Here is a 57,671-nt window from a genome sequence, read left to right on the forward strand (position 1 = left end):
TTGTCTTGCCTTGAATGATCTCCAGTACCAGCGCGCTCTTGCGGCGAGCTGTCCAGCGTTTGATCTCGTCGTCCATCAATGTGCTCAAGTGTCTCTCCAAGTAGATTAACACCTGAGCAGGAATTCAGTGGGTCATTACACCTTCGCCACCTCGTAAGTGGCTTCGCCCGAGAACTGCTCGATAAGGCGTTGCTCGCGGTCATATCTCACTTTGATTTCGGTACGTGGTCCGAGGCGGATGACCGATCCATCGTGCAGGCTGACGACCCGCCATTCGCCGGCCGCCGTCGTATAGGTCCCGCGCCAGTGCCATACGCATGTGACAGTGATCGCGACAGCGACGGTGATTGCGATCGTTATCACTGCCGACTTCCGAGGATGCCGGACGCATGCAAGGAGCTTCATTAACACGCACAAGCCGAGTCGCCACGCAATTGGGTTTTCTGACATGAGATTGCTGAATCAGATACGCGCAATCAATGACATTCCGAAAACGGAGAACAACGGGATCGAGTGGGAGCTTGCTTCCGGCGATTAGCCGGTGGCCTCGATGCGCTCCTGTTGTAATGTTTCCCTGAGGCGCTGCACCAGTTAGACCACGCGAGTGGTTAATTTGGACCCGATCACGGAAGGATGTCGGCAACCGAATCAGGGAATAACTGAGTAATCATATAGAAAGCAAAACGCCGCGCAGAGCGCGGCGTTCGCATGCGTGCAGAAAGTATCTGCCCCGAAAATATCTACTGAGCAGCAATCACCCGAATCTCCACCGTCCACTTCGGCTGCGCAAGCTTCGCCTCGACGCACGCACGTACCGGCGTGTTGCCCGGGCTGACCCACTTGTCCCACACCGAATTCATTTCGGCGAAGGTGCTCATGTCCGCAAGCCAGATGGTGGCTTGGAGCAGGCGAGTCTTATCGGTGCCGACGGAGGCGAGCGCCTCATCGATCTGCTGAAGAATGTCCGCAGTCTGCGCGGCCACCGATTGGCCGGCGGCGTTTTCGGCGACGTAGCCGGAAAGGTACACGGTGCCGTTGTGGACGACGATGCCGCTCATGCGGGGGCCGACATCGTAGCGTTCGATTTTGCTCATGGGCTTTCCTAAAGGTGGTCCCTTCGAGTGGAAGGTCGCGTAGTTTCCACGGCCGCGTTGTGCGCGGCAACCTTTACTTTCGGGCCGCCAGATTGTTGCCAGGCTTCACCGCGCGATCGAGGGCCGACTCGGACTGTGCATCCAGGCTGAAGACGAGTAACGAGCGGCCGGTCACGCCGTATGCTTCACCGGGCAGGAAGATGGCTTTGCGCCCCGTGGGTAGATCGGGAAGGTTGGTGTCGATCAACAGCGTCCAACGCGCCTCGGGTGTGTCGCCGGGGAGGGTGAACTCGACCAGATCGTGGAATGCATTGAGCACGATCAGCAGCGTTGCATCCTGCCCGCGCTGGCGAATGCCCGTGGCCTGAGCGCGGCCATCGAGCAGCATGCCGAAACACAACATGCCTTCATCGCCCCAGTGCTCATCGTCCATTTCCTTGCCCGTGGCATTGATCCAGGTGATTTCCTTCAGACCGATGCGCGGATTTTCCTCCGCCGACAGGAACCGATTGCGCCTGAGAATCGGAAACTTCGCGCGCAGCGCCGTCATCTGCTGCACGAAGCGCACGAGCGTCTCGTTTTTCTCCGCGAGCGACCAGTCGATCCAGCTGATGTCATTGTCCTGACAGTAGGCGTTGTTGTTGCCTTGCTGTGTGCGAGCGAACTCATCGCCGGCAAGCAGCATGGGCGTGCCTTGCGAGAGCAGCAGCGTCGCGAGGAAGTTGCGCATTTGCCGGCCGCGCAGGGTGTTCACATCTTCGTCGTCGGTCGGCCCCTCGGCCCCGCAGTTCCAGGAGCGATTGTGCTCGTGGCCGTCCTTGTTGTCTTCCTGATTGGCTTCGTTGTGCCGCTCGTTGTAGCTCACGAGATCGTTGAGCGTGAAGCCATCGTGAGCGGTGATGAAATTGATGCTGGCGTAGGGGCGCCGGCCATATTTATTGAAGATATCAGCCGAGCCGTATAAACGCGGCGACACCTTCGCGGCGGATGCCTCGCCTCGCCAGAAGTCACGAACGGTGTCGCGATACTGATCATTCCATTCCGCCCAGCCCGGCGGGAACTCGCCGACCTGGTAGCCGCCTGGCCCGCAATCCCAGGGCTCGGCGATGAGCTTGACGCGACTGAGCACCGGATCCTGCGAACAGGCCTTCAAGAAGCCGCTTTGAGTGTCGAAGCCGTTGTGCTCGCGCGCGAGAATCGTCCCCAGATCGAAACGGAAACCGTCGACGTGCATTTCCAGCACCCAGAAGCGCAGGCTGTCGGTGACCATCTGAATCACGCGCGGGTGACTCAGGTTCAGCGTGTTGCCCGTGCCGGTGTCGTTGATGTAGTAGCGCTTCTGATCGGGCAGCAGACGGTAGTACGAAGCGTTGTCCACGCCTTTGAAGCACAGCGTCGGGCCGCGCTCATTGCCTTCTGCCGTGTGGTTGTAGACGACATCGAGAATGACTTCGAGGCCGGCGTCGTGAAAGCGCGCCACCATCTCCTTGAATTCCTGCACGCCCTGTCGCGGATCGATCAGGTAGCGAGGGTCGGGCGCGAAGAAGCCGATGGAGTTGTAGCCCCAATAGTTCGTGAGCCCCTTCTCGAGCAGGTGGCTGTCGTAGACGAATGCGTGGATCGGCAGCAGTTCGACGGATGTAACGCCGAGTGACTTGATGTATTTGATCACTTCGGGCATGGCGAGCCCCAAGAAGGTGCCCCGCAGTTCCTTGGGCACCGCCGGATGTTTCATGGTGTAGCCGCGCACGTGCGTCTCGTAGATGATCGTGCGATCCCAGGGCACGATCGGGCTGACCGACTGCTTCCAATCGAAGTTCGAATCGGCCACCACGCACTTCGGAATGAATGGCGCGCTGTCGCGCTCATCGAAGGTCAGATCATCACCTTCAGCGCCGATGGTGTAACCGAACAGGGCAGGATCCCAGCGCAACTGACCGACGAATTCGCGCGCGTAGGGATCGATCAGCAGCTTGTTCGGATTGAAGCGATGGCCATTCTCGGGCTCGTAGGGGCCGTGCACGCGATAGCCATAGACGGTGCCCGGTCCCACATCGACCAGATAGCCATGCCAGATCTCATCGGTGTACTCGGGCAACTCGATGCGCTCGAGCTCGGTCTGGCCGTCGTTATCGAACAGGCACAACTCGACCTTGGTGGCATGGGCGGAGAACAGCGAAAAGTTCGTGCCTTGGCCGTCCCAGAAGGCGCCTCTGGGATGGGGCAGGCCCTCACGCAATTGCGATGCGAAGCTACGGCTCAAGATGGGGCACCCGATCGAGGAGAGACGAAGACCGCAGGTGCAACGCTCCGCGCGTAGGATCGTTCCCGAAATTGCGTGGAGGACGGCGGCTACTTTTTCTTCGCTTTGGCTCGGGTCGTTTTGCGACCGGCGCGGCGAGTGGTGGTCCTGCGGGGAGCCTTGGATGATTTCCGGCGGGCCGATGTCGAGGATTTCTTGGCGGAAGATTTGCCGTAGAGCTTGCGCAGCTCGTCCTTCGCGGCATCGAGCTTGCGTTTGCTGGATGCGGGTAATGTTTTTCCGGCGCGATTCTCGTAGAACGTCAGCATCGACATCGCGGACCGGTAGGGACTGGACCTCCGCTTGTGGCTGCGCTCGGCTGAGCGTTTCAACGAAGCTGCGATGCTGCGCGCACTGCCGCGGGTGAACACGCCTTTTTCCAAGGTGAGCGCGTCGCTGGTTTCGGTGACCCGTTGCGACCAGCGTTTCTTGCGAGCGGTGGCCATGCTGGCTCCGGTAACGTCAGAGGTCGCTGACTGAATGACTCAAGCGAGGCCATCGTTCCCGAGAGCGAGCGGTCGGGCTATGTGAGTGACAAGGTCCAGGTTTCGGCAACCAGCGATTGACCGAAGCTCACGTGCGGTTCGCTGTGTTCGAGCTTGAAGCCCGCCGATTGATAGAGCTTGCGGGCGGCGAGCAGGTTGCTCTGGGTCCAGAGCGTGATGCCCTTGTATCCAGCCTCACGCGCAAAATCGATGCACGCCTGCACGAGCATCCGGCCGACGCCGAGGCCGCGGGCGCTGTCTTCGACCAGCAGCAAGCGCAGCTTCGCGACGCCGTCGGAGCCGCGAACCAGCATGATGGTGCCGACGGGCGCATCGCCGAGCTCGGCGATCCAGCAGCGCTCTTTGGTCGCATCGAGCTCCCGCAGAAACTTCGCGCAAATTTCCGCGACGAGGGCTTCGAATTCGGCGTTGAAGCCATATTCCTTTTCGTAGACGGCGCCGTGGCGCTGAATGATCCAACCCATGTCGCCTGCGCGATGAGTTCGTAGCTTCACGGTGGTGCTCCTCGTAACCGGGTCGAGTAGGGACTGCACCTGGCGCAGGTTGGATTGCAGCTGCAGCTGTTGATGAGAGGGAAGTGGCTCGAGCAGCTTGGCCACTTCATCTCGCGCTTGCTGATTCAGTGCCTCGAAGGCTTTGCGGCCTTTGGTTGTCAGTGTGAGCAGGGACTTGCGTGCGTCGCTTTCCGAGCGCTGACGTTTCAAGAAACCGCGCTTCTCGAACAGCGCGAGGATTCGGCTGACGTAGCCGAAATCCATCCCCAGGTTTCGCACGAGGTCCGCCGCCATGACGTTCTCGCCGTTTGCGATTTCGTACAGCACCCGAACTTCGCTCAGCGAGTAGCCGCAGCCGAGCATTCCCTCGCCGAGCACGCCGATGGTCTTGGTGTAGAAGCGGTTGAACTGGCGAACGTCGGCAATGATGGAATCGATCGCTGCGCTCATAGACGGACGGCGTGACTTCCTTGGGTCTGCAGACCATCGCGCAATTACTTGACGCTGTCAAGTATCGACCTTCGACCCGCTTCTGGCAGGTTTTGGTCGGGCGCGGCGTGAGCGTGCAATCAGCCGTTCGTAACGCTCGCGGCGACGCTCCACTTAGCGCACAATTCACCCGTGCCCAAGCTCCGCGGATTCATTCTCCAAGCCAGTTATCGTATCGCCTCCGGCCCGGCCGGAACGCGTATCCCTGTCATACATATCTATGGCCGGCTGGAGGATGGCGGCACCTTTCTGGTCCGCGATAACAGGCAGCATCCGCATTTCTATATCCGCACGAGCGATGTGGAGCGTGCGAGCCTGCTGACTTCGCAGCAGCCGACACCACTGGAGAAGCGAACGTTCGATGGCGAGCTGGTGTCGCGCTTCGCCATGGAAACGCCGACCGACGTGCCGCCCTTGCGCGATCGTTTGCACGACGTGGGCATCGATACTTACGAAGCTGACGTGCGATTCGCGATCCGATACCTGATCGAGCGCGGCATCAAAGGGGGCTGCGAGATCGAGGGTGAGGCGAAAGCGGGCGAGGCCATCACTTGGATCTTCGACAATCCGGTGCTGAGGCCGGCCGACGTGCGGATCGAGCCGCGCGTGCTGTCCTTCGACATCGAGACCGATGCCAAGGCTGAGCGGTTGCTCGCAATCTCCATGTACTCGAACGAGATCGACGAAGTGCTGATCGTCGATGGCAGCGACCGGCCGATGCCGGAGAAGGCGACGCGCTGCCTCGATGAATATTCGGCGCTCAATGCCTTTTGCGAGCGTGTGCAGCGGCTCGATCCCGACGTCATCACCGGTTGGAACATCGTCGATTTCGATTTCACGGTGCTGCAGCGACTTGCTCAGCGGCTGCGTCATCCGTTCAACGTGGGGCGCGATACGGGCGCGATCCGCATTCGTAAGGCCGAAGGCTATTTCGGCAGCGGGCAGGCAAGCATTCCCGGTCGCCTCGTCATGGATGGCATCGACCTGCTCCGTGGCGCCTTCGTGCGCATGGAGGATTACTCCCTCGACGCCGTGGCGCGTGAAGTCCTGGGCGAGGGCAAGGCCGTCCACGGCGATGTCCGCGACCGTCTGGCGGAGATCCTCCACAACTATCGCAACGATCTGCCGGCGTTCGCCTTGTACGCCCGCACCGACGCGCGGCTCGCGTTCGAGATCGTCGCCAAGCTCAATGTGATTCAACTCGCGGTGGCGCGCAGTCAGCTCACTGGCATGACGCCGGATCGGGTCGCTGCCAGCATCGCCTCGTTCGACTTCCTGTATCTATCGGAGCTTGAGAAACGCGGCATCGTCGCGCCCACGGTGCGCTCCAGTGACTCGCGCGTCTACGAGGCGCAGCAGGGCGGTCACGTGCTTGAGCCACTCACGGGGCTGCACAAGAACGTCTGGGTGTTCGACTTCAAGAGCCTGTATCCGAGCATCATCCGCACGTTCAACATCGATCCGCTGTCGTTTGTGGCGCGGCCTGCGCCGGAAGACGATCTGATCGAAACGCCCGGCGGCGCATTTCGCAGAGAGCCGGCGATTCTGCCCCGACTGCTCGATGAGTTGTTCCCACGGCGCGATGTCGCAAAGAAGAACGGCGATGAGGTCGCCTCGAACGCCATCAAGATCCTGATGAACTCCTGCTACGGCGTGCTCGGCACGCCGGCGTGCCGCTTCTACAACCCGGCGCTTGCGAATTCGATCACGGGCACGGGCCGCGAAATCCTGCTGTGGTCGAAACAGTGGTTCGAGAACGCGGGCTACACCGTGCTCTACGGCGACACCGACAGCTTGTTCGTTCGCTCTGGCATGCCGGACTCGGAGCAGGCGCGAGCGCAGGGCAAGGAACTCGCGGCCAAGCTCAATCAGGACATCGCCCGATACATCGGGGAGGAATGGCGCGTCACCAGCAAGCTCGAGCTCAAGTTCGAAAAGCTGTACCTGCGACTCTTCCTGCCGCGCGCGCGAGGTAGCACGAGAGGCGCGAGCAAGCGCTACGCGGGCCTGCTCAACGCCAATGACATCGATGGCGTGCAGTTCGTGGGAATGGAGGTCGTGCGACGGGATTGGACGGCGCTCGCCAAACAGGTTCAGCGCGAGTTGTATCACCGCCTGTTCACCGATCAGCCTGTCGACGTGTATCTCGCCGACATCGTCGGCAAGGTGCGCGAGGGCAAGCTGGATGAGGCGCTCGTCTACAAAAAGAACCTGCGGAAAGACACCGAGGAGTACACGGCCACCACGCCGCCGCATGTGGTCGCAGCCCGCAAATCGACGCAGCCGCTCGGCAGGCTGATCAGCTACGTCATTACTACCGCGGGACCCGAGCCGATCGATAACATCCAGCATCCGCTGGATCGTGAGCACTACGTCATCAAGCAGATCAAGCCGGTGGCGGAGCCGGTGCTCGCAACCCTGGGCTTGGATTTCGAGCAGGTCATCGGCGACAGCCGCCAGATGGACCTGTACTCGCTATTGGACGTGCGCTGATCTTCAGGTGGCTCGTCGGCGCGCGCCGTTTCGAGCGCCAGAGGCCGCGCGAGGCGCGCTGGCATGGGCAGCGGCCTTGTTCTTGCGCCGCGCGGTCTCGATGAGCTCGAGCACTTCGCTGATGATGTTTTCCATGATCGTGCGCGCTTTGTTCGCATCGCCGGCTTCGATCGCGTCCAACACCTTTTTGTGAAGGCCCACGTCGGCCTGCGGCACGCCCTTCACCGAGTTGGTGAGGCGAATGGAAATGCGCAGGGCTGCGTTGATGACATCTTCGAGTTGCGCGTAGAAGCGATTGCCGGTGGCGTGCAACACGGCCACGTGAAATGCGATGTCGGATTCGAGCGGATCGTCTTCACCTTGGGCCGCGAGCTTCATTCGCTCGATGGCGCGATGAATGCGGGCCAGGCCCTCGGGTGTGGCGCTACGTGCGGCGAGCGCGGCGGCCGACGGCTCGATGGCGAAACGCACTTCGGTGAACTCGGCGAGCAGTTCCAGGGAGAACTTTCTTTCCAGCAGCCAGCGCAGAACGTCCGGGTCGAGCAGGTTCCAGTTCTTCTCAGGCTCAACCCAGGTGCCCTGCCGCGGCCGTGCGCTGAGCAGGCCCTTGGCGGTGAGCATCTTCACCGCTTCCCGCAACACTGTGCGGCTCGCGCCGAACTGTTTGCAGAGCTCGGCTTCGATGGGGAAGGGCACAGCATCGCCATAGGCTTGGGTCACGACGGCGTGCCCCAGCTCTTCGACGATGGCGTAGGTCAGGTTTTGTCCGCTAGGTTTGCGCATGCTGCCTGGCTGAAAACATTGAGCCTGTGACACTAGAGAGCAACATAACACGCTCAGGCGTTGGCGGAGCCTCGCGCCTGGCGCCACGCGCTGACGATCGCCGCGGCGCGTGCGCCGACATCGGCGGCGGCCCGGCCTGGCGCATAGATGTCGGAGGCGAATCCGACGCCATCGATGCCAGCCTCCGTCCATTCGGTCAGCGTCTTGGCGCCGACGCCGCCGACCGCGAATACTTTAATCGGTGGCAGCACGGCCCGCAGCGCTTTCAGATGCTGCACGCCATAGGTGGAGGCGGGGAACAGCTTCAGCGCCGTCGCCCCGGCATCGATCGCCTCGAAAGCTTCGGTGGCGGTCGCGAATCCCGGCATGGAGACCAGGCCAAGCTCGGCAGCTCGGGCGATGACGGCCTGACTGACGTTCGGCGTGACGATCAGCTTGCCACCGGCCTGGGCCACGGCGTCGACTTGAGCCGGCTTCAACACCGTTCCAGCACCGCACAGGCACTGCTCGCCATAGCGTTCGGTCAAGCGGCGGATGCTCACCAAAGGCTCGGGGGAGTTCAGCGGCACTTCGATGCCGCGAATGCCGGCGTCGACCAGAGCCGCCGCGACATCCAGGATTTCATCGGGGCGGATGCCACGCAGGATGGCGACCAGAGGAGGCAGATCAATGACCGAGGGCACGAGAGCTACTCCGCAGAATGGGCAAGGGCGTTGAGACCCGCGACAGTCAGCTCCGTCGCATCCAGCGGCAGGGACTTGATGCCGTGGGCGGACAGGGCGGTGCTGTAGAACGCCGCGAGCTTGGGCGCCCCAATGATCGGCACGGCCGAGACGGTGCGCAACGTTCCATCGAACAGGGGCAATGCGCCCAGTACGTCCTGGCCGATGATGAGGCCGGATAGAAAGGCGGACGCTTCGGCGTGCGTCATGCCCTGGATCAGCTGGCGGGAGCGCACTTCGAACAACAAGTGACTGAGGGGTACGGTGCGCAACTCGCGGCTACGTTGCAATCCCGCATCGAACCCGCGGCGTTCGGCATCGTCGTTCGTTTCGGCGGCAGAGGAAGCTTTGAGCAACGTGCTGCGATCCCGAAGCAGGGCGTACAACTCGCCTGACAAGCTGGTCTGGAACGACTGTAATTTGCCGTCCTGGACTAGCGCCCATTTGGTGTGCGTGCCGGGCAGGGCGATGATGTTCCGTCCGCGCCCGAGCTGGGGATGCGCGGCGATTGCGCCCAGGATCTGTGTTTCCTCACCGCGCATCACATCGGGCGCGCCTTGGGGATTCGTGCAGGCGACGCCCGCGCCGATCGCGATATCGTGGCCCCGAGCGCTGAATCGCAACATGGAGTTGCGAAGCTCGGTCGCCCCGGCGGGGCAAGAGGCGTAGGGCACTTCGCGCCAGCCGTTGCGCGACCCCACCATGCCGGCCAGCCAGATGGGGAGTGCGCCTCGCTCGCGCGTCCAGGGCGCGATGGCGTCGAACAAGGTGGTTTCGGGGCTCGTGGTCAACGCGCCGATGCCGGCGCCATCGACCTTGTCGAGCACGGTGGCGCCGCGGCACAAATGCAGCCGCAGATGGGTCGTGCCCCAGTCGCCGGCGATGTGGGTAGCAGTGTCGGTCATGCACGGGATTCCATGATGGCCTTTTATATGATTAATAAGCTTCGTCGTAAAGCCCAAGCTGGAAAATTTTAGCGTGATCCAACGCTTCGACAGGGATGCCATGCAAGGGAAAGCAGGTTTTGCGCGGGCGCTGCTCTGGGGCGCCTCGCTTGGTCACCCCTGAAGTTCTAAGCGAGCGACCGGTGTCCCAATCGCAACGCTCGGAGCGCCGATGTCATCAGGGCTGGCGACGGCCCTGTGCTGTACTTGAATCCTCACAATCTCACCGCGATGCCGCAGGTGAGTGCTCTTCTTCGAGGGTTTCATGTACGACTGCAGGCGCTTCTTCATCGATGGCGAATGGGTGACTCCGGCCGGGCGCAAGGAATCGCTGGTCATCAATCCGGCGACCGAAGAGCCGGTCGGAAAGATTCTGTTGGGCACCGCCGAAGATGTCGATGCCGCGGTCCGCGCTGCTCGCGCCGCCTTCGAAACCTACTCGCAAACTACCCGGGAAGAGCGTATCGCGCTGTTCGAGCGCATCCTCAAAGTGTACGAGGCGAACATCGAACGGCTCGCGAAGGCGGTATCGGACGAGATGGGCGCGCCGATGCAGCTGGCCGTGCAGGCGCAGGCCGGAAGCGGCTTTCGTCACTTATCGACGGCACTCACCATTCTCAAGGACTTCGAATTCGAGGAGCGCCTCGGCACGACGCAGATCCTGCGTGAGCCCATCGGCGTGTGTGGCTTGATCACACCTTGGAACTGGCCCCTGAATCAGATCAGCTGCAAAGTAGCGCCTGCGCTCGCGGTCGGTTGCACCGTGGTGTTGAAGCCGAGTGAAGTGGCCCCGGTGACTGCGCATATTTTCGCCGAGATTCTGGCCGAAGCTGGCGTGCCCAAGGGCGTGTTCAATCTGGTGGATGGCGATGGTCCGGGCGTGGGCGAGCCGATCTCGCGCCATCCTGACATCGACATGGTGTCGTTTACGGGCTCGACTCGCGCTGGTGTGCTCGTCGCCAAGGCGGCGGCAGACACGGTCAAGCGTGTGTCGCAAGAGCTCGGCGGTAAATCGGCGAACATCATTCTGGAAGATGCCGACCTTGCGGCCTCGGTGGCGCATGGCGTGAACTGGATGATGACCAACAGTGGTCAGTCCTGTAACGCACCCTCGCGGATGCTGGTGCCGGCAAAGCGGTATGACGAAGCCGTCGAAGTGGCGCGGAAGACTGCACAGCAACTGGTCGTGGGCGATCCAAAAGCGCCTGGTGTGACCACGGGGCCGCTTGCCAACAAACTTCAGTTCGAGCGCGTGCAAGCGCTGATCGCCAAGGGCATCGAAGAGGGCGCGAAGGTGGTCATCGGCGGCATCGGTCGGCCTGATGGCATCGACAAGGGCTATTTCGTCAAGCCCACCATCTTCGCGGGCGTGAATAATGAGATGACCATTGCGCGCGAAGAGATCTTCGGGCCCGTGATGGTGCTAATTCCGTACAAGGACGAAGCGGATGCGATCCGCATCGCCAATGACTCCATCTATGGCCTCTCAGGTCACGTGCACTCGGGCAACATCGAGAACGCACGTCGCGTGGCGTCGAAGCTGCGCACGGGGATGATTCACGTGAACGGCGCCGCTCGCGACATGTTCGCGCCGTTCGGCGGATACAAACAGTCGGGCAACGGTCGCGAGTGGGGGCGTGAGGGGTTCAAGGAGTTTCTAGAGACCAAGGCGGTGATGGGTTACTTCACCTGACTCGACGTCGATCGACCCTGTGGCCTTCCGTCCGAGTGCGCGGGTACCCTGAGTAAGAGAATATACGCCCAGTTCCAAATGCATCCTGCGGCGGTCTTTGCCGGAAGCAAAGTCGACGGCCGAACCAGGGAGATTGCATGCGTAGCAACAGGGGTCGCTGGTTTCTCACGGGCACTGGCATTGTCCTCGCCTCGGCGGTGTTGCTGGCGTTAGTCGGTTGTGTTTCAGGAAAAACCTATCGAACTCGCTTCGATACGGCTGCGCTCTGCACCGCAAGCAGTTCCGAGGATTGTCCTGGCGACATTCTGCACGTGCTCGCCACCGATCCGGTGGTTCGAAAACCCGCGCTGATGAGCTATGTGGAGTTCGACGATCAGGGGTATCCCCGCGAGCCACAGAGCAAGAAGCTGTTGATCGAGGAGCTCGAGTCACTGGCAAACGATCATCCTCTGCTCCTCGTCGTCTTTGCGCATGGCTGGAAGCACAATGCGGCTGCAGGCGATACCAACGTCGAAAGCTTCCAGTCGCTATTGCGCAAGCTGGCTGCAGCTGATGCCGCTGCCTGCACGAATGCGGCTCATTGCCGAGACCGGCAGGTGGTGGGTATCTACATGGGTTGGCGGGGGCTTTCGAACTCCCTCGAGCCGTTCAAATCCCTGACATTCTGGGCCCGCAAAGGTCGCGCACATCGAGTGGGCATGGACGGAGGTTCCGAGTTGCTCGCCGAGCTGTCACGGCTGTCGCGGCAGAAGCGGGCGCGAAACCATGAAGGTGCAAACCGTCTCGTCATCACCGGGCACAGCTTTGGCGGGGCGCTCGTCTACACGGCGCTCAGCCAGGCGCTCCTTCGCGGCATGCCGTTGACGCCGGGCGAACCGATCAGCCGCGACGTTGCCAACTTGATCGTTCTGGTGAACCCGGCGTTCGAAGCGGCTCGCTTCGAGTCCATCCATCGGAAATCTCAAGTGGCCTTCGCCCCGGGTCAGAAGCCCGTGCTCGCCATCTTCACTTCGCAGGGCGACAAGGCGACCGAGATGGCGTTCCCGCTGGGTCGCAAGATCGCCACGCTTTTTTCCGAACACCGCGACTCCCGCCAGCGTGCGGAGAATGTGACGGCGGTCGGGCACTATGAGCCATTCCAGACCCACACGCTCAGGGTCGTGGAACCTTCCTCTATTTCATTGCGCGCGGCTGCTTGTGCCTGGGAAGGTTTCACGCGAGGAGACGTGAATGAATGGCATGTCGGCGAATTGGTTCTTCGTCGCACGCCGGAGCAGGAGCAGAGTGTCGGGAGATTTTCGCCGTATCTGAATGTCGCGGTGGACGACGCCATCGTGCGAGGTCACAACGGCATCTGGGAACAAACGTTTGCCGATTTCCTCTATTACTTCGTCGCTGCGCAGGAGGCGCGCTCGTGCGCCACTCCTGTTCCTGTTCGGCCCGAAGGGGAGTAGCTCGCGAATCGAGCTAACGAACGAAAGCGGCGCAGTGGCGCCGCCTGCATTGCGGTAGATGCAACCTTTTCGGGGCATTCGTGCATCAAAGCGGGAAAAAGGGACTGCACCCGGACCGCTGCATGAAATTTCTGCCGCTCATTTGGTCAGGCATCTGGCGCAAGCCCGGACGAACCATTCTCACGCTCATGCAAGTGATCGTGGCGTTCGCCTTGTTCGGGGTCCTGCAGGGAATGAAAACGGGCGTGGATGAGGCCATCGCCGGGGCGCGCGCCGATGTGCTCTTCGTGGCGCCAGCTGCGTTCGGCGGAGCGCCTCTGCGCCGAGCCGATCTCGAGCGCCTCAAGTCGGTCCCTGGCGTGAAGACAGTCGCATTCGCCGACGGCTTCCTCGGGACTTATCAGAAGCCCACGCAGCCCGTGTACGTGCTGGCGATCGAAAGCAACGAGGTGTGGTTGACCCTGATCCCGGAGATCTTCCAGGTGGACCTGAAGGATCTCGAAGCTCTGCGAAGAACTCGAACGGGCGTGCTGATCAACGACGATATCGCCAAGAAGTATGGATGGCGTATTGGGGACCGGATCCCCCTCACGTCGACCACTCTGCAGACCAACGGGTCTGGGAGCTGGGTCTTCGACATCGTGGGGACGTTCACTGCTCGCGAACTCAGCCAGGGCGGCTACATCGTGGCGAACTATTCCTATCTGGATGAAGCACGGGCGCTCAACAAGGGCACGGTGCGCAACTACTACGCCGTCGCCGCCGATCCGACGCAGGCGGCGGCAGTCACCGAAGCCATCGACAATGCCTTCGCGAATTCGCCCAACGAGACGAGAACGGCATCGTTCAAGGAGCTGGCGCAACAGGAGATGCAGTCGATCGGGGATCTGGATTTTGCGATCCGCTCCATCGTGAGCGCCGTGCTCGTGGCGCTGCTGTTTTCACTGGCGACCATGATGATGCAAACGACTCGGGAACGAACCTCCGAATTGGCCGTCCTCAAGACGTTGGGCTTCTCGGATCGGACCGTTTTCCTCTTGCTCCTGGGCGAAGCAGTCGTGGCGTGCATCGCCGGAGCAATCATGGGGCTCGGGCTGGCGATGGTCGCATTTCCATATGCGGCGAAGTTCGTGCCGGGGCTGTCGATGCCGATGGTCGTGATCGAAGTCGGTGTGATAGGCGCAGTACTGGTCGCTTTGTTCAGCGCGTCCGTGCCCGCGTTCCGGGCATCGAAACTCGCAATCGTCGATGCACTGGCGGGTCGATAAGTCATGAAGTTCACCAGACAGTTTTCGGCGCTGCTGCGCATGAATCTGGCCGCCATTCCCCAACGCCTCGGGTTGGTGCTCACCATTGTGATTGGGGTTGCTTGCGCGGTCGGGGTGCTCGTGTCGATGTTGGCGATGGGCGTCGGGTCGAGGCGAGAGGCGATGGGGAATGTGCGATCTGATCGCATCGTTCTGATGAGCACCGGCGCCCAGGGCGCACTCCAGAGCAGCATCGGGAAGGAGATGCTGCCGTTGATCTATGACCTGCCGGGTATTCGTCGAAACGAGGAAGGCAGGCCGATGGCTGCGGCACAGGCATTTCTCTTCACGCAGGCGCGTAAGAAGGGGACGGGCGACCCAATGGGCTTTGCGATCATTGGTGTGACTGCGGGACTTGCCGGCATTCAACCAGAGTTGCATCTGACAGCCGGGCGCATGTTCCAGCCAGGACTCCACGAGCTCATCGCCAGCAACAAATGTGCTCGTCAGTTATCGAACTTCGCCGTGGGCGACAAGCGAGTCATGCGAGGCGCCGAGTGGGTGGTCGTGGGGAATTTCAATTTGGGTGAGGGCGAGGGGACCTGTGTGGTCTTCGCGGATGCCGAAACCATTCTGTCTGCATTTCGGTTGAACACTTACAACCAGGTCACGGTGTTGTTGCAGTCTGCCGATGCATTCACCCAGCTCACCGACGCCCTCAAAGCAAATCCGACCATTCGGGTCGAAGCCAAACGCGAAGCCGAAGTGGCAGAGCAGAGCATGAAGCGGTTCAACGGGATGCTCAACTTCGTCACTTACTTCATCGGCGCCATCATGGCCCTGGCGGCGACGATCGGGGCTGCGAATTCCCTCTACGCAATCGTCGACAGCCGGCGGCGCGAGCTTGCGACCCTGTGCGCCCTGGGCTTCACGCCGGGGCCCATCATCATATCCATCCTGGCCGAGTCCACGCTGCTGGCACTACCCGGCGCACTCATCGGGGTGGCGCTTGCCTGGCTATTCTTCAACGGGTTCACCGCGAGTCCATTTGGCTTCAGCTTTCAGCTTGCGGTCACGGCGCCGATTGCTGGGCTCGGCATCGCCTGGGCGCTCGGCATGGGCATCGTTGGTGGCTTGCTGCCGGCGTTGAAAGCGGCGCGCCTGCCGGTGACAACGGCATTGCGCGCGACCTAGGCCGGTTAGCCGGTATCTAACGATGCGACCAGTGCGTCGATGTCCTCGACAGGCGCGCTTTCGCAAACAAATCGTTGCAGCAACGCAAGCGCCATGGTTTCGCTTCGCTCGGTGTGGACCAGATTGATTTTGAGGTAGTCAATCGGCGATGTGTCTTGCCAGCCTTCGCCCCACTTGGCAGTCCACGACCCGAACTAAAAAGTGAGATCACTGTTCGCCCCTGGTGAGAGATGGCGACGTCCCGGAACATAACTTGGGGCTCACCGTTCATCGAATATACCAACATCGTGGGCGAAGTCATGTTCGAGCAGTTCCGCTCAGCGTACGTGGAGGTGAACGAAACTCGTCTGTTTGTGCGCTCGAAGGGCAGTGGCAAGCCACTGTTGTTGTTACATGGCTTTCCGCAGACACATTTGATGTGGCGCCGAATTGCCGGGGTGCTGGCCGAAAACTTCTGCGTGGTTTGCGCGGACCTGCGCGGCTACGGGGCCAGTGATGTGGTGGTATCCCGCCCGGACCATTTCCCATATTCGAAGCGTGCGATGGCAGCTGACATGGTGCAGCTGATGAGCGCGTTGGGGTTCGAGCGCTTTGCCGTCGCGGGGCACGATCGCGGAGCCCGGGTTGCGTATCGCATGGCGCTCGATCATCCCAAGAGCATCGAGCGACTCGCTGTTCTCGATGTCGTTCCCACACTGGATGCCTTCGCTCATGCGGACGCACGGCTCGCGCTCGCTTTCTGGCCATGGTCGCTGCTCGCGCAGCCGGCGCCGCTGCCGGAACGTTTGATCGGGGCCGATCCAGAGGCCGTGATCGACCATGCCTTATCTGCGTGGGGATCGTCCGCCGGCAGCTTTCCACCCGAGGTCCGGCAAGCGTATATCGATGCGCTTCGCGATCCCGCTCGCGTTCACGCCATTTGCGAGGAGTATCGAGCGGCAGCAAGCATCGACCTGGAAATGGACCGCGCCGATCGGCAAGCAGAGCATCGCATCGCTTGCCCTGTGCTCGTGCTGTGGGCGAAGGGCAGCGGGCTCGACACCTGGTATAGCCAGTTCGGTGGACCGTTGGGCGTGTGGCGTCAATGGGCAAACGACGTCACCGGCCGCTCCATCGCCGGAGGTCATTTCTTCCCGGAAGAGAATCCGGCCGAGGCCATCTCGGCGCTAACGCGATTTTTCGAGGACTCGTCGGCATCGGCGATCTGCACGATGTGATACGTGTAGGACACGGTCATCCTGTGCTGCGTCTGGGATGGTCGCGTATTGAGCACAGTTGCGCACACGAGCCAGCTCCCGTGCACGGACTGCGCGACCACGTCTCTCCAATAACTGCCGTCGCCGCAATCGATGAGTGCGGAGTCGAGTGAAGGATGATCTGCGCTAGGAAGAGTGGCGCAGCGGGCAGTGCCATCGGAGACGCTCAACCTGAGCCGGGTAGCACGTGCGTATTGAGGCAATCGAAAGCACTGCGTGAGGCACGCTGCTACAGGTGTCTGCGCTGGGGGCTGCCACAGAGCGGTGTCGCCCGCGACCAGCGTGATCGTGCGTTCCGCCTTGGACTGCAGGAACACTTTCGGTTGCAGCCGGGTATCGCCAACCGCGTCGGAAACAATGGCCGCCAGTTCAGGGTCACGCAGAGACAAGCCGAATGCAGGCATATGGGCGCAATCGGCAGTGGCTGCTCGTGTGACCTGGTGGCCCGCAATCGTAGCGAATGCGATCTCGCTGGTGGACTCCGCGCCGGCGGGAGAGCATGCGATGAGGGCGATAAGGGCGATGCTTCGTCGTATCCCCATGGACGTATCTACCCGTCAAAGCGATCCATGAATACAAAGTGACACATTAATATATGGGCGCTGGTGTCGAGTCAAATGCCGTGAACAAACGATGAGGCTTTTATCGAAGACGATATATGTCTGTTCCTCCGGCGAGAAATTCGGATAGCCTTGGCCGGGTGTTGTGAACAGGGAGTTCGCGCTCATGAAATCACGGTTGTTAACTTGTCTGATGGTGGCTGCGGTCCCGCTTTCTGGAGTGTGTGCGGAGAAGCCGGAACCCAACCGAATTTACTCGATGGACGAGGTGCCTGCGGAGGTGCGTGCGATTGCCGCGAAGATGGCGATCCATCAAAAGAAAATCGTCGGGGCCATGGACCCGGATTCACTGCCCTTGAGTGACTTGATGCGCAGGCGGCTGGCTGCGCTCTCGACAATTGCCGAGCCTGGTTTAACGACGGCGGATAAACAGATGCTCGCCTCTTATGGCGAAACGGAAGATGCGGTTCTGACAGAGATAGGTGCGAAGGCCTCTGCACGGTTCGGCGCAATTTGCACGCAGCTGAATGGAGGCGCGCGCGCGGACGCAATTCACGACGTGCTGGCAATGCAGTCGGCAGAGGAGCGGCAGACAGCGGAGTTCTATCAGTCGGTGCTGACTTCGTTGTCGGAGGAGGGGCAGCGCGCGTTGACCAGCTATCTGCGAAGGGTGATCGCGCCAAGGATCACGAAAGTGACGGTCGACTTCGCAGGGTTTGCGGCCGAGTTGCCGGAACAAGCATACGCGCAATTGAGCATCGCCTGCGATCCAGCGCGGCGCGCTCCCAACGCCAGCGGTACACCCGGTGAGGTTCCCGGTGATGTGCGGTTTGGAGATTACGGCACCGGCTACTGAACCAGCGGGCCCGTCATTGTTGTCATCTTGCGTGGGTTGCATGGAGGCTCTCATGTATTTCAAATCCTGCTTTGTCGTCGCCTTGCTGAGTTTGATTTCCTGGCAGAACGCAGCTGCGTTCACACATTCATGTGAGTACGGTCCCCCGCCCGCAGGCTCGCCACCGAGCTTGTCGAATCCCGCGGTGTACGCGCGGCTGGACTGGACCTTATCGGAGAATCCGACCGCCAACGGTCTTTTTATGCAGAGTCGAGCGTGGGATCCCACGAACACGGATCTTGGAACATTGCAGCTGGTCGTGCCGCTGCCTGCGTCTGCCCCAGGTTGGTGGATACACGCGGTGGCATTTGGAAGCCCCATCCCGGTCGGTGAGTATCGGGTGGGCTCGCAAGCCACGGCGTTTGTGTACGTCTACTTCGAAGGGGCGTTGTGGATGGTTGAGATCGGCTACTTGTCGGCGTGCCAGGCGGCCGGGCACATTCCTTAAGAAGAGACGTCCGCGATCGCGCGGATCGAACCAGTAAAGACGTCCGCCGCGCTCATTTCGCAGGGAGTGAGCGCGGTGTGCCGGACAATCTGAAACTGCAGCCCGGAAACTCGACTAATCTTGCGCCGGTACGGTGACGAACGTGTTCACGCTCGAGGGCAGAACCTCGAACTTATAGGGCACGAACAGCGCAAGCTCGAGCAAGCCCATTCGTACCCAGCGCACCGGCCGGTCGATTCCGGTCGCCACGATCTTGTAGTCCTCGCCGAGCGCGGCGGTAATGTTCTTCGCGTCCTGTGCGAAGAGGGTAATGATCTCGGCGCGATAGCGATGCGGAGCCACGATGCTGATGTCGACGTCGCCATCCGGATCGAGCTTGGTGCGTCCGGTCACTTTGATGCCCGAGACGAAGTCTTTCAACTTGCTGATCAACGCCTGGCCTGGCCATTGGCGCCTTGCTGTGGAATCTTGGTCTTGACGCTGATGCGGGTTGCGCTCGTATCCGGACGGTCGCCATTGCGCAGCACGACCGTCGCCGAATCCACCTTGAGCGCGATGACGAGATCGTTTTCATCGATCACGCTGAGCTCTATGCTGCCGTCCCTATTTGCGGCCGCCAGCGCCGTGCGCAGCGTCGCGTAGATCTCATCCTTGCGTGCTTGTGCCTCGCGCGTGTCGTTCGTCACATTCACCTGCAGAAGCAGGTAGTCTCCGGTCTTTCGTAGGAACGTTCCAGGCATCGTGGCGCCTTCCTCGGTGCGCGCACCTGTGACGACGACCTCTTCGACATTCTGACCCCAGGACGAGGTCGCTACGATGAACAGACCAGCGATAGCGAACAGCTTTTTCATAGCGGATGCGGCGCGCAGCATGCTCAGAGCTCCGGAATATTCTTGAAGACCAGCGGAATGGTGGGCGCGATGCCAGTGCCCTCGACCGTCCGAAACACCATCATTGTGTTCACCGCGCGCGGCCGCGTGCTCCCTTATCCCGCTTGTTCTTTTCGCGCTCGTTGGAGATCGCGCGCTTGCTTATTATCAGAAGCAACAATCACAAGCAATCAATCGGATAAGGACCCTGCACGACGACTACTCGACTTTCCATAAACTCAAGCTGATGCCTCCCCATCGGCCTCCCTCGAATCGATTGTGAACGGGATCCCATGATAGTGCCCAGAGCACTCCGCTATCCGGCGCACCTTCCAATGGATGCTCGCCTCGAATCCACACACGGGACAACAACGCTCTTCCTTCGGCCGGTCCAGGCAGGAGCACCGCCCGATCGCCAGCCACCAGTTTGATGAGCGCAGGTTCCTTCGTCCAGATGGAATTCGGATCGGGGGTGTGAGTGAACTTTACGACGAGATGTCCGGAACCGGCAGCAGTCGCGCTCGACTCTGGGTCGAGCAACGGCAGCCCGCCGGTATCGGTATCGATCTCTCGTTCGACGCTCGTCACCGACACGAGCACTCGTTCGGCGGGGAGGCAGAAGCCGGTGGTTCCGATGATGTTTGTGTCTTGGCCGCGTTCAGTACGATCGTATTTGAGCACGCGCTTGCCGAGATCCGGGAACGCCGTCTTCGTCAAATAACCGAGGCGGACCAGTACATCCAAGTCTGCTTCCGCGTCGCCCTCGAAAGGCACTTTCCCCGCGCTCGGATCGAAGTTCATCGCAGGCTTCCCAACCAGTCTGAGACCCCGAAGGCGAGAGCATACGGGATACGTCTTTATCAGATCCTGAATCGCACTGGCGATCTCTTCGTTCGACGTCGAAGCCGCCGGCATCACCGCAATGAGCTCTGTTTCATCGTCGACGAGAGCTGTCGCGTAGCCGGAGAATGCAACACAAGCAGCGAACACGCAGACTTTCAGACTGCTGATCAGCATTTGAGACATCCTTCGTCCTTGCGAAATGCGATCACGTGAACCCGGATTTCCGACCGCCTTGAGTCTGTTGTGATACGACGCGCCCGTCAACGTCGGCGCGGCAGCGCTCTCGAGCGCGCAGTAGCCACTAGTCGATGCAGGTAATTCCGAGGGGCGAGTTCACGAGTGCCGCAGATTCCTCTCCATGAGCGGCTCAAATAGGCATTGAGGTTAGGGCGGGCTCCGTCGAGATCGAGCAGCGCTTTTTTCCTCGTCTTTGCCACGGGTCATCTCTTGAAGTGGACTCATACGGTCGCTGGTCAACCGTCCCAAGTCCTGTCCAAGAATTCTCGGTAGGATCCAATGAGGACGCGCGCAACCCTGACGAGCAATGGCCAGACCACCATTCCGAAGAAGATCCGGGATGGCCTGCGGATGAAGACCAGGCTGATGCCAATGTTCTCGTCCCGTTTTTGATATGCGACGACGAGCAGCAGTTCGACCGTACGCAGCACGAACACGCGATCGAATAGGTAGCTGAATCAGGATGGACATTCGGCTAAACCCTGATTTGCGTAGCGAGCAGTGGCCAACCCGTTGACAATGTTCCACTGCGATTGCAACTATCTTCGGCGTGAGAAATGGCTTTGGACGGCCAAGAAGAGCCGGACGCCGAATTGTGCGTTTTCGGAAGGGAATGATCGATGAAAGTCTTCACAATCGCTCTTGCCGCCGCACTTTGCTGTGCAAACGCCGCTGCAGCACCGCCGCCCATTGCCGGTACGATCACCCAACTGAGGGTTCACTCCGCCAACAACACGGAATCGACTGCCCGCGGTACGATGATTCTGCAGCTGTCTACTGCGGCGACTAATGGCTGTGTCTGGTTATTTATCAAGTCGGACGACAAGAACACGCTATCTACTGCGTTATCGGCGAAACTCGCTGATCGAGCCGTGACCGTTTACTACGACAACACGGTCCTGCCAGCCTGGGGAGATCCAACCACCTGCGCTGTGACCGCCATAGAGATTTCAGGCTAATGGACCCGGTAAGTGCAGGGCATGGCTAGGTCGAGTGATAGGTCGCAAGGCGAATGCTGGTCAGTCTTAAGACGGACCAAGGTCTGGACGTAATGACGAGCGGCTTCGGTCTGGCTGAAAGCAGTGAAAAGATCCAGCGTCGGAACTGCCGTGACGCTGAACACCCAGCGCTTTCGAATAATCCATCGCAAGGTCCCGGTCGGTATCAAGGCGACCAGCACCTGCTTGCCTGACGCCCTCCGCGCTTCTGCGCAACCGCCCTTGGCTTCCGTGGAATCGAGCTAATCCGACACTTACCTGCGGCGTTGGAGCTTGATCGCTGCATCGTCGCTGGAGAAGTGGCAGCGAGCACGCGGCCACCCTAACGTTTGCTCAGAGCGCGGCGCGCCTAAGTCCCACACCAAAGGAAGTCTATCGCCGTATCTCTGGCGGCTAGGAGATCAAGTCTCTCTGTCGCATGCGCTCGTAACGCGTGACGGTTACGCTACGAGTCGGCATTCGTCCAAACCCTGATTCGTGACGCCGGCGAAGAAAAATGCATTGACAGTATTCTATTGAGCTTGCAACTTATATATATGAAGTCGGCATGCAGCGCGGTTGCCAGCATGCGAACACCTCCGGAAGAACTCGTCAACAAAGGGACTTGTGGATGCACAATCCAGTTGCTCGCTGGTCGTTTGGCCCGATTCTGGTATTTGCTATTTCTCTTGGCGCGGCTCACGCGCAAGTCTCCTGGGAGTACGAGTGGCTGGGCGAAGGGATCGTCTACAGACCTAGCGTAGTCGCGGACAGGGACGGAACGATTACCGCGTTCATCGTCGACCAGGACGACAGATCGCTCAAGTGCCGTCGCTTGTACACCGATGGAACATCGAGTGGCTGGGAGACGCTCACGGATATCATCGCGGCTTCCGATCCCTCTGCAGTATCGCCCACACCTGAGCAGATGACTGTTTTTATTCGGGGCACTGCGGGCGGCATCGGTTATAGATCGTGGCTCGGACTCCCTTGACATTGCTTTACGGGAACGCTGTATCGAGTGGACCGCGGGCAATTGTCGTTGGCGGCGGCCGAATGGCGGTCTTCACGTTGGCGATAGCAACCACATCCGTTATCGTTTTTTTGACGGTTCGAATCAAAAGATGGCGCACGGATAGCGGCTATCCAACAACTGCGCAGGTGAGTGCAGCGCCATCGGCAGCGACGGTTTCGGTTCGCATGCAGTGATTCCGTGTTTCGGATCCTCCATGCGGGTCTTCTGAAGATGATCGGCGCGATTTTTTTTGCGTTGATTGGGAGAATTGACATGAAACGACTGCGATCACTGATTGGGGGCGCGCTATTGATGGCTGCCTCTGTTTCTGCTCATGCATACACAGAATGTTCCGGACGGGTGACACAGGTCTTCGTGGACTCGGCGGTATATGTTTGGTTTGATAACGGGCTGGCATGGCAAAAAACGCCTTTTTTCGGCTCAACTCCGGGGGAACTCCAAAGTCAGGCTGCTGTGAAGAATATATTGGCCGTCGCAACAGTGGCGCTGACTACAGGTCAATCGATGGCGGTCAGATTTACTGCGGATGGAGTCTCCTGTTCTGGAAACCAGCAGTCGCAGGAAGTTTGGGGCGTGTATCTGAACGCGACATGATTTCGTACCCTCCGATCCGCCGGCTCACCATGTGCGCGCTTGATGAAGAAGCGTCTGATTTCGGTGTAGCCGGCGGGACTGCGCACCATCGGTTGCGTCACGATCCGGCGTCCGGAGCAAGAAGCGTCGACTCTCACCATTGTGACGGCATCACGCGCTGGTTGCGGCGTTTGCCACACATATCTTTGGACGCCGGTGCGTATCTGCTGACCTGATGCAAGCACTGGATCAAGCCGCTCAGTGCGTGTGCTACCGCCGGGCGCTTGCTAGCGTTTCGCCCTCCGCAAAAATTCGATCTGGCTACTGAAATGGCTGGCGGGCGCAACTGTGGCATGATCAATGGATCCATCCACGTTTCATGAGCGCGACGCTGGGACGCCAAAGCGCAGCAGGACTGCTGCTCGTAGCGACGCTTGGCGCATGTAGTCGCAAGTGGCTCCGGCCGATGTCGCTTCAGGGCAGCGGTGGGTCGCCGTATGCGACACCCTAGCGTTAGATAACTGCCAGGTTCGTTACCTGCTTCGGAAGGGAATGTTAGTGAGATACGGGTTCAACCAGCAGCAAGTGTCGCTCGATCGCATGTTCGAGCGGGACCCCTTGATCCGCAGCTGGCTCGACTCCCTCGTGGTGGAAGTGCCCTGATCGAGGTTGCGCCCTAGTTCGCGTAGGAACTCGAGCTGGCCGGGTGGAGCCGCGAAGATCGAGCGTAGACCCAAAGCAAACCGTTCAACCCGATCGCGCGCGAAAACGCGCGCTGCGGGTTTAACATCGGAGGTTGCGAGGGAAACAAGATGGCCTCTGACTCTGCCTTAGTCACGCAGCTCTACGCGTTCATGGATGCAATCCCGATCCTGTGGTCGTGGCAAGATTTGCGGAAGTCATACGGTGACGGGCAGACGTACGCTGAGCAGCGTGGACCGGATAGCCATTTTCTCCAATTCGAGTTTCAGGTGCTCGAGGAAGGAACGAAAGATGGGGATGCACATCCTAGTAGCACTCACCGACCCGACTCGATCGAATGAGCAGCGAGGTGGCGGCAGGACGCCACTCTCCACCATCTTTCTCATACTTCGATAACGGGGAAGTTGATGCTTCGCTGGCTAGGGAAATCTATGAGCGGCGTTACCAAGAGGACTAACAGTCGGCAGGAGTTCGCACGCTGCGCGTGCCGATTCGCAGAGCGATGCGCTTTTGCTAGCGGCTCAGCCGAGGCGTCAAGCGCCAGTGCAGCGGACCGCCAACTCGGAGGAAACTCACATGGGACTTCTAACCTTCAGCCTCAACGTCACCCTGGACGGCTGTGTCGACCATCAGGAGGGAATCGCCGACGACGAGACGCACGCCTTCTTCACCCGCCTCATGGACGAGGGTGGAGCGATGCTGTGGGGCCGGACCACCTACGAGATGATGGAGAGCTACTGGCCGGCGGTCGCCCGCGGCGATGTGGGGGCGCCGCCGACAGTGCGCGAATGGGCGGTCAAGCTGGAGATCAAACCGAAGTATGTCGTGTCGTCGACGCGAACGGAATTCTCGTGGACCAACAGCCACCGCATCGCCGGCGACTTGCGCTCGGGCGTGCAAAAGCTCAAGGAAGCGACCCCGGCCGGCGTGCTCCTCGGTAGCGGCAAGCTTGCGGCCGAGTTGGACCGGCTGGATCTGATCGACGAGTACAAGTTCCTCGTTCACCCCAGAATCGCCGGCCACGGCCCGACCTTGTATCAGAGCGGGCTGCCCAACACGCGACGGCTCGAGTTGGTCTCGGCGAAGCCGCTCAGCAATGGCGCGGTCGCCGTGCATTATCGGCGCGCGCGCTAACAATCGGATGCCAAGCCATCGGTCAATTCGCAATCGACCCCCAGTGCTCGCAATCGTTGAAGAATACTTTGCGCACTGTCTGACGGCACCTGAATCGTTCCTGGCCTCCCTGCAAGCAGAGCATCGACCATCCCTTTCCCTCTCGACAGGCCGAGACCCACGTCATAGGCCAATAGCTTGTCGACCGCGACCTTGTTCATCCCCTCACGCCAGGACTGGAGCACTATCTTTGCCATACTGAATACTCGACAGGCCATCTCTTTGCCATCACGGTACCCGACAAGGCGAGGTCGGGGTAGGACCGCAGGGAACTTCGCACCAGGAGCAGCTATTCGTGAGTCAACCAGAGTTTCCATCATCGAGCCGACGATGTTTCATCGGCGCAGGATTAGCCGCGCTCTACAGTACGGCGGGTGCCACGCGCGACCAGCAGGGCATCGTCGAGCGTCTGGCCGCGATCCGTTCGCGCATCGGCGGCCGTCTCGGCGTATATGTGTTCGATACCCATACCGGCGGACGGGTCGGCCTCGACTACGACGAAACATTCGCCATGGCCTCGACCTTCAAGTGGCTGCTCGCCGCGGCAGTCCTTGCGAAGGTCGAGCGCGCGGAGCTGCGCCTCGAACAGAGAGTCACCTTCACGGAGAAGGACATTCTGGCGCATGCTCCGGTCACCTCGAAGCATCTCATGCAAAGCTCTCTGACGTTGCGCGAGCTGTGTGCTGCTGTCGTCGAGGTCAGTGACAATACCGCCGCCAATCTGCTGTTACGGCTCATCGAAGGTCCGGAAGGCCTCACAAAGTTCGTGCGCACGTCGGGCGATGACATGACGCGGCTGGATCGCACGGAACTCGCACTGAATTCCAACTTGCCAGGAGACCTGCGCGACACCACGACGCCGCGGGCGATGGTCGGCAGCATGGAGCGGATGCTCTTGGGTACCGTGCTCTCCGAGCCTTCGCGCCAGATGCTCATTCAGTGGATGATCAATTCGTCCACGGGGCTGCGGCGCATTCGTGCAGGATTGCCGGCGGACTGGAAGGCAGGGGACAAGACCGGCACGGGCGCCAACGGTGCCGTGAATGACCTGGCCATGGTCTGGCCGCCTGGTCGCAACCCGATACTGATGGCGGTGTATATGTCCGAGTCGACGCAAACGGTCGAAACCCTGAGTGCCGCGCATGCGCAGGTCGCAGCGGAGATCGTTCGCGAGCTGGCCGCGTAGTGGCTGCAGATCTAGATCGACGACAGGCTTTGGACTGGCGACCTATACATCCCGAATCTGGCGGGCCCCGACCTTCAGGCCGCCGAGGGCACGCGTAACCTGCGGCCCGCCAGCTCATTCTTCTTCCAGCGTATCAGCTTCGGCGCGGTGCAGTAAGTTATTGAATTACAACGCAGAGTGCGGGTTGCGCTAGGCAAAATGGACATTTTGGCTCACCGATTTGTCTATTATGGCTATGGAGCGCATAATTCAACACACTCCCTCTGTGAGCCCCCAAGCCATGAGCGCGCTTCTTCGATCCCTTGATGAGCTCCCGCAGCAGAACTCGACCCAAGTCAAGAACAAATGGGGAGAGGTCCTGCGTCAAGTTCAGCTGGAAGGCAGTGTTGCGGTCACCAGTCATTCGACCATCGAGATGGTGATGATCGCGGCGCACACATACCGCGAAATGTTTGATCTGTTCACCGAACTCAAGGCGCGCGAGCGCAAGGCGCAGCTCGATGAGCTCGAGCGTCGCTTCGATGAGCGCCTCGCGGTGCTACAGCAGCCCGATGCGCGAAGTCGCCTGGATGCGATGGTCACTGCGCGGGGGAAGCTTGCGAGCGGCAAGCGGCCCATTGCGGGTGAATCGTTCTGATGGTGCTAGCGGGGAAGTCGCAGCGCCCCTTCATCTTTGTATTGGCGGGTGTCAACGGCGCCGGCAAGAGCTCAGTCGGGGGTTCACGCATTCGCGACTACGGGCTTGAATGGTTCAACCCGGACGCTTATGCGCGCCTACTCATGCAGGAACAGGAGCGCGCTCTCGAAGAAGCGAATGCCGCGGCATGGGAGCACGGACGAGTGTCCCTGGCAGCTGCAATCGCCGAAAAGAAAAATTTCGCGTTCGAAACGACATTGGGCGCCAACACCATCCCGCGCATGCTGCGCGAAGCTTCTCGCACTCACGATATCCTAATGTGGTTCTGTGGCCTGTCTTCACCCGAGCGGCACATCGAGCGTGTGGCGGCGCGCGTGGCGCGCGGTGGGCACGCCATCCCGGAACAAAAGATTCGTGAGCGCTGGGACGGCTCGCGCTTGAATCTGATCGAGCTGCTCCCGTACCTCGCCCATCTTCAAGTCTTCGATAACAGCGCCGAGGTGGTATTCGGTGAGCCGATTCCGGACCCCGTGCTCGTCCTCGATGTCGTAAAGGGGCGCATCGTTTTCCCGGACCCGAATGATGCGTCCACACTCGCCAACACACCCCGCTGGGCCAAGCAAATCGTGCAGGCCGCAATCGAGCTCGATCAAGTCACTGGATTGGCGGACGAGTGATCTCTTAGCTCACTACTGCCTCGGTCTGCCGACAAGTCCACGATCGAGCGTACGGCATAGGACGCCCGTCGATCCTAGGGCTCGGACAGCGACAGGGCAGTCTTGCGAGTGCTGAAGTTGGGCACAGCAAAAGCAGCATGCCGGAGGACGTCGCCGCAGGTTCAAATGCCTGACGGGCTACACGCTGTTCCTGCGGTCCCCATCCGAATCCGTGGAGGTGATATCTGCCGGGGGGGCGTAGACCGGTCCGGTCTCCCATCTTAGCTCTCAACCAACGGACGGTTCCCCCGTCTCGCGCTCCCCGTTCTCGCTGTCCGGGTGCTGCTTGATGGCCGATAACCTCGACGCGCAGCCGTCGAATTTCGCGCGTCGTTATAGGTCTCGAATTGGCCTATGTTAATCGTCCTGATAGGGGTTGCGGATATGGACGATATCTCGCGCTCGCAGTCACCCATTGGCTCGCTGACTGCCGAGTCAACGCAGATCGCTGCGTGTCCAAGGGTGTAGAGGTCTCGTTGAACTCGGATTTCTACAGCGAGGGCGGCGCAAGAGTCTTCCATTTGATCAAAAACCAGTTCGATTTTTACCTCGAGCTTCGGGGAGAGCCGGGGACGCTGCCTTGGAAGATTAAAAGAAGTGACTGAGGTTGCCGGATCTTAATGCGGTCTGTGTGTAGTTGGTCGTCGCTAAATACCCTTGAACAGCGGTCCGAGGCACTCGCTAGCCATCGGTGGAGCGATCGAGCCGAAGTGCTACCCGCTATGTGTGCGTGCCGACCACGGCAAACGTCTCTCGGGACGGGGTGCGTAAGAGCCCGAGTCAACAATGGCCTCAGGGTGCATCGACGTGCTTCTGGCCCATTTGCGAGAGCGTGTACGTTTCGCGCCGCTGGCCTCGGTATCCACGGCCACTTCCGAATTATCGTGCGCAACTCCTGTTAGCGGGATCAACCGGCCGACCCGGCCGGAATGACAACGCCCCCGGCTCATTGGCGACGGGGCGGGAACCATGCCGTGCCAAGCAGGGCGACGCCATGGAGACTAAGATGAGATGAAGGTAACGGGGGTCGGAATTGTCCGTTGCTTATGGAAGGCGGGCGTGGCCTTGTCATCGCGGTCCATCTATACTCGCAGAATCCCGCGTTCTGGAATGCCGCGGCCGGGGAGGTAAATCGGTGACGACGAAGACGCCGGATTTTGCGAAATTGGCTGAGAAGGCAGCAATCAAGAACCAATACCAAAAGCAGCTCAATCGCCTCACATCCGAGAATCAGCAAACTGACTGCATCGACGATGCTGTAAAAGGCGCCCTCGACAATCTCACGAATGGCGCGCAGCGTGCTCTAGTCATTTACGGTGACCCGCAAAGCGGGAAGACCGAAATGATGATCTGTCTGACAGCGCGCCTGCTCGATCACGGTTTCAAAACCATCGTTCACCTCATGAACGATAGTGTCGACCTTCTCATCCAGAATCTCGAGCGGTTCAAATTGGCCGGACTTGCCCCAGCGCCCAGAAACGCATCGGACCTCGCGAATTCGCCTCTCGTCAAAGGTCACCACGTGATTCTCTTCTGCAAGAAGAACGCGAAAGATCTCACCAAACTCATCGATTCAGTCAAGAAAGCAGGTCCCGTCATCGTCGTCGATGACGAGGCTGATTACGCAACTCCGAATGCTAAGATCAACCAGAGAGAGAAGACCCGTATCAACGAATTGGTCGAACGCCTCATCGGCGCCGAGGGGCGTTACATCGGCGTCACCGCAACCCCTGCGCGGCTCAATCTTAACAAGACCTTCAACAACTCCACCGAAACCTGGGTAAATTTCAGATCGCACAATGCGTATACCGGCCAGGATACATTCTTCCCGCTGGATACCAGCCCAGCATTCCGACTCAACTTGATCAACTCACCGGGAACACCAGAGGACGCGCGGCAGGCGCTTGCGCGCTTCCTTGTCACCGCCGCCTACTTGAATCTCAAAGCAACGCGAGAGAATAGGCGCGAGCAGAACTACAGCTTCCTCGTTCATACCAGCGGCAAAACTGATGACCACAGGGTCGATCGAACGGTCATCGAAAAGGCGATGACTGCACTGATCTCCCAGGCCGGCAAGCAATTTTCAAGGTTTGCCGGGGTGGTTCACAAGGCAGCAACCGATCTTTTCCCGAACGAGAGCGCCAACGACTTGACCGGATATGTCATTGCCAATGCATCCCGCTCAGCCTTCGTTGTACTGAATAGTCAGCGCGATCGAAAAAGCGCGGGTGACAAGCCGACCGTTCCCACGTGTCCGTTCACGGTCATCATCGGCGGGAACATCGTCTCGCGCGGAGTGACCTTTCCGAATCTCCTGTCGATGTTCTTTACTCGGGACGTGAAGACCAAACTACAGCAGGATACGTACATTCAGCGGGCCAGAATGTTCGGCTCTCGCAACGCCTACCTGCCGCATTTCGAACTGACGATACCGAGACAGCTCTATGCGGACTGGCACCGGTGCTTTGTGTTCCATCGACTGGCTCTGCAGACCATGCGCGACAAGAAGGTACCGCCCGTGTGGATCGGCGATCCGCGCATCTCGATCGCCGCCTCTTCTAGCATCGATCGTGGCACCGTGGATTTGAACAAGGGTGAGATGTCGTTCGAGATCTTCGATACGACTGACCTCGACCAGCTGGATGCCATCGTCAGGTCGGCGCCGAAAGACCTAAATACGTTGCGAACACTTGCGGCACGCATCGGGACTGCCATGCCGGAATATCTTCTCAAGTATCTTGAGTCCGATCTCCGGAACGACCCCGGGATGTTAGCCATCCATGCATCGTCATCAATCAAGGGATACAGAACGGCTGATCAGGACACGATCTCACGTCGGCAAGGGTTCATCGGAACACCTCAGCTGGAGGAGCCGAAGTTCGGGCGCAACATCAAGCATCACATAAAGATCCTACACAACGACAAGGGTCATGGCCGCGTGTTCTACAAGAACCTCGGTGGAGTGCAGTTCGCTCAGAACAATGCGGTATGATTCGCTATGCTCCGCTCTCACCGTAAAACCATCGAACAGATTCTCGGCCGTAACCCCATCCACCCCTTCCCGGCGCGGATGGCTCCAGGTATCGCACTTGAAGCACTAGGCGACAGCAGCAAGCCTCTTCGTGTTCTGGATCCAATGGCCGGCTCAGGCACCGTACTGGCCGTCGCTCGTTCCAAGGGACACAAAGCGTTTGGAGTCGACCTCGATCCGCTCGCCGTACTGCTCGCCAACGTCTGGACCCGTACGGTTGACCCCGAGGAGGTTACCGAAAAGGCCTCCGAAGTCCTCAGCCGCGCCAAGAATCGAATGAAGAGCCTCACCCCCGGCCAGGCCTACCCATCCGGTGACCAAGAGACACGAGAGTTCATCCGCTACTGGTTCGATGAGTATGCTCGGCAGCAACTGGCAGCCCTCGCAACCTCGATCGATCTCGTGCGTGACCAGCCGATCCGTGACGCACTATGGTGCGGCTTCTCCCGACTGATCATCACCAAACAAGCTGGTGCCTCGCTCGCAATGGACCTCTCGCACAGCCGGCCGCATAAGAAGTTCGACCGCGCGCCACTCAATCCATTCACGAAATTTGAGAGCGCCGTCAACCTCGTAGTATCCAACTGCCCGCAGAAGGGCGAAGGACCCGTCGGGCCCGTTACCGTGATGAAGCGGGGCGACGCCCGCGCTCTTGATGTCGAGAGCGACTCCATCGACTTGGTGCTCACATCGCCACCGTACCTCAACGCCATTGACTATATGCGATGTAGCAAGTTCACCCTTGTCTGGATGGGGTATACCGCAAGCGAGCTGCGACAGATTCGAGCCGCAAGTGTCGGGACCGAGGCTTCCAGACAAGAGGCCTCGGATGCCGAATGGGTGAGCGCGTTAATTAAGCAGCTTCGCCTGACGCCGGCTCTGTCATCCCGTGATCATGCATTGCTGGCTACGTATGCCTGGGACATGAGCCAAGCCATGGCCGAAGTTTCACGCGTACTGCGCAAAGGCGGACGTGCCGTCTACGTTGTTGGGGACTCGAGCAGCAAGGGCACATTCATCCGTAACTCAAAGATCGTAACCGCCGTGGCCGAACGACACGGACTCAAATTCCTCGACAGCCACTGGCGCAACCTCCCGGCCAACCGGCGTTATCTGCCTCCGCCGAAGCATGCGGCCGCAGGCGCCCAGTTGGGGGCACGCATGCGACGGGAGGTCATCGTGGAGTTACAGAAGTAGGGCCAGCATCGGCCTAGCACTGCATGGAAGTCTCGGGATGGGAGGGCGGCATTTGGCGAAGCGCTCGAGCAAGAACAGACACACTCCAGCCTTAACACCGTTCCCTTTCATTAAAGCTGGCAAAGCAGCGGGCACCATCCCCGTTCGCATCAGCTACCGCATCATCGAACTGTTCTCCGAAGGTCTGTACTCCAGCCCACATAAAGCGATCGAAGAACTCGTATCCAACTCATTCGACGCTGGCGCCACCCATGTCCACGTAATCTTGGCACCCGATCGTGCAGACTCGAACGCTACGATCGCCGTGATCGACGACGGCACGGGAATGACCCCAGCTGATCTACGTCGGCACTGGCTAATCGGCGTTAGTAACAAGCGCCAACTCCCGAGCCCACCGGCCGGCCGACATCAGATTGGGAAGTTTGGCATCGGCAAGCTCGCGACCTTCGTGCTCGCGAAACAGCTCACCCACGTCTGCAAGGTCAAGGGCAAGTTCTACGCAACGACCATGGACTACACCCAGATCCCAGCGGGTGAGAGCGGAGGCATTCACACCGAAGATACGGTCAACTTACCACTGCGTGAACTCACCGAGTCTCAGGCGAAGGCCGCTCTTGCATCGCTGATTCAGGGCTCCAAAGCCGGATATCACGCAATTGAACTGTTCGGTCGTGAAGCAGCAAGCACATGGACAGTCGCAGTCCTCTCCGGCCTTAAGGAGCTGGCTCAGGAGATTCAGGAAGGGCGCCTGTCTTGGGTGCTGAGATCTGGTATGCCGCTGCGGGACGATTTCAAGCTCTATCTGGACGGCAACCCCTTGCCGCCCTCAAAGTCAGACACCCCGGCACTTCAGAAATGGATTCTAGGCAAAGATCTCAAGAAACTGCCCAGGCCGGGACCCGATGACGTGGTCGTATCTGTTGTCAAAAAAAGTCCAGCAGAGTCCCGCTATGGTCTTATGCATCCCAAACTCGGCCGCGTAACTGGTTACGCCGAGGTCTATGAGGAGCCACTGACCGTGGGGAAATCAGCCGAGCTCGGTCGCAGCCATGGCTTCTTCGTGTACGTGCGAGGAAGACTGGTCAACGGCAACGATGAGCTCTTCGGAATGGCCGCCCTGCGCCACGGTACCTTCGCTCGATTCCGGATGGTGGTGCACATCGACCGCCTGGACAAAGAGCTGCGGTCGTCACGCGAGGCCGTTCGTGAGGGCGCGCTGATCGAAGTCTCAAGGAACCTTCTTCACGCCGTTTTTAACCATGCCAGAAAATGGCTGGAGGAACATGACGCGAAGGCGGAGCCTGGAAGCAAAGCGACCGGCCGCATCGCCGATAGCCCGTGGAGCCTGACTAGGCGACCACTCCTAGGCCTTCTGGATGCAGCGCTCAACGGCAAGGCAGCACCGCGATTTCTCAGATACCCCACCAGCCTCGGCAAGGCTGGGAGAGAGAAGCTCCTTCAGACGCTGACTGCGCGCGCAGAAACGGATGAGGGCTTGGTGCTAAGCACTGAGCTGATCGACCTGTCACAGCGGGAGCCGTTTGCGATTCTCGATATAGAGACCGGCAGCTTGCAAATCAACGGACTGCACCCCTTCGTAGCTGCGCATCGCGAAGAGTACGAACGCGGCCGTGAAACGCTGAGTCTCCTCGCGATGGCCGAAGTCCTTACCGAAGCGCACCTTCACGAGCTGGGCGTGCCGGCAGGAACGATCACCGAAATCATGCAACGCCGTGACGAGATGCTGCGGAACTTCGCCCGCTCGATGAAGCGCACCGCATACATGGTCGCGCAGGCGTTAGAGGACGCAGTTACCGATCAAAACAAACTTGAGGAAGAACTTGTCGCCGCCTTCGACAGCATGGGCTTCAACTCTGTACGAATCGGCGGCAAGGGCAAGCCCGACGGAACAGCAGAGGCGCCGTTGAGCGCAATAAGCGATGGGCAAGCACAGCGCTACTCCATCTCATTGGAAGCGAAGAGCAAAGAGGCGCCCGGGAAGAAGGTGGCGGCACGCACAGTCAGCGTCTCCACGCTAGCGCTTCACCGAGAAGAGTACTCATGCGACCATGCTGTTGTTGTAGGCCCAGACTTCCCCACTGGGCAGGGCGATGAGGCTTCGCTCGTCAAACAGATCAAAGCGAACCAAGCTCAAACGGGCAAGACCATCACAGTCGTCAGAACTACCGATCTCGCCCGCCTCGTTCGCCTTGTCCCGATCAAGGGCATAGGACTGCCACGCTTGCGAGATTTCTTTAGAACCTGTATCACCACGCAGGACTCGAAGGCTTGGATAGATGCGCTTCAAAACGAAAAACCCGCACAGCCACCATATCAGGCCATCCTGGAGACGATTTGGTCACTACAGAACGAGGTCCCCGCCGAAACCGTGGAGTTCTCAGCGATCGCGCTAGCACTACGCAAGGAAAAGGGGATCACGATTCCGAAGGCAGAGCTTGCTGAACTCTGTCGTGCTTTATCTCGCATGACACCACATGTCGTCGTCCGCGACCCGCGCGTCGAACTCACTCAGCGTCCCGATAGAATTCTTGAGGCTGCTGGCACGGTTCTCCAACAGTTCCCGGAAGAAGAGCAGAAGCGCACGATCTTCGCTGTACGGGCTTTGAAAAAATAGCGTTGGAGCTCCTCGCACGACTGGCATAGGTTGTCAGATGTAGCAAACTGAAGCTGGGCGGCTGGTAATCTGCTCACAGCTTCCATAACTGATGGCAATGGATAGCCTGCGACGTCCCCCCGTCTTGAGTAGCAGTTCGTTCTAGAGTCCAGCGGTTACTGTAACCGTCTTCTGTGCTAATTGCTTTGCGTACTGCGAAGGCGTCAGCCCACCCAGCGCTCGCTTCGGACGTTCGTCGTTGTACTCACGTCTCCACCGTCCTTGCGTGGGCAAGGCTGGTGAACCAGTGCTCGTTCAGGCATTCATCGCGTAGCCGCCCGTTGAACGATTCGATGTAGGCGTTCTGGTTCGGCTTTCCTGGCTCGATCAGCCGCAACGAGACGTTCCTTTCATGCGCCCAGGTCAGCATCGCTCGGCTGCAAAATTCCTTGCCATTGTCGGTGCGAACAACTTTGGGATAGCCGCGGTGTGTGCAGATCTGCTCGAGAATGCGCACCAACTGATGACCGCTGAAGTTGTGCTCGGGAACCACGGCGACCGCCTCGTGCGTGGCGTCGTCCACGATCGCGAGATTCTTGATGGCGCGGCCACAGGCGACTCGATCGAAGACAAAGTCCATCGACCACACGACATTCGCCGTTGAAGGGCGCTCCAACGGCTGTCGCTCCGAGATCGGTACCTTCTTCCGCCGGCGCCGACGCACTTGCAGCCGTTCCAGCGCATAAAGCCGATCGACGCGCTTATGATTCACGCGATGGCCGGCCTGGCGCAGCTTCAGGTAGATCATTCCCGCGCCATAGCGGCGATGTCGCTGCGCTAGATGCACGATCTGCTCGCGCAGGTCGCCGTTACGATCCGGCGCTGGCTGATAGCGCAACGAGCTCGCACTCATTCCGAGGATCCGCAGCGCACGCCGTTCGGACAGCCCGTGTGGCTTCATCCAGCGCACCACCTCGGAAATCGAGGAAAGCCAAGCGGCAATCGTTCGGGAGATATTCACGCGTTTTGCTGACGGGGCGAACTGCCTCGTGATCTCGCGTGAACTGAATGAGCGTGGCATTCCGAGTCCGGGTTCGACCTGGAAGCGCAAGGCGCATCGTTGCAAGGGCTGGATGGGCTCGGCGGTCCGGGTGATTCTGCGTAACCCGCTCTACTGTGGTCGGGTGCGCTGGAACGTCTCGCAATTTGTGCGTGACCCCGACAGCGGCAGCTATAAACGCCGGCGACGCCCGAAGACAGAATGGGTCGAGCATCAGGATGAGTCGCTACGAATAATTCCGACTGAACTGTTCGAGAGGGCGCAGGCCCGCACGCGTGCTGCGGTGAGTAGTGACAAGCGGCTCAAGAGCGGCGGCAAGGCAAAGTATCTCTTGAGCGGCCTTCTGGTCTGCAATGTCTGTAAAGCCCACTACGTCATTGCCGACGCGCGGAGCTACGCATGTAGCGGTCATTGGAACGGCCGAGCGTGCTCGAACAACGTCCGTGTGCGGCGTGATGCTATCGAGCGGACCATCCTGGGTGGGCTCCGTAGTGATCTGTTAAGCCCCGAGCGAGTCCACCGGATCGCGAAGGAAATGCAGGCCGCGTTTACTGAACGGGTCAAGCAAGCCGGTGCGCGAGCAGAGACGATGCCCCAAGAGCTGGAGTTGTTGGATGCGCGTCTCGAAAGGTTGCGGGAACGGTTAAAGGCCGGCGACCCCGACCTGACAGCGGATGAGCTGCAGACCGCCATCGATCGCGTCGAAGCTAAGCGCCGCGAGGAGATCGATGCCCGCCCAGCGGCGCGTGAGAGTGCACGCGTGCTGACGATGCTGCCCAAAGCCGCCGAGTTCTACCGAGATCAAATCGGCCGAGGCTTAGGCGGTGATCTTGTCGCCGCCGCAAAGGCGCGCACGATCCTGCGCGAGAGGCTTGGCGAAATTATGCTTTCGCCCGGCGCAGATGGATCACTTTGGGCTGAGTATGCGATGCAACCCGCAGCACTGCTGCAAGGTGCAGGAACATGTGGTCGGGGTGAAGCCCTACCATGCTGCTCCCTTACTCGGGCTGAGTTACGTCGTCTTCTTCGCCGGCCGAATGATTTGCCCCGGCCGTACGCCGGTACTGCGACGCTCCTGATAGACGAGCTTGCCGTTGACCCACACCTTATCGATGCCTAGCGAAGTTGCCGTCGGGTTCTGCAGCGTTGCGCGATCGATGATGGTCTCGGGATCGAACAGCACCAGGTCGGCGCTGTTGCCTGGGAAGAGGGTGCCGCGGTCGGTGATGCCGAGATGTTTTGCGGCGAGGCCCGTCATCTTGTGAACGCCTTGCTCGAGGGTCATCACTTTCTTCTCGCGCACGTAATGGCCGAGCACGCGAGGGAAGGTGCCGTGGCCGCGAGGATGGCCCATCGAGGAGCCATCGGAGCAGATGTTCGTGTGCTCCCAGGCGAGGAATCGGGCGACATCGTTCTCGCTCATGCTCTCACCGATGACGGATTCGACGAGCTTCTGATCGGGATGCGCGAGTTCGTATTCGATCGCTTTCTTCATCAGATCCAGATAGACGTCGACCGGATTACCGCCGCGTTCCTTGGCCACTTGCGCGAGCGTCTTGCCCACGATCTCCGGGTCAGGCGCGTACCGCGCGAAGTGCAGCTTCTCCGGCGGTGTTGATTCCTTGAGCGTGAAGGCGAGGTCTTCCCGGTTGGTGTAGTCCTTCTTCGGGAACAAAACACGCATGGTCGATTGCCAGTACGTGTACGGGTAAACATCGGCGGTGACGTCGACGCCGGAGGCGCGAGCGTCGTTCAGCAGCTTCAGCACTTTATCCGAGGTGCCCCAGAGCTTCTTCGCGCCGATCTTCATGTGTGAGATCTGCACCGGCGCGCCGGTTGCCCTGCCGATGTCGATCACTTCTTGCAGCGCCGGCATGAGATCGAATTCTTCGTCGCGAATGTGGCTGATGTATCGGCCGCCCAAGCCCGCCGATACTTTGGCGAGCGCGATGACTTCGGCGGGCGTGGAGAAGTTACCCGTCTCATATTCCAGTCCGGTCGACAGGCCGAAAGCGCCGGCCGCCATGTCTTCCTCGAGCAGCTTGCTCATTCGCGCGATGTCTTCGTCGGTCGCGCCGCGCCGGGCGGCGCCCATGCCTTGCTCACGCAGTGTGTTGTGACCGGAGTAGGAACCGATGTTGACGGCGAGCGGCGACTTCTGGAGCTCGGCGTAGAAATCTTTCAACGGTAAGCGCGACGAGCCGTCCTGCCCGACGATGATGGTGGTCACGCCCTGACTCGTGACCGCGACCATGTCGCGCGACTTGGCGATGTCGTGGTCGTGATGACTGTGAGTGTCGATGAAGCCAGGGGCGAGCGTCTTGCCGCCGCCGTCGATGACGATCTCGTTCTTATCGGGTATCACGTCGCCCACGGCGACGATTTGCCCGCCGGCGATACGCACCGCACCTTTGCGGGCAGGCGCACCCGTGCCGTCGATGATAGTGACGTTCGAGATCACGGCGCTGGCTTGCAGCGGCGGCTCAGCGGCCAGACTCAATGCCGGCGTGATCGCAACGAGGAGCGCGAACAGCAGTTTCATGGGACCTTCTCCTTGCCGGGAGCGGGGCCATTATGCGCACTGGCTACGGCACCGGCCAGAGGTGGAAGTGCGCCCCGCTATCCAGGACGGTCCGCCCGCCGTAGCCACCAGTGATCGAGGCACAGCGGCGGCGCAATCACGGCCGCGGTAGTGAAAATATCCGCTGCGGTGTGATAACCCTGATAAAGCATGAGCGCGACGTAGGCGCAGAGTACGCCGACCCATGCGAACCAGATCGACGGCTTGATCGCGCACAACGATACGACGAGCGTGACCGCAACCGCGGTGTGGGTGCTGAAGTCGAGCCCCATCGATGGCCACCAGCCGTATCTTGCATCCAACCAGGCAATGACATAGACGAAGGCGACGCTGACCAGCGTGGTGAAGACGCTCAAGGCGGCGCGACGCCAGAAGCTGCGCCAGAAAATCCAGGGCCAAACGAGTGCAATGACGCCAAGGATCGGATTGACGCTATCGGCGATAGCGTCGAGGGTTTCCCAACTCACTCAATCAACCTCATCTCCCTCGCGCGGGCAATCGCGCCGGTTCGGGTACTGACATCGAGCTTCGCAAAGACGTTCTTCAAATGCCACTTCGCGGTGGAAAGCGCAATCTGCGAGCGGGCGCTGATCTCATGATTGCTGAAGCCCTGGGCGAGCAGGCGAAGCATGTCGATTTCGCGCTCGGTGAGCGGCTCGAGGGGTAACGTGGGCTTGCGAGACGAAGGCGTAGCGAGCGGCGCGGTCTGCGAGAACACGTTCTGGAATTTGCCGAAGTAGTGCGTGGGCAGGGCGCAGCGCAATCGGCCGTGCTCGATCGCGGCGGCAATGACCTGGATCATTGCGGGCGCTTCGTCGAAGACGCCGCGGGTGAAGCCATGACCTTGAGTCAGCGCGAAGCCGCGGTTCAGGCAATCGAACGCACCATCCGCATCACCGCAGTGCCAGTAACAGCTTGCCAACGCGGCTTCGAGCGGCGCCTCGCGATAGACGTAGCCAACCTCGCGAGCACTGTCGCGCAGCACCTGCAGGATGGCGCGAGCTTCGTCGTATTGCCGCTGCTTGATCAGAAGGGCGGCGTAGCCGGAACCGAAACGTTCCCAAGCTTCGTCATAGGAGCGCGAGCGACGCCACTCGCCGGACCGAGCGCGACGCTGCAACCCAAACTCCAGCGCCACGGCTCGGGCGCGTTGCAGATTGTCCTGAGACAAGAACAAGCGGATCTTCTCCGCACACACCTGTGCAAGGAAGCGCACGTGCGAGCCGCTTTCCAGGATGCTGTGGAGGTAGTCGAGCAGTTGGAAGGCCTCACTGTGCCGAGCATTGATCGCCTTGATGCGAGAGAAAGTCACATAAGCCGTGGAGACATTCTCGACGGTGGATTGAACGCAAAGCAGCGGCAAGACCTCAGCGCACAGCGCCTCGGCCTCATCGAGTCGATTCTCCTCATAGCGCATATAGGCCAACGCATTGGCCGCATTCACCCACGCAGGGCTGCGATGTCCGCCGCGAACCAAGGCGAACATGCGCTCGCATCGATCCGCCGCCGCCTTCATATCGCCTTGTGCGCGCTCGGCGAGCGATGCGACAACTTCGGCATAGCCGAGGCTGTACACGCTGATCGAATCGAAGGTGTCACGCGCACGCATCGCAAGCCGCCAAGCTTTGTCGAAGTGATTGAGGCGAAGCATGGTGTACGCCTGCAATGTGAGCAGCGTGCCGATGAGGAAGCTGTCCGCGCCGCGCTCGCGCAGAGCCTCGGGCGAGGAGATGCCGATCTGACCGCTGCTGTCGGCGAGCACCGTCAGCATCGCATGCAGCAGCCGTAAATGAGCATTGCCGATGGAACGTTCAAGTGCGACATTGCCTTCGACCTCACGCAAGGTGGCCGCCGCCTCACTGAAGCGTCGCGACAGAATCAGGCTCGCGATGTAAACCGTGCAAATGCCAGCATGACCGAGCATGACATGGCGCGGCAGCTTGCTCGTCCAATGAATGACGCACACGATCTCGCCGGCGCGCAGCCACGACGTCGCGCATCGCTCCAGCAGTTCCAGCCGCCATTCCTCATTACTCGCCGCGAAGGCGTGATGAAGCGCCTCTTCGTAGAGCTGATGTTCGGCGTACCAGCGGCTCGCAAGCTCATTCAATAACGACAAGCGAGCCATGTCATGCCGCAGGCAGCTGCGAAGGAAATCCAGGAACAGCGTGTGATATCTGTACCAATGGCCGTGACTGTCGAGCGGCTGAATGAACAGCTGCGCGCGCTCCAGCTGTTCCAACAGCGACTGACCATGCGTGATGCCGAGCAGCTGATTGCACAGCTCGGCGGTCATGCGATCGACGACGCTGCTCGCAAGCAAAAACTCGCGGATCTCGACCGGCTGCTCCTGCAGAACGGACGTTCCGAGATACCGGGCGACCTCATAGTGCGAGCCATCGAAATCGCCGATGCCATCGCGTGACTCGACGGCAGCGAGCAGGGCGAGCTTCACGCCAGCAACCCAACCTTCAGTGCTGCGCTGGATGCTCGACGCTTCATCGTCCGTTAGCGTACGAGAGCACAGCTTCTCGCCCAGCTGCACGATCGCCGCAGTATCGAAGTTGAGATCCGCGGCGCCCAGCGTCATGAGCTCATCGTTCAAGCGCAGCTGGCTCATGTGCAAGGAAGGCAGGCCGCGACCTGAGAGAATCCAGCGAATGCCGGGCGGCGACTGCAGCAGCAGTGTATCGACCGCCCGCACGAGCGCGGGCGTGCTCAACATTTGTAAATCATCCAGAACAATGACGGCCGGCTGGTTCAGCCGGCCAAGGCTTGCCAGCACCACGGTGATCGTGGCATCGAGCGATTCGTCCAGCCGCCGCTGATGCGGGATGTACGCATCGAACGTGGGGCAGACCGCTTTCAACGCCGCGATCAGATAAGAGAAGAACCGCACCGGCTCGTTGTCGTGCTCATCCAGTGACAGCCAGGCGACGCATTGCTCGCCGCAGGCACGCCGATGCCACTGAGCGAGCAGGGTGGTTTTGCCTGAGCCGATCGGGGCGGTCACCAACGCCAGCTTTTTCTTGGCCGCGGCATCGAGCCGTGATAACAGCGCCGCGCGCTCGATGCACGTTGCAGCGGTCTGTGGCGGCTTGAGCTTGCCTTGAATCAGGTGGTGAGAAGTGACATCGTCGATGGGCTCGATGAGCCGCGGCGCCGTTCCCTCGGCCCGATCCCTGCCGCGTCTGGTGAGCTGGTGTGCCACGCGCGCGCTCCCCTGAATGATCCGTTTCCGACGACTGCCGGCGATATTGGCAGCAAAACATCCGCGTTGCCCCTCCGATCGAAGGGGGCGCTTCGATTATGCAGCCCCCTAGCATCGCCGTCATCCGCTGAACCACAAGCGGACCATCAATCACGATTCATTCCAGGGGGAGTCACCAGCCATGAGCAGCAAAGCCATGTGCTCCCACCACGGTCGATCCGTGAGGGAGCGCGCGTTCGCGAGGCTCGTCAACCCAATTCTGTTCTGCGCAACACTCGTCATGAGCGCTGCCGCTTTCGCGCAGGCGCCCAACTTCATCGCGTTCGAATCCGGGCACGTGCGTCCGATCGCCATGTCGCCCGATCGCACGCGACTGTTCGTCACGAACACGCCAGACAACACATTGGAGGTGTTCGATATCACGCTGTCGGGCCTCGCCCTGCGGGCGCGCGTACCGGTCGGCCTGGAGCCGGTGGCCGTCGCGGTCCGCAGCGACTCCGAAGTGTGGGTCGTCAACCATCTCTCGGATAGCGTCAGCGTCGTGACGCTCAGTGGCACTCCCAGAGTTACACGCACCTTGCTGGTCGGCGATGAACCGCGAGACATCGTGTTCGCAGGCTCACCCGCAAGAGCGTTCATCACCACCGCGCATCGCGGCCAGCATCGCACCGATCCCTCGATCAGCGGCATCCAAGGCTCCGGCGATCCGCAGCTGACGACGCCGAGCATCGGCCGATCGGATGTGTGGGTGTTCGATCCGACCAATCTCGGCACCACCGTGGGCGGCACGCCGACGCGGATCTTGAACTTCTTCAGCGACACGCCGCGCGCCCTGGCAGTGAGTCCGGATCGAAACACTGTGTACGTGGCGGCATTCAAGTCGGGTAACCAGACCACAACCATCCTCGAGCCGATGGTGTGCGACGGCTTCCGGCCCAACACGCCCTGTATCGTCGACAATCTCTCCATCATGCCGGGCGGCAATCCCGGCCCGGGCACCAACTTCGAAGGCAAGCGCGCGCCCGAGACCGGCCTGATCGTGAAATTCAATAACGCGAGCGGCCGTTGGGAAGACGAGCTCGGCCGCAATTGGAACAACGCCGTCCGGTTCCGCTTGCCGGACCAGGACGTGTTCGCGGTCGACGCACGGACCCTGGCGCAAACGGCAACGTACGCGCAGGTGGGCACGACGCTGTTCAACATGGTCACGAATCCTGCGACGGGTAAGTTGTATGTCTCGAACACCGAGGCGTTCAACTTGCAGCGCTTCGAAGGACCAGGTCAGTTCGCCGGCCAGACCGTGCAGGGGCACCTGGCCGAAACGCGCATCACCGTGATCTCGGGATCGAATGTGACGCCGCGACACCTGAACAAGCATCTCGACTACACGAAGCTTGCCGGTGAAACGGGCTTCGATCCGACCGCGCGCAACCACAGTTTGTCCACGCCGCTCGAAATGGCGGTGACGAGCAACGGCCAGACACTCTATGTCGCCGCGTTTGGCTCCAGCCGTATCGGTGTTTTCAGTACCGCCGCGCTCGAAGGCGATACCTTCAATCCCCGCACGGCGAGCGCGAACTACATCAATGTGTCAGGCGGCGGTCCGAGCGGGCTGGTGCTCGATGAGCCCCGCGGCCGTCTGTATGTAACGACACGCTTCGACAACGCGGTGAAAGTCATCGACCTTGCGACCAAAGCGCAGCTCTCCGCCGTGACATTGCCGAACCCTGAGCCCGCCGCCATCGTGCAGGGCCGTCCGATGCTCTACGACGCAACCGCGCTGTCAGCGAACGGAGAGGCTTCGTGCGCAAGCTGTCACATCTTTGGTGACATGGACGACCTCGCGTGGGATCTGGGCAACCCGGACGATCCGGTCACGCACAACCCGCTGCCCAAGAACCTGACCAGCGATCTGGAGATCTTCATCGGCAAAACTTTGTTCGGCGTGCGCACGCCCATCAACGGCAGCGACGACGTGGAGGAATTCCATCCGATGAAAGGGCCGATGACCACGCAGACGCTGCGTGGCCTGCGAAACGCGGGCGCCATGCACTGGCGCGGTGACCGTGCGACGGGGCATTTCGGCAGCGATCCGCTGGACACCAATCTGTCCTTCAACAACTTCATCGTGGCGTTCGAGGGGCTGATGGGCCGCGACGGCCTGCCGAGCACGGCGGACATGCAGCGCTTCACCAACTTCCAGCTGAAAGTGCAGCTGCCACCGAATCCGGTGCGCGCCTTGAATAACTCGCTGAACGCCGCCCAGCAACGGGGCCGCAACTTCTATGTCGGCTCGCGGCCCTCGGACGGCATCGAGATTCCCATTCTGGGCGGCATCATCCCGGGCGAGACGGCGTTCAATTGCGAAGGCTGCCATCGCCTCGATCCGGCGCAGGGCTTCTTCGGCACCGGCGGCGCCGCGAGCTTCGAAGGCATCACGCAGATCGTGAAGATCCCCCACCTGCGCAACATGTATCAGAAGGTGGGCATGTTCGGGGCGCCGAGGGTGAACTTCTTCGGTGCGCCCGACACCGGCAACATGGGCAACCAGATCCGGGGCTTCGGCTTCGTGAACGACGGGTCGGTGGACACGTTGTTCCGGTTCTTCACCGCCGTGGTCTTCAACCCACAGTTGAACGCGGGCTTCCCGATCATCAACCCGGACGCCACCCGGCGCGACGTGGTGGAGTTCATGCTCGCCTTCGACAGCGACCTGGCGCCCATCGTGGGTCAGCAAGTCACTCTCACGAGCGCCAACGCCAGCGCCGTCAATCCGCGCATCAATCTCCTGATCCAGCGGGCCAAGGCGAATTTCACCTCCAAGGAACTGGGCGGCGCGACCAAAGAGTGCGACCTGGTGGCCAAGGTGGCGATCGGCGGCAGTCTCAAGGGCTATCTGCTCGATGCGGCGGCGGGGGACTTCGTGGCGGCGGACAACACCCGCCGAACCGACGCCTCGCTGCGGGCTCTTGCGGCGACGAGCGGGCAGGAGGTGACATATACCTGTGTGCCGCCGGGCTCGGGCCGACGCATCGGCTTGGGGCTCTGACCTAATACTTTTGGCAGCCCCGTGCGCCCTCGAACCGGCGCACGGGGCATTTCTTTTCGCTTAGCGAAGCGGCCTGCTATCCCGCCAGCGCTGGATTCCGATACCATCCAGCTTCGCCTCACCGACTATTCGACGAACTCACGGGCTTGCGATTTCACACCCTCACTCGAACGGCGTGCCTGTTTCTGGCCGCCGCACTGTTTGCTGTGGCAGGGACGACGCGGGCGGCTGAGCTGCACCCGTCACCTTCGCATCCCGCGCAAAGCTACATCGACCGGGCAGCCGCCGCGGTCCGCAGCCGTCCGGAGGACGCTGCCCGGGATGCACAAGCCGCGCTGAAAATCCTCGGCGACAAGCCGAACGCCGACCTCGAAATCCGGGCCAGGTTGCTGTTGTGTGACCATCTCTCCGAGCGCGATCGGCCCGCCGCCGAAGTCGAGGTGGCCAAGGCGCGTGCGCTGCTGCCGAAGGCCACCCGTCGCGGCCTGGAAGCGGGCGTGCTCGGCTGTGAAGGCACCATTTTGGAAACGGTCAGCGACAACGCCCAAGCCCGCGCGCGGTACGAGCAGGCGGTCGCCGTCGCCACCCGGGCGCAAGACACCGAGATGCTCGCGCAATCGCTGTTCTCGCGCGGCTATCTGCTGGGACTGCAAGGTCAGTACGCGACCGGTCTCGCCGATCTGAAGCGGGCGCAGGATCTGTATGAAGACATCAACCTGCCGGATCATTCGCTCACCGCCTTGAATGGCATCGCCATTCTCTATAACCGCATGGGCGACTATGTCCAGGCGCGCCACATGTACGATCGTGCCCTCAAGGCGCAACGCGATGCTGGCATGTATCGCGAGCAGAGCGTGACCTTGCACAACCTGGGTCGGGCGCACGAGAACCTGCACGAGTGGGACGCGGCGCAGGCGGCGTTCCAAGAGACATACAACATCAGCCGACAATTGAACTACGTGCGCGGCGAGGCATACGCGCTGCGGGGACTCGCGGCCGTCAAGAACGCCAAGGGGGATCCTCAAGGCGCGCTGCAGATTCTCGATCAGGCGGAGGTGCTCCAGAAGCAAACACCGGATGCGAGACTGAATGCTCAGATTCTTCTGGCGCGCGGCGTCGCCTTGCATCGTTTGCGCCAGCTGCCGGCCAGTGCCGAGGCTTTGCAGGCCGCGTTGAAGGTGTTTCAACAGGCCGATTCGCTGAACGAGCTGCGGGCGACTTACGGTGAGCTCGCGGCCGTGCACTCGGACATGGGCAACTGGCGGGAGGGCTATGCTCACCTGGTCAACGCGCAGGAAACATCCGAGCGGATGTTTCGAAATCAGGTGGATCAGCGCTTCGCCACCTTGAAGGTCGAGTTCGATACTGCCGCGAAGGAAAAAGAGAACGCCTTGCTGATTCGTGAGAACAACGCGAACCAGCTGGCCCTCGCACAAGGTCAGCGGGCCCGCAATCTGCAAAGAGCAGTGATCGTGCTGACTGTCGTGCTGGTGTTGCTGCTCGCAACCCTGGCCGTCCACCTCGGGCGCTCGACGCGCCGCATGCGTAAGCTCGCCATGACCGATGAGCTCACCGGCGTGCCGAATCGTCGCGCCGTCCTGTCGCGCCTCGCGCCGTTGTTGCAGCAGCCGAATCCGCCGAGCTGCGCGATGCTCATCATCGATATCGACCACTTCAAGAGCATCAACGACCAGCACGGTCATGCCGAGGGCGATGAGGCGCTGAAGTCCGTCGCCAGAGAATTGCGCGAGGATGTGCACGAGCCTGCGTTCATCGGTAGATTGGGCGGTGAGGAATTCGTCGTGGTCATTCCCGGGGCGGATTTCGATAAGGCCTATCGGATGGCGGAGCGCTTCCGTGAAGGGGTCATGAGCATCGATACTCGTCGGTGGCTGAACGACCGACGCATCACCGTCAGCATCGGCTTGACCATGGCCAAGACCTCGGGCGATACACCCAGCACCATGCTTCAGCGCGCCGATTCGGCGCTGTACGATGCGAAGCGCGCCGGACGGAACTGTGTCAAAGCTCAGCTGCCCGCGCCCGAGACCGACGTGTCTTCGGCGCCGTTGCAGCCGGCGCGAGTGGAATTTGCTTGAGCTCTAACAACAGGGGACACGATGATGACATTGCGAAGGAGCCTGCTGGCCGCCTGCGGATTGGTTCTGTCCGTTGCGATCGGTACGGCGCAGGCCGATGAGGACAAGGCGCTCACGCACGCGCGTCAGCTGCTGAAGAAAGTCATCCTGGTCGACGGGCACAACGATCTGCCGTGGGCCATTCGCACCGACAAGAAAGCGCCAGGAGATGTCGCTGCCTATGACTTGAATGGCACGGTCTCAGGGCACACCGATCTGAAGCGTCTGGAGAAGGGCGGCGTCGGTGCGCAGTTCTGGTCCGTTTACATTCCTGGCGAGATCGGCACGGGCTATGCGCGTACGCAGCTCGAGCAGATCGACATCGCGCGGCGGGTGATCGAGCGCTATCCGAAGTTCCAGTTCGCGACCACGGTCGAGGACGTGCGTGCGGCTCATCGACAGGGGCGTGTCGCATCGCTCCTCGGCATGGAAGGCGGTCACGCCATCGAGAATTCCTTGGGCGCATTGCGCGCCTATTACGATCTGGGCGTGCGTTACATGACGCTCACTCACAACGTGAATCTCGACTGGGCCGACTCGGCGGCCAAGCCGCCTCAGCACGGTGGTCTCACCCCGTTCGGTGAAGAGGTCGTGCTGGAAATGAACAAGCTCGGCATGCTGGTCGATCTCGCGCATGTATCCGATGACACGATGGACGATGCGTTGCGCGTGTCCAAGGCGCCGGTGATCTTTTCGCACTCGTCGGCTCGCGCCATTTGCGATGTGCCGCGGAACGTGCCGGACAGCATCTTGAAGCGCCTGCCGGAGAACGGCGGCGTGGTGATGGTCACGTTCGTCGCGGGTTTCATCGATCCGGCGGTCGCCAAGATTCAAGTGCCTGCGATGGCCGAAGTGGGTCGTCGCGCTCAAGGCAAGTCGGTGGAAGAGGCCGAGAAGATCGCCGAGGAAGTCATGGGTAAGCTCAAGCTCCCCAAGACCAGCATCGCGAAAGTGGCCGATCACATCGAGCACATCCGCAAAGTAGCCGGCGTGAAGCACATTGGCCTCGGCGGCGATTACGACGGCAATTCCGATTGGCCGGTCGGCCTGGAAGATGTGTCGAGCTATCCCTTATTGTTTGCCGAGCTGATCCGCCGCGGGTGGAGCGATGAGGACCTGACGCTGCTCGCCGGCGAGAACGTGCTGCGCGCCCTGGCGAAGGCCGAGGAAGTGTCGCGTCAGCTCAACAAGAACTGATGTGAGCGCGGCCTCGGAGCGCTGGCAGTTCTGGATCGATCGTGGCGGCACGTTCACGGATGTGATCGGCCGCCGCCCCGACGGTGAGCTGGTCACTCTCAAACTGCTTTCCGAGAACCCGCAGCGTTATCGCGATGCTGCGGTTCAAGGCATTCGCGAGCTACTGCAGCTCGCCTCGGATGCGCCTATCCCAGCCGAGCGCATCGATGCCGTGAAGATGGGGACGACGGTTGCGACCAATGCGCTCTTGGAGCGCAAGGGCGACCGGACGGTGTTGCTCATCACTCGCGGCTTTGCCGATGCACTGCGCATCGCCTATCAACATCGTCCCAAATTGTTCGTCCGGCACATCGAGTTGCCTTCGTTGCTCTACGAAGAGGTCGTCGAGATCGATGAGCGCGTCGGTGCGGATGGCGCGGTCGTTCGTGAGTTGGATCTTGTCGCGGCGGAGAAGGCGCTGCGCGAGGTGTTTGCTCGCGGTGTTCGAAGCTGCGCTGTCGTGTTGATGCATGGATATCGCTTCCCTGAGCACGAACGGCTGTTAGGTGAGCTCGCCCGGCGCATTGGTTTTACCCAGGTCTCCGTTTCGCATGAAGTCAGTCCGTTGATGAAGCTGGTTTCACGCGGGGACACCACGGTCGTGGATGCGTATCTCTCGCCAGTGTTGCGGCGGTATGTGGAGCAGGTGGCGTCACAGCTGCCAGGCGTGCGGCTGCAGTTCATGCAATCGTCTGGCGGGTTGACGGATGCGCATCAGTTTCAAGGCAAGGATGCCATTTTGTCGGGGCCTGCCGGCGGCATCGTCGGCGCGGTGCGTGCTGCGGGTGAGGCGGGGTTCCACAAAATCATCGGCTTCGACATGGGCGGCACGTCGACGGACGTTGCTCACTACGATGGTGAGTACGAGCGGGCGTTCGATACTGAGGTCGCAGGCGTGCGGCTGCGTGCGCCGATCATGCAGATTCACACGGTCGCGGCAGGTGGCGGATCTGTTTGCCGTTTTGATGGCGTGCGTTTGCGGGTCGGGCCGGAGTCGGCAGGCGCGGATCCGGGGCCTGCGGCGTATCGTCGCGGTGGGCCGTTGACAGTGACGGATTGCAACGTGTTGCTGGGAAGGATTCAGCCGGAATTCTTTCCTGCGGTGTTCGGGGGCGGCGGGGATGAGCCGCTGGATGCGACTGTCGTCAAAGCCAAGTTTGCCGCTTTGGCTGCTGAGGTCGCGACGTCGGCTTCCACTTCGCATACCGAAGAGAGCATCGCGGCAGGGTGCATCCGGGTTGCCGTTGAGAACATGGCGAACGCCATCAAGAAGATTTCTGTGCAGCGTGGGCACGATGTGACGGAGTACACACTGGTGTGTTTCGGCGGCGCTGCCGGCCAACACGCTTGCCTGGTCGCCGACGCGCTTGGCATGCAGACCGTTTACATTCATCCGCTCGCGGGCTTGTTGTCCGCGTATGGCATTGGCCTCGCTGACGTGACGGCCATGAAGCAGCAAGCGGTCGAGGCTGAGCTGCGCGACGATGTGCTCAACGAGCTCACTCCCACGTTCGCCGCCCTCGAAGCCTCCGCTCGAGGCTCGCTACTTGCCCAAGGCGTCGCCGACGAGCGCATCCGCATCGAGCGCAAGCTCGCCATCAAGTACGCCGGTACAGATAGCACGCTGCTCCTATCGCTCACATTGAGCGAAGGCGCTACGCACAGCAGGACAGGCATTCCGGATCGAGCCGGGCGCGAAGAGCTGAATAATTCTGCGGCGGCGGAAACAAACACACGGTCAGCGTCGCAGCTGGCGGCGCGCTTCTACGAAGAGTATCGGCAGCGCTACGGCTTTCTGATGTCAGGCCGGGCGCTGGTCATCGAGTCGATCAGCGTCGAGGCCATCGGCGCGTCGCACGAGTCGGCGCGTGCGGTATCGGAGAACACCTCGGCAGCGGCCCTGCCTGAGCCGATCGATACACGGCCGGTGTATTTCGCCGATGCGTGGCAGGCGACGCCATTCTTCGAGCGCAGTACGTTGATGCCGGGCGCGAAGGTGACAGGGTCGGCAGTCCTCAGAGAGCGAAATACCACGATCGTGATCGAGCCGGGCTGGCAGGCCGAAGTCACGGCATTCAATCATCTGGTGCTGCGGCGAGTGGAACCGCTGCGCCGTGAGCACGCGATTGGCACGCAGGCGGACCCGGTGCTGCTCGAGGTGTTCAACAATCTGTTCATGGCCATCGCCGAGCAGATGGGCGTCACACTGGCCAACACAGCGACATCGGTGAACATCAAAGAGCGGCTGGATTTCTCCTGCGCGCTGTTCGACGAAGCGGGCCATTTGATTGCGAACGCGCCGCACATGCCCGTGCATCTGGGCTCGATGGGCGAGTCCGTGCAGGAGATCTTGCGAAGGCGGGCAACCACGATGCGCCGAGGTGACGTGTTCGTGCTGAACGCGCCATACGCCGGCGGGACGCACCTACCGGACGTCACGGTCGTCATGCCCGTCTTCATCGGCGATGCGCAGCAGCCGACCTTCTTCGTCGCCGCGCGTGGCCACCATGCGGACATCGGCGGCTCAACGCCGGGCTCGATGCCGGCGAACTCGACGCACATCGAGGAAGAAGGTGTGCTGATCGATAACGTGCACCTCGTCGCCGACGGCGTGTTCCTCGAAGCGCAGATGCGCAAGCTGCTGACCTCGGGCAAGTACCCAGCAAGAAACGTCGAGCAGAACCTCGCAGATCTTCGAGCCCAGGTGGCCGCCTGCCAGAAAGGCGCAGCTGAGCTCGAAGCGATGGTCGAACATTTCAGCCTGCCCGTCGTTCAGGCGTACATGCAGCACGTCCAGAACAACGCGGAAGAAGCCGTCCGTCGAGTCATCGACGCGCTCCACGACGGCGAGTTCACATACGCAATGGACAACGGCGCGACCGTCAAAGTAACGATCCGTATCGATACCCAAGCGCGCTCCGCCAGCATCGACTTCACCGGCACGAGCGCACAACAGCCGAACAACTTCAACGCGCCCGTCTCAGTGACGAGAGCCGCAGTGCTGTATGTGTTCCGAACGCTGGTGGACGATGAGATCCCGATGAACGCCGGCTGCCTGAAGCCGCTGCACATCATCGTGCCGCCAGGCTCCATGCTCAACCCGAAACACCCAGCCGCCGTGGTCGCGGGCAACGTCGAGACCTCACAAGTCGTCACCGATTGCCTGTACGGCGCACTTGGCGTCCTCGCCGCAAGCCAGGGGACGATGAACAACTTCACTTTCGGCGATGGCGCGCATCAATATTACGAAACCATCGCGGGCGGCTCAGGCGCAGGGCCGGATTTCGACGGCACGGACGCGGTACAAACTCACATGACCAACTCTCGTCTCACCGATCCCGAAGTGCTGGAGTGGCGCTTCCCGGTACGACTCGACGCCTTCAGCATCCGGCGAGGCTCGGGCGGAGCAGGGCGGCACAAGGGCGGCAATGGCGTGGAACGCCGCATTCGTTTTCTGAAGCCCATGACGGCCGTGCTACTCGCCAACCATCGCACGGTCGCACCGTTCGGCGTCGCAGGCGGCCAAGCCGCACAAACAGGCATGAACTGGATCGAACGCGCCGACGGCGCGATCGAGCACTTCGGCGCAACTCATACCGCACAGGTTGGAAAGGACGACGTGTTCGTGATTCAAACGCCGGGCGGTGGCGGCTTTGGCTGAGCGGCCGGCCGCGGGCCGACTTGCAACCGCGAGCATCGTCGGCACGACGCTCGAGTACTACGACTTCGCGGTCTACAACATGCTGGCCGCGCTGGTATTCAACCGGCTGTTCTTTCCTTCGTTCGATCCGCTCTCGGGCACGCTGCTCGCGTTCTCCACGTTTGCCGTCGGCTATTTGTCCCGCCCAGTCGGCGGTGTGATCTTCGGTCACCTTGGTGATCGCTACGGCCGACGCTTCGTGCTCGTCGCAACGCTGCTGCTGATGGGCATCACGACCGCGCTCATGGGCTTGCTACCAACGTACGCAAGCGCAGGCATCGCAAGCCCCATCCTGCTCGTGCTGCTGCGATTCATTCAGGGCGCCGCGTTGGGCGGCGAGTGGGCAGGCGCAGTGCTCTTGAGCGTGGAGCACGGGGATCCACGACGCCGCGGTCGCAATGCTTCATGGGCGCAAATGGGACCCTCGCTCGGCACGTTGCTGGCCACAGGAACGCTCGGATTGATCACGTGGGCGTTGTCACCGGAGGAGTTCATCGAGTGGGGCTGGCGACTGCCGTTCTTCGCGAGCGTCATGCTCGTTGCATTCGGTTTGTGGATCAGAGTGGGCGTGGAGGAGACGCCGCTGTTCAAACAAATCGAGCAGCAGCATTCCAAAGCCCAAGCGCCAATCAGTGAAGTACTGCGCGGGCATTGGCGCAGCCTGATCGTGGGTGGTGGCGTGCGCATCGGTCCCGACGTGCTGTACTCGCTCTCGGTCGCGTTCGCGCTGAGCTACATGACCACCGTGCTGGATCTGTCACGCACGCTGGCGCTGACGGCTCTCTCGATTGGGGGCGCCGTCAACGCGCTCACCATTCCGCTGTTCGGGGCGCTGTCGGATCGTTTGGGCCGACGCGTCGTGTACGGCGCCGGCGCAGCGCTCGGTCTGATCTGGATGTTCGCGTTCTTCCCCTTGCTTGCGACGAAACAACCCACGCTGATCATCCTGGCCGTCGTGGTCGCGTTGACTGTGCATGCCATGATGTACGGCCCGCAGGCCGCATTCATCGCTGAACAATTTCCCACGCGAGTGCGCTATGCGGGCGCATCGCTCGCCTATACATTGGCCGGTATAGTCGGCGGCGGCATTGCGCCGATGGTGTCGACGGCGCTGCTACAAAGTTTTGGATCTCCGATTGCGGTTTCTTCGTACGCCGCGGTCGCCTCGCTGATTACCTGCCTCATCCTCTTCGTGGTTCGTGAACGAGCGCGCGAACAGCTCGATTGAAGCTCCGCACCCCACGCGTTGCACTCCGACAACACGCCGGAACTCCTTCGGCCTAGATTCGTTACAGAGGATTCCTGACAAAAGGACGGACTGCCATGAAAACGCTGCGATGGGGGATTCTTCAGGCACTCGGCTTATCGATCGTTGCCGTGGGCACGACGATCACGCCGACGGTGGTCGAAGCTCAAGTCACGAGTGCAGTCGTGCGCGGCCGCGTCTTGGCGAACGGCAACCCCGTGCCCGCCGGCGTGCAAGTGATCGCGACCAATTCAGCGACGGGCTTCACCAAGCAGTCGACGACGCAAGAGGGTGGCTCGTACGCGCTGATCGGTCTCGTGCCGGGCACGTATCAACTCAGGATTAAAGGAGAAGGCTTTCAGGAGACGGCGCGAGCGGTGCGCGTGTCGATCGGTCAAACCATCGATCTCGATCTGAACGCCGTGCCCCAAGCCGAGACCGTGGCGGTGGAGGATGAAGTCGTCGTGACCGCCGAACGGCTCGTCGACATGCGCACCTCGGAAGTCGCGACCAACATCAGCGTCGAGCAGATCGAGTCGTTGCCTCAAGGCAACCGCAACTTCCTCAACTTCGCGGCGCTTGCGCCAGGCGTGCGCATCAACGACCGGGATACGGAGAAAACATTCCAGGCCGGCGCGCTCAGCGCCAACGCGGTGAACGTTTACATCGACGGCGTGAGCTACAAGAACCAGGTGATCAACGGCGGCGTGGTCGGTCAGGACTCGAGTCGCGGCAATCCGTTCCCGCAGAACGCCGTGCAGGAGTTCCGCGTCATCACGCAGAACTTCAAGGCCGAGTATGAGCAGGCATCCAGCGCCATCATCACGGCGAAAACGAAATCGGGCACCAACGAGTTTCATGGCGATACGTTCATCTACTGGCAGGACAAGGGGCTGGTGGCGCGCGATGACTTCGCGCGGCCGGGTGAGCCCAAGGCGGCCTACGAGCGCAAGCAGTACGGCCTGTCGTTCGGCGGTCCCATCGTCAAAGACAAGCTGCATTTCTTCGTGGCGTACGAAGGCAACGACCAGGATCGCGCCGAGCGCGTGACGTTGGGCAATCCCGCGGCCGAGCCGATCTTCGGTCAGTATCAAGGCTCGTTCGTGCAGCCGTTCCGCGAAGATCTGGTGTTCGCGAAACTGGATTATCAACCGACGTACAACCAGACCATGGACCTGTCGTTCAGCCTGCGCGATGAGTCCGACATCAAGGATTTCCAGGGCCAGAACAGCTACGAGGCCGCGAACGACATCCAGAACGAAGTGCGCACCGTCAAGTTCGGCCACACCTACGACAGCGAGAGCTTCACGAACGAGGCCACGCTGCTGTACATGAAGTACGAGTGGCATCCGACGCCGATCAACTACGACCTCGTCGGTCGCGAGTACGTGGGCATCATCCGTATCGGCGGCGGTGCGACCAAGCAGAACATCGGCCAGGAAGTGCTGACCTTCAAGGACGATCTGACCTTCACCGAGTTCGACTGGTTCGGCGGCCACTCGGTCAAGACCGGCATCCGCATCAGCCAGGTCGACTATGAAGTGCAAAAGTTCCAGAACGCGAATCCGATCTTCCGTTTCCGTCCGGAGATCGGCAACTTCTCATTCCCCGCCGAAGCCGAATATGGCACCGGCAATCCCGATCTTTCCGGCGACACCACACAGTACGGCCTGTACATCCAAGATGACTGGACGGTCACGCCACGGCTGACGTTGAACCTCGGCGTACGCTGGGACTACGACACGGATCTGCTCGGCAAGGACTATGTGACGCCCGATGCGATCCGCACCGCCGCTTCGCAGTACGTGCCCGATCGCTACTTCACCGACGGCAACGATCGCGACAGCCCGACGGATCTCATCCAGCCGCGTCTCGGCTTCTCGTTCGATCTGTTCGACGATCAGCGCACGGTGTTCTTCGGCGGCGTGGGCCGCTACTTCGATCGCGTGCTGTACAACGAGATTCTCGATGAGCGTTTCCGTTTGCAGTGGCAGGTGCGCAAGTTCCAGTTCTCAACCGACGGTCTGCCGCGCAACGGACAGCCCACCATCGTGTGGAACGACGCATATCTGAGCGTCGAGGGCCTCAATCAGCTGATCGCTTCGGGCGTCGCGCCGAATCCGGAAATTTTCCTGATCGACCGCGACACCCGCATTCCGGAGACCATCCAGGCGAGCCTGGGCGTGCGTCAGCGCTTCGGCGATGACTGGCTCGCATCTCTCACGCTCGCGCGCAACCGCAGCCGCCACGGCTTCACGTACATCTTCGGCAATCGCAATCCGGACGGGTTGAACGGCCCGTTGCCCGATGAGGGCTGCTGCGCGCCGGTGAGCGGCGGCTTCGGCAACATCCTCGTCTCGAGCGACGCCAAGCAGACCTGGTACAACGGCGTGTACGTGACACTGGAGAAGGCTTACACGGAAGCCTCCGCGTGGGGCATGACTTTCGCTTACACGTACAGCGAAGCGGAAGAAACGGGTGGCGACCTGTTCAGCCTGGACTATCCTCTGGTTTCGGATTACCCGCGGCACCCCACCAGCGCGGATGAGCGGCATCGCATCGTGATGACGGGCATCGTCGGTCTGCCGTGGGACATGAAGCTGTCGAGCACGCTGACCCTGGGCTCGGGCACGGGTTACACCATCGTCGATCAATCGCAGGGCACGGGTCCCGGAGAGATCCAATATCGCTACTATACGGCCCGGCCGGAAAAGCACTCCTTCATTTTCCCGAACGCGTTCGGTTATCGCAGCCTGGATTTCCGGCTGGAGAAGCGCTTCGAGTTCGGCGCATCGCAGGCTTTCAGCCTGGTCGGCGAGGTGTTCAACGTGTTCGACTACGAAAACTACGACCCGCGCTCGTACAACGGCAACATCCCCTTCGGCGGCGCGCCGAATGAAGCCTTCGGTAAACCCACGGATCTGATTGAACCCGGACGTCGCTTCCAGGTCGGTATGACGTATAGTTTCTAGGTAAGAATGAAAGGCCCCTCGCGCAGCGAGGGGCCACTGTTTCAGGACAACCATGGCATACGTACACGATGAGGTTGCATGACTCCTTCGCCTGGCGGGGCCTGCTGTGGCTGATGGCGGCGGCGCTGTGGGTGGGCGTCGCGGGCGCGGCGGAACAGAAGCCGACTAAGAAGGTGCCGGGAGTCGTGGTGGAGCGCTCGCGTGTGTTCGATCCGGAGCGCGACAGCGATCCGGTCATCAACAATCTGCAGCGCCGCACCTTCCGCTTCTTCTGGGACACCACGAACAAGCAGAACGGTCTTGCGCCGGATCGCTTTCCTTCGCCGTCATTCGCGAGCACTGCAGCCGTCGGGTTCGCGCTCACCGCCTATGTGATCGGCGCCGAGCGGGGCTTCGTGTCTCGCTCGCAAGCGCGCCTGCGCACGTTGCGCACGTTGCGATTCCTGGAGTCGATGCCGCAGGGGCCGGATGAGAACGGCATGGGCGGCTACAAGGGCTTCTTCTATCACTTCGTCCACATGCACAACGGCCAGCGCTTCGGTACGTCGGAGCTCTCGACGGTCGATACGGCGCTGCTGCTCGGGGGCGTGTTGCTTTCGCAGAGCTATTACGATCGTGACACAAGCTCGGAACGCGAGATCCGCGAGCTGGCCGAGAAGATCTACGCTCGTGTGGACTGGCGCTGGGCGCAAAATCGCCCGCCGGTGCTATCCCATGGCTGGCGACCCGAGAGCGGCTTTCTGCGCTTCGACTGGCGCGGCTATAACGAAGGGATGCTCATGTACATCCTTGCGCTCGGCTCGCCGACCAATCCCATCGAGCCGGAGGCGTGGACGGAGTGGATGCGCACGTACAAGGACTCGTACGGCAAGTTCAGCGGGCAGGAGTTTCTGTCCTTCGGCCCACACTTCGGCCATCAGTACTCGCATGTGTGGATCGATTTCCGCGGCATCATGGATGCGTTCAATCGCGAGAAGGGGTTCGACTATTTCGAGAACAGCCGTCGGGCCTCCTACGCGCAGCGCGAGTACGCACGACAGAATCCGATGCGCTGGCGGGGCTACGATAGTGAGATCTGGGGGCTTACGGCGTGCGACGGGCCGGCAGACACGGTGCAGATCTATAACAACGAGGAGCGCGGCTTCTTTACATACGCGGCTCGCAGCACGGCGTCGATTCACATTCTCGACGACGGCACGATTTCACCGACGGCCTCGGTCGCGTCCATCGCCTTCGCGCCCGAGATTGCCATCCCCGCGATTCGCGCGTTCCGTGCGCGTTTCGGCGAGCATTTGTATCAGAAGTATGGGTTCCTCGACTCGGTGAACCCGAGCTTCACGTTCAGCGACGTGCCCCTGCGCCATGGCCGCATCATCGAGGGCATCGGCTGGGTGGCGGATGATTATCTCGGCATCGACCAGGGCCCCATCGTGGCCATGATCGAGAACTATCGCAGCGGATTGATCTGGAGCGTCATGCGCACCAATCCGCACATCCGCCGGGGACTGGAGCGGGCAGGCTTCACCGGTGGCTGGCTCGATAAGCCCGCGCCCGAACAACCCAGCTCTTAAAAACCTATGGCCTCGACGCCAGCCGCCGCAGGGATGAATCGTCGCCAGGCGATCGCCGCGCTCTCTGGCGCTGCGTTCGCGCTCGCCGGCTGCGGCCGCTCCTCGGATCGGAAGGAACTCACGTTCTGGGGCGCGGGCCGCGAGGGTGATATCGCTGCCGAGTTGATTCGTGGGTTCGAGCAGGAGAATCCGCAGATCCTGGTGAACGTGCAGAAGATGCCGTTCACGGTGGCGCACGAGAAGTTGCTGACTGCGTATGCGGGCGAGACGTTGCCGGATCTGTGTCAGCTCGGAAATACCTGGATTCCGGAGTTCGCCGCGCTCGATGCGCTCGAGCCGCTCGATGGCTACGTTTCGGGGTCCAGGGAAATCCAGCTCGACGATTACTTCGATGGCATTCTCGCGTCGAATCGCCTCGACGAGACGTTGTTTGGGATTCCTTGGTACGTCGACACTCGGTTGCTTTATTACCGGCGCGATCTGCTGCGTGAGGCGGGCTTCGATGAGCCGCCGCAGACGTGGGAGGAGTGGAGCGAGATGCT

The 57,671-nt window shown here is 60.9% G+C and carries 41 protein-coding genes and 2 pseudogenes (1 of these 43 running past the window's edge); 27 read left to right on the forward strand and 16 right to left on the reverse strand.

Annotated features, from left to right (window positions below; all coding sequences use genetic code 11):
- The 6 genes and pseudogenes from VGD45_RS34150 to VGD45_RS19505 all read right to left on the reverse strand — a co-directional run.
- Positions 1 to 88, reverse strand: a pseudogene (locus VGD45_RS34150) (DUF1153 domain-containing protein); the annotation flags it as partial.
- Positions 89 to 135: 47 nt separating this feature from the next.
- Positions 136 to 363 (reverse strand): FecR domain-containing protein, encoded by a 228-nt coding sequence (locus VGD45_RS19485; protein WP_331157013.1) that lies wholly within the window; start codon positions 361 to 363, stop codon positions 136 to 138.
- Between the two features lie 377 nt (positions 364 to 740).
- Positions 741 to 1,094: a RidA family protein gene (locus tag VGD45_RS19490; RefSeq protein ID WP_331157014.1), complete on the reverse strand. Its 354-nt coding sequence runs from the start codon at positions 1,092 to 1,094 to the stop codon at positions 741 to 743.
- 73 nt (positions 1,095 to 1,167) lie between these two features.
- Positions 1,168 to 3,357: a glycogen debranching protein GlgX gene (gene glgX / locus VGD45_RS19495; RefSeq protein ID WP_331157015.1), complete on the reverse strand. Its 2,190-nt coding sequence runs from the start codon at positions 3,355 to 3,357 to the stop codon at positions 1,168 to 1,170.
- 89 nt (positions 3,358 to 3,446) lie between these two features.
- The gene (locus VGD45_RS19500) at positions 3,447 to 3,842 is read right to left on the reverse strand and encodes a DUF3175 domain-containing protein (protein ID WP_331157016.1); all 396 of its coding nucleotides are present in this window, start codon (positions 3,840 to 3,842) and stop codon (positions 3,447 to 3,449) included.
- Between the two features lie 77 nt (positions 3,843 to 3,919).
- Positions 3,920 to 4,846: a helix-turn-helix domain-containing GNAT family N-acetyltransferase gene (locus VGD45_RS19505; protein ID WP_331157017.1), complete on the reverse strand. Its 927-nt coding sequence runs from the start codon at positions 4,844 to 4,846 to the stop codon at positions 3,920 to 3,922.
- Positions 4,847 to 5,017: 171 nt separating this feature from the next.
- Here VGD45_RS19505 and VGD45_RS19510 point away from each other — a divergent pair, with 171 nt between their 5' ends.
- A complete protein-coding gene (locus VGD45_RS19510) occupies positions 5,018 to 7,378 on the forward strand; it encodes a DNA polymerase II (RefSeq protein WP_331157018.1) in 2,361 nt (786 codons plus the stop codon).
- A 3-nt stretch (positions 7,379 to 7,381) separates the two neighbouring features.
- On the opposite strand, the gene VGD45_RS19515 is transcribed toward VGD45_RS19510, so the two are convergent.
- The 3 genes from VGD45_RS19515 to VGD45_RS19525 are packed head-to-tail and all read right to left on the reverse strand — an operon-like array spanning position 7,382 to position 9,788.
- Positions 7,382 to 8,161 carry a FadR/GntR family transcriptional regulator gene (locus tag VGD45_RS19515; protein ID WP_331157019.1) on the reverse strand — a complete coding sequence of 260 codons (780 nt, stop codon included), beginning with the start codon at positions 8,159 to 8,161 and terminating at the stop codon, positions 7,382 to 7,384.
- Positions 8,162 to 8,214: 53 nt separating this feature from the next.
- Positions 8,215 to 8,844 carry a 2-dehydro-3-deoxy-6-phosphogalactonate aldolase gene (locus VGD45_RS19520; RefSeq protein ID WP_331157020.1) on the reverse strand — a complete coding sequence of 210 codons (630 nt, stop codon included), beginning with the start codon at positions 8,842 to 8,844 and terminating at the stop codon, positions 8,215 to 8,217.
- A gap of 5 nt (positions 8,845 to 8,849) precedes the next feature.
- Positions 8,850 to 9,788, reverse strand: a complete 939-nt coding sequence (locus VGD45_RS19525) for a 2-dehydro-3-deoxygalactonokinase (protein WP_331157021.1) — start codon at positions 9,786 to 9,788, stop codon at positions 8,850 to 8,852.
- A 304-nt stretch (positions 9,789 to 10,092) separates the two neighbouring features.
- Between VGD45_RS19525 and VGD45_RS19530 the strand changes: the two genes are divergently transcribed.
- The 7 genes from VGD45_RS19530 to VGD45_RS19560 all read left to right on the forward strand — a co-directional run bounded on the left by VGD45_RS19530 (position 10,093) and on the right by VGD45_RS19560 (position 18,574).
- Positions 10,093 to 11,520 (forward strand): aldehyde dehydrogenase family protein, encoded by a 1,428-nt coding sequence (locus tag VGD45_RS19530; protein WP_331157022.1) that lies wholly within the window; start codon positions 10,093 to 10,095, stop codon positions 11,518 to 11,520.
- Positions 11,521 to 11,657: 137 nt separating this feature from the next.
- Positions 11,658 to 12,974 carry an alpha/beta hydrolase gene (locus VGD45_RS19535; protein ID WP_331157023.1) on the forward strand — a complete coding sequence of 439 codons (1,317 nt, stop codon included), beginning with the start codon at positions 11,658 to 11,660 and terminating at the stop codon, positions 12,972 to 12,974.
- Between the two features lie 122 nt (positions 12,975 to 13,096).
- Positions 13,097 to 14,242 carry an ABC transporter permease gene (locus VGD45_RS19540; RefSeq protein ID WP_331157024.1) on the forward strand — a complete coding sequence of 382 codons (1,146 nt, stop codon included), beginning with the start codon at positions 13,097 to 13,099 and terminating at the stop codon, positions 14,240 to 14,242.
- 3 nt (positions 14,243 to 14,245) lie between these two features.
- Entirely contained in the window at positions 14,246 to 15,415 is a 1,170-nt protein-coding gene (locus VGD45_RS19545) for an ABC transporter permease (protein WP_331157025.1), read from the forward strand.
- Positions 15,416 to 15,714: 299 nt separating this feature from the next.
- Positions 15,715 to 16,632, forward strand: a complete 918-nt coding sequence (locus VGD45_RS19550) for an alpha/beta hydrolase (protein WP_349263321.1) — start codon at positions 15,715 to 15,717, stop codon at positions 16,630 to 16,632.
- A 765-nt stretch (positions 16,633 to 17,397) separates the two neighbouring features.
- Positions 17,398 to 18,087 carry a hypothetical protein gene (locus VGD45_RS19555; RefSeq protein WP_331157027.1) on the forward strand — a complete coding sequence of 230 codons (690 nt, stop codon included), beginning with the start codon at positions 17,398 to 17,400 and terminating at the stop codon, positions 18,085 to 18,087.
- Positions 18,088 to 18,139: 52 nt separating this feature from the next.
- Positions 18,140 to 18,574: a hypothetical protein gene (locus tag VGD45_RS19560; RefSeq protein WP_331157028.1), complete on the forward strand. Its 435-nt coding sequence runs from the start codon at positions 18,140 to 18,142 to the stop codon at positions 18,572 to 18,574.
- A 114-nt stretch (positions 18,575 to 18,688) separates the two neighbouring features.
- On the opposite strand, the gene VGD45_RS19565 is transcribed toward VGD45_RS19560, so the two are convergent.
- The 3 genes from VGD45_RS19565 to VGD45_RS19575 form a co-directional block, all read right to left on the reverse strand.
- Positions 18,689 to 18,994 (reverse strand): hypothetical protein, encoded by a 306-nt coding sequence (locus VGD45_RS19565; protein WP_331157029.1) that lies wholly within the window; start codon positions 18,992 to 18,994, stop codon positions 18,689 to 18,691.
- An 8-nt stretch (positions 18,995 to 19,002) separates the two neighbouring features.
- The gene (locus VGD45_RS19570) at positions 19,003 to 19,446 is read right to left on the reverse strand and encodes a hypothetical protein (protein WP_331157030.1); all 444 of its coding nucleotides are present in this window, start codon (positions 19,444 to 19,446) and stop codon (positions 19,003 to 19,005) included.
- Between the two features lie 216 nt (positions 19,447 to 19,662).
- Positions 19,663 to 20,460, reverse strand: a complete 798-nt coding sequence (locus VGD45_RS19575) for a hypothetical protein (RefSeq protein ID WP_331157031.1) — start codon at positions 20,458 to 20,460, stop codon at positions 19,663 to 19,665.
- A 683-nt stretch (positions 20,461 to 21,143) separates the two neighbouring features.
- On the opposite strand from VGD45_RS19575, the gene VGD45_RS19580 reads away from it, so the two are divergent.
- From VGD45_RS19580 to VGD45_RS19625, 10 genes are all read left to right on the forward strand, one after another.
- Positions 21,144 to 21,482 (forward strand): hypothetical protein, encoded by a 339-nt coding sequence (locus VGD45_RS19580; RefSeq protein WP_331157032.1) that lies wholly within the window; start codon positions 21,144 to 21,146, stop codon positions 21,480 to 21,482.
- A 649-nt stretch (positions 21,483 to 22,131) separates the two neighbouring features.
- Positions 22,132 to 22,494, forward strand: a complete 363-nt coding sequence (locus tag VGD45_RS19585) for a hypothetical protein (protein ID WP_331157033.1) — start codon at positions 22,132 to 22,134, stop codon at positions 22,492 to 22,494.
- Between the two features lie 294 nt (positions 22,495 to 22,788).
- Positions 22,789 to 23,130 (forward strand): hypothetical protein, encoded by a 342-nt coding sequence (locus VGD45_RS19590; RefSeq protein ID WP_331157034.1) that lies wholly within the window; start codon positions 22,789 to 22,791, stop codon positions 23,128 to 23,130.
- Between the two features lie 1,257 nt (positions 23,131 to 24,387).
- Positions 24,388 to 24,945 (forward strand): dihydrofolate reductase family protein, encoded by a 558-nt coding sequence (locus VGD45_RS19595; protein WP_331157035.1) that lies wholly within the window; start codon positions 24,388 to 24,390, stop codon positions 24,943 to 24,945.
- A 334-nt stretch (positions 24,946 to 25,279) separates the two neighbouring features.
- Positions 25,280 to 26,170 carry a class A beta-lactamase gene (gene bla, locus VGD45_RS19600; protein ID WP_331157036.1) on the forward strand — a complete coding sequence of 297 codons (891 nt, stop codon included), beginning with the start codon at positions 25,280 to 25,282 and terminating at the stop codon, positions 26,168 to 26,170.
- A 280-nt stretch (positions 26,171 to 26,450) separates the two neighbouring features.
- Positions 26,451 to 26,807: a hypothetical protein gene (locus VGD45_RS19605; protein ID WP_331157037.1), complete on the forward strand. Its 357-nt coding sequence runs from the start codon at positions 26,451 to 26,453 to the stop codon at positions 26,805 to 26,807.
- Positions 26,807 to 27,484: a hypothetical protein gene (locus VGD45_RS19610; RefSeq protein WP_331157038.1), complete on the forward strand. Its 678-nt coding sequence runs from the start codon at positions 26,807 to 26,809 to the stop codon at positions 27,482 to 27,484. Before VGD45_RS19605 ends, VGD45_RS19610 begins: the two co-directional genes overlap by 1 nt.
- A 1,174-nt stretch (positions 27,485 to 28,658) precedes the next feature.
- On the forward strand, positions 28,659 to 30,515 hold the full coding sequence (locus VGD45_RS19615) for a Z1 domain-containing protein (protein ID WP_331157039.1): 1,857 nt from the start codon (positions 28,659 to 28,661) through the stop codon (positions 30,513 to 30,515).
- 6 nt (positions 30,516 to 30,521) lie between these two features.
- Positions 30,522 to 31,751: a hypothetical protein gene (locus tag VGD45_RS19620; protein ID WP_331157040.1), complete on the forward strand. Its 1,230-nt coding sequence runs from the start codon at positions 30,522 to 30,524 to the stop codon at positions 31,749 to 31,751.
- 52 nt (positions 31,752 to 31,803) lie between these two features.
- Positions 31,804 to 34,386, forward strand: a complete 2,583-nt coding sequence (locus VGD45_RS19625) for an ATP-binding protein (protein ID WP_331157041.1) — start codon at positions 31,804 to 31,806, stop codon at positions 34,384 to 34,386.
- A 141-nt stretch (positions 34,387 to 34,527) separates the two neighbouring features.
- On the opposite strand, the pseudogene VGD45_RS19630 reads toward VGD45_RS19625, so the two are convergent.
- A pseudogene (locus VGD45_RS19630) lies at positions 34,528 to 35,338 on the reverse strand (IS3 family transposase); the annotation flags it as partial.
- A gap of 28 nt (positions 35,339 to 35,366) precedes the next feature.
- Here VGD45_RS19630 and VGD45_RS19635 point away from each other — a divergent pair.
- Positions 35,367 to 36,545 (forward strand): recombinase family protein, encoded by a 1,179-nt coding sequence (locus tag VGD45_RS19635; protein ID WP_331157804.1) that lies wholly within the window; start codon positions 35,367 to 35,369, stop codon positions 36,543 to 36,545.
- Here the strand turns inward: VGD45_RS19635 and VGD45_RS19640 are convergent.
- From VGD45_RS19640 to VGD45_RS19650, 3 genes are all read right to left on the reverse strand, one after another.
- Positions 36,438 to 37,967 (reverse strand): D-aminoacylase, encoded by a 1,530-nt coding sequence (locus VGD45_RS19640; RefSeq protein ID WP_331157042.1) that lies wholly within the window; start codon positions 37,965 to 37,967, stop codon positions 36,438 to 36,440. The two genes, VGD45_RS19635 and VGD45_RS19640, sit on opposite strands and share 108 nt — an antisense overlap.
- A 77-nt stretch (positions 37,968 to 38,044) precedes the next feature.
- The gene (locus VGD45_RS19645) at positions 38,045 to 38,473 is read right to left on the reverse strand and encodes a hypothetical protein (protein WP_331157043.1); all 429 of its coding nucleotides are present in this window, start codon (positions 38,471 to 38,473) and stop codon (positions 38,045 to 38,047) included.
- Positions 38,470 to 41,217, reverse strand: coding sequence for a LuxR C-terminal-related transcriptional regulator (locus VGD45_RS19650; RefSeq protein ID WP_331157044.1), 2,748 nt, complete (start codon positions 41,215 to 41,217; stop codon positions 38,470 to 38,472). Before VGD45_RS19650 ends, VGD45_RS19645 begins: the two co-directional genes overlap by 4 nt.
- Before the next feature lie 280 nt (positions 41,218 to 41,497).
- Here VGD45_RS19650 and VGD45_RS19655 point away from each other — a divergent pair, with 280 nt between their 5' ends.
- From VGD45_RS19655 to VGD45_RS19690, 8 genes are all read left to right on the forward strand, one after another.
- Positions 41,498 to 44,266, forward strand: coding sequence for a hypothetical protein (locus tag VGD45_RS19655; protein WP_331157045.1), 2,769 nt, complete (start codon positions 41,498 to 41,500; stop codon positions 44,264 to 44,266).
- A 146-nt stretch (positions 44,267 to 44,412) separates the two neighbouring features.
- Entirely contained in the window at positions 44,413 to 46,365 is a 1,953-nt protein-coding gene (locus tag VGD45_RS19660) for a diguanylate cyclase (RefSeq protein ID WP_331157046.1), read from the forward strand.
- A 21-nt stretch (positions 46,366 to 46,386) separates the two neighbouring features.
- Positions 46,387 to 47,601, forward strand: a complete 1,215-nt coding sequence (locus VGD45_RS19665; protein WP_331157047.1) for a dipeptidase — start codon at positions 46,387 to 46,389, stop codon at positions 47,599 to 47,601.
- Position 47,602: 1 nt separating this feature from the next.
- Complete coding sequence (locus VGD45_RS19670) at positions 47,603 to 51,301, forward strand: hydantoinase B/oxoprolinase family protein (RefSeq protein WP_331157048.1); 3,699 nt, start codon at positions 47,603 to 47,605, stop codon at positions 51,299 to 51,301.
- The gene (locus VGD45_RS19675) at positions 51,294 to 52,568 is read left to right on the forward strand and encodes an MFS transporter (protein ID WP_331157049.1); all 1,275 of its coding nucleotides are present in this window, start codon (positions 51,294 to 51,296) and stop codon (positions 52,566 to 52,568) included. The genes VGD45_RS19670 and VGD45_RS19675 overlap by 8 nt, the downstream gene beginning before the upstream one ends.
- 95 nt (positions 52,569 to 52,663) lie before the next feature.
- Positions 52,664 to 55,558: a TonB-dependent receptor gene (locus tag VGD45_RS19680; protein ID WP_331157050.1), complete on the forward strand. Its 2,895-nt coding sequence runs from the start codon at positions 52,664 to 52,666 to the stop codon at positions 55,556 to 55,558.
- Positions 55,559 to 55,626: 68 nt separating this feature from the next.
- Entirely contained in the window at positions 55,627 to 57,129 is a 1,503-nt protein-coding gene (locus tag VGD45_RS19685) for a glucoamylase family protein (RefSeq protein ID WP_331157051.1), read from the forward strand.
- A gap of 33 nt (positions 57,130 to 57,162) precedes the next feature.
- Positions 57,163 to 57,671 carry the 5' end (the start) of a sugar ABC transporter substrate-binding protein gene (locus VGD45_RS19690; protein WP_331157052.1) on the forward strand. It continues 772 nt past the right edge of the window, so 509 of the gene's 1,281 nt are visible here — the first part of the coding sequence; the start codon lies at positions 57,163 to 57,165; its stop codon lies off the right edge, out of view.

This window comes from Steroidobacter sp., from assembly GCF_036402275.1.
In the GTDB taxonomy this organism is placed as follows: domain Bacteria; phylum Pseudomonadota; class Gammaproteobacteria; order Steroidobacterales; family Steroidobacteraceae; genus Steroidobacter.

Bases quoted from the DNA above. Each gene is read 5' to 3' on its own strand.
- VGD45_RS19490 (WP_331157014.1), bottom strand. From the start codon at position 1,094: ATGAGCAAAATCGAACGCTACGATGTCGGCCCCCGCATGAGCGGCATC.
- VGD45_RS19535 (WP_331157023.1), top strand. From the start codon at position 11,658: ATGCGTAGCAACAGGGGTCGCTGGTTTCTCACGGGCACTGGCATTGTC.
- VGD45_RS19570 (WP_331157030.1), bottom strand. From the start codon at position 19,446: ATGCTGCGCGCCGCATCCGCTATGAAAAAGCTGTTCGCTATCGCTGGT.
- VGD45_RS19595 (WP_331157035.1), top strand. From the start codon at position 24,388: ATGGGACTTCTAACCTTCAGCCTCAACGTCACCCTGGACGGCTGTGTC.
- VGD45_RS19500 (WP_331157016.1), bottom strand. From the start codon at position 3,842: ATGGCCACCGCTCGCAAGAAACGCTGGTCGCAACGGGTCACCGAAACC.
- VGD45_RS19555 (WP_331157027.1), top strand. From the start codon at position 17,398: ATGAAATCACGGTTGTTAACTTGTCTGATGGTGGCTGCGGTCCCGCTT.
- VGD45_RS19515 (WP_331157019.1), bottom strand. From the start codon at position 8,161: ATGCGCAAACCTAGCGGACAAAACCTGACCTACGCCATCGTCGAAGAG.
- VGD45_RS19580 (WP_331157032.1), top strand. From the start codon at position 21,144: ATGAAAGTCTTCACAATCGCTCTTGCCGCCGCACTTTGCTGTGCAAAC.
- VGD45_RS19585 (WP_331157033.1), top strand. From the start codon at position 22,132: ATGCACAATCCAGTTGCTCGCTGGTCGTTTGGCCCGATTCTGGTATTT.
- VGD45_RS19605 (WP_331157037.1), top strand. From the start codon at position 26,451: ATGAGCGCGCTTCTTCGATCCCTTGATGAGCTCCCGCAGCAGAACTCG.
- VGD45_RS19620 (WP_331157040.1), top strand. From the start codon at position 30,522: ATGCTCCGCTCTCACCGTAAAACCATCGAACAGATTCTCGGCCGTAAC.
- VGD45_RS19680 (WP_331157050.1), top strand. From the start codon at position 52,664: ATGAAAACGCTGCGATGGGGGATTCTTCAGGCACTCGGCTTATCGATC.
- VGD45_RS19560 (WP_331157028.1), top strand. From the start codon at position 18,140: ATGTATTTCAAATCCTGCTTTGTCGTCGCCTTGCTGAGTTTGATTTCC.
- VGD45_RS19640 (WP_331157042.1), bottom strand. From the start codon at position 37,967: ATGAAACTGCTGTTCGCGCTCCTCGTTGCGATCACGCCGGCATTGAGT.
- VGD45_RS19665 (WP_331157047.1), top strand. From the start codon at position 46,387: ATGATGACATTGCGAAGGAGCCTGCTGGCCGCCTGCGGATTGGTTCTG.
- VGD45_RS19530 (WP_331157022.1), top strand. From the start codon at position 10,093: ATGTACGACTGCAGGCGCTTCTTCATCGATGGCGAATGGGTGACTCCG.
- VGD45_RS19550 (WP_349263321.1), top strand. From the start codon at position 15,715: ATGTTCGAGCAGTTCCGCTCAGCGTACGTGGAGGTGAACGAAACTCGT.
- VGD45_RS19610 (WP_331157038.1), top strand. From the start codon at position 26,807: ATGGTGCTAGCGGGGAAGTCGCAGCGCCCCTTCATCTTTGTATTGGCG.
- VGD45_RS19575 (WP_331157031.1), bottom strand. From the start codon at position 20,460: ATGCTGATCAGCAGTCTGAAAGTCTGCGTGTTCGCTGCTTGTGTTGCA.
- VGD45_RS19540 (WP_331157024.1), top strand. From the start codon at position 13,097: ATGAAATTTCTGCCGCTCATTTGGTCAGGCATCTGGCGCAAGCCCGGA.
- VGD45_RS19525 (WP_331157021.1), bottom strand. From the start codon at position 9,788: ATGACCGACACTGCTACCCACATCGCCGGCGACTGGGGCACGACCCAT.
- VGD45_RS19505 (WP_331157017.1), bottom strand. From the start codon at position 4,846: ATGAGCGCAGCGATCGATTCCATCATTGCCGACGTTCGCCAGTTCAAC.
- VGD45_RS19655 (WP_331157045.1), top strand. From the start codon at position 41,498: ATGAGCGCTGCCGCTTTCGCGCAGGCGCCCAACTTCATCGCGTTCGAA.
- VGD45_RS19590 (WP_331157034.1), top strand. From the start codon at position 22,789: ATGAAACGACTGCGATCACTGATTGGGGGCGCGCTATTGATGGCTGCC.
- VGD45_RS19685 (WP_331157051.1), top strand. From the start codon at position 55,627: ATGAGGTTGCATGACTCCTTCGCCTGGCGGGGCCTGCTGTGGCTGATG.
- VGD45_RS19545 (WP_331157025.1), top strand. From the start codon at position 14,246: ATGAAGTTCACCAGACAGTTTTCGGCGCTGCTGCGCATGAATCTGGCC.